The sequence below is a fragment of the Flectobacillus longus genome (genome assembly GCF_030056705.1).
GTDB classification, from domain to species: Bacteria; Bacteroidota; Bacteroidia; order Cytophagales; family Spirosomataceae; genus Flectobacillus; species Flectobacillus longus.
Genome location: NZ_JASHIC010000027.1, coordinates 57,672 through 115,342, shown reverse-complemented (window position 1 = coordinate 115,342; position 57,671 = coordinate 57,672). Strand labels below are relative to the sequence as shown.

The 57,671-nt window shown below is 37.7% G+C and carries 49 protein-coding genes (2 of these 49 cut by a window edge); 13 read left to right on the top strand and 36 right to left on the bottom strand.

The features are described from left to right. From QM491_RS19700 to QM491_RS19640, 13 genes are all read right to left on the bottom strand, one after another. Positions 1-967: the 5' portion of a helix-turn-helix transcriptional regulator gene (locus tag QM491_RS19700; protein WP_283329247.1), read on the bottom strand. The gene continues 734 nt to the left of window position 1, outside the view; the window shows 967 of its 1,701 coding nt (coding positions 1-967); it begins with the start codon at positions 965-967; its stop codon lies beyond the left edge, outside the window. A 652-nt stretch (positions 968-1,619) separates the two neighbouring features. Further along, complete coding sequence (locus QM491_RS19695; protein WP_283329246.1) at positions 1,620-1,946, bottom strand: RNA recognition motif domain-containing protein; 327 nt, start codon at positions 1,944-1,946, stop codon at positions 1,620-1,622. Positions 1,947-2,030: 84 nt separating this feature from the next. Then, positions 2,031-2,942 carry an RluA family pseudouridine synthase gene (locus QM491_RS19690; RefSeq protein WP_283329245.1) on the bottom strand — a complete coding sequence of 304 codons (912 nt, stop codon included), beginning with the start codon at positions 2,940-2,942 and terminating at the stop codon, positions 2,031-2,033. Beyond that, positions 2,929-3,180 carry a VF530 family protein gene (locus tag QM491_RS19685; protein ID WP_283329244.1) on the bottom strand — a complete coding sequence of 84 codons (252 nt, stop codon included), beginning with the start codon at positions 3,178-3,180 and terminating at the stop codon, positions 2,929-2,931. The genes QM491_RS19690 and QM491_RS19685 overlap by 14 nt, the downstream gene beginning before the upstream one ends. A 34-nt stretch (positions 3,181-3,214) precedes the next feature. Continuing rightward, positions 3,215-4,456 carry an Nramp family divalent metal transporter gene (locus tag QM491_RS19680; protein WP_283329243.1) on the bottom strand — a complete coding sequence of 414 codons (1,242 nt, stop codon included), beginning with the start codon at positions 4,454-4,456 and terminating at the stop codon, positions 3,215-3,217. 150 nt (positions 4,457-4,606) lie between these two features. Further along, entirely contained in the window at positions 4,607-5,635 is a 1,029-nt protein-coding gene (locus QM491_RS19675; protein WP_283329242.1) for a hypothetical protein, read from the bottom strand. Positions 5,636-5,800: 165 nt separating this feature from the next. Continuing rightward, complete coding sequence (glpK, locus tag QM491_RS19670; RefSeq protein WP_283329241.1) at positions 5,801-7,294, bottom strand: glycerol kinase GlpK; 1,494 nt, start codon at positions 7,292-7,294, stop codon at positions 5,801-5,803. 265 nt (positions 7,295-7,559) lie between these two features. Then, positions 7,560-8,294, bottom strand: coding sequence for a tetratricopeptide repeat protein (locus tag QM491_RS19665; RefSeq protein WP_283329240.1), 735 nt, complete (start codon positions 8,292-8,294; stop codon positions 7,560-7,562). Between the two features lie 171 nt (positions 8,295-8,465). Beyond that, complete coding sequence (locus QM491_RS19660) at positions 8,466-9,845, bottom strand: DEAD/DEAH box helicase (protein WP_283329239.1); 1,380 nt, start codon at positions 9,843-9,845, stop codon at positions 8,466-8,468. A 130-nt stretch (positions 9,846-9,975) separates the two neighbouring features. Next, positions 9,976-11,226 carry a hypothetical protein gene (locus tag QM491_RS19655; RefSeq protein ID WP_283329238.1) on the bottom strand — a complete coding sequence of 417 codons (1,251 nt, stop codon included), beginning with the start codon at positions 11,224-11,226 and terminating at the stop codon, positions 9,976-9,978. 22 nt (positions 11,227-11,248) lie between these two features. Next, on the bottom strand, positions 11,249-12,436 hold the full coding sequence (locus tag QM491_RS19650; protein WP_283329237.1) for an acyltransferase family protein: 1,188 nt from the start codon (positions 12,434-12,436) through the stop codon (positions 11,249-11,251). Positions 12,437-12,612: 176 nt separating this feature from the next. After that, positions 12,613-13,623 carry a hypothetical protein gene (locus tag QM491_RS19645; protein WP_283329236.1) on the bottom strand — a complete coding sequence of 337 codons (1,011 nt, stop codon included), beginning with the start codon at positions 13,621-13,623 and terminating at the stop codon, positions 12,613-12,615. Positions 13,624-13,718: 95 nt separating this feature from the next. Beyond that, a complete protein-coding gene (locus tag QM491_RS19640) occupies positions 13,719-14,402 on the bottom strand; it encodes a hypothetical protein (protein WP_283329235.1) in 684 nt (227 codons plus the stop codon). Positions 14,403-15,012: 610 nt separating this feature from the next. Here QM491_RS19640 and QM491_RS19635 point away from each other — a divergent pair. Then, positions 15,013-15,408, top strand: a complete 396-nt coding sequence (locus QM491_RS19635; RefSeq protein WP_283329234.1) for a T9SS type A sorting domain-containing protein — start codon at positions 15,013-15,015, stop codon at positions 15,406-15,408. 265 nt (positions 15,409-15,673) lie between these two features. Next, positions 15,674-16,078, top strand: a complete 405-nt coding sequence (locus QM491_RS19630) for a T9SS type A sorting domain-containing protein (RefSeq protein WP_166553247.1) — start codon at positions 15,674-15,676, stop codon at positions 16,076-16,078. A 344-nt stretch (positions 16,079-16,422) separates the two neighbouring features. On the opposite strand, the gene QM491_RS19625 is transcribed toward QM491_RS19630, so the two are convergent. Next, positions 16,423-17,112: a TerC family protein gene (locus tag QM491_RS19625; RefSeq protein WP_283329233.1), complete on the bottom strand. Its 690-nt coding sequence runs from the start codon at positions 17,110-17,112 to the stop codon at positions 16,423-16,425. A 213-nt stretch (positions 17,113-17,325) separates the two neighbouring features. On the opposite strand from QM491_RS19625, the gene QM491_RS19620 reads away from it, so the two are divergent. Beyond that, entirely contained in the window at positions 17,326-17,823 is a 498-nt protein-coding gene (locus QM491_RS19620; RefSeq protein ID WP_283329232.1) for a hypothetical protein, read from the top strand. 93 nt (positions 17,824-17,916) lie between these two features. Here QM491_RS19620 and QM491_RS19615 read toward each other — a convergent pair whose 3' ends face one another. Next, entirely contained in the window at positions 17,917-20,322 is a 2,406-nt protein-coding gene (locus QM491_RS19615; protein WP_283329231.1) for a penicillin acylase family protein, read from the bottom strand. Positions 20,323-20,633: 311 nt separating this feature from the next. Between QM491_RS19615 and QM491_RS19610 the strand changes: the two genes are divergently transcribed. Both QM491_RS19610 and QM491_RS19605 read left to right on the top strand, forming a co-directional pair. Further along, a complete protein-coding gene (locus tag QM491_RS19610; protein WP_283329230.1) occupies positions 20,634-24,005 on the top strand; it encodes a ThuA domain-containing protein in 3,372 nt (1,123 codons plus the stop codon). Positions 24,006-24,323: 318 nt separating this feature from the next. Further along, complete coding sequence (locus QM491_RS19605) at positions 24,324-25,178, top strand: LytR/AlgR family response regulator transcription factor (RefSeq protein ID WP_283329229.1); 855 nt, start codon at positions 24,324-24,326, stop codon at positions 25,176-25,178. 110 nt (positions 25,179-25,288) lie between these two features. On the opposite strand, the gene QM491_RS19600 is transcribed toward QM491_RS19605, so the two are convergent. From QM491_RS19600 to QM491_RS19560, 9 genes are all read right to left on the bottom strand, one after another. Then, positions 25,289-25,774 (bottom strand): hypothetical protein, encoded by a 486-nt coding sequence (locus QM491_RS19600; RefSeq protein WP_283329228.1) that lies wholly within the window; start codon positions 25,772-25,774, stop codon positions 25,289-25,291. Between the two features lie 88 nt (positions 25,775-25,862). Continuing rightward, positions 25,863-26,672: an NAD(P)-binding domain-containing protein gene (locus tag QM491_RS19595; RefSeq protein ID WP_283329227.1), complete on the bottom strand. Its 810-nt coding sequence runs from the start codon at positions 26,670-26,672 to the stop codon at positions 25,863-25,865. Between the two features lie 11 nt (positions 26,673-26,683). Next, positions 26,684-27,256 carry a nicotinate (nicotinamide) nucleotide adenylyltransferase gene (nadD, locus tag QM491_RS19590; protein WP_283329226.1) on the bottom strand — a complete coding sequence of 191 codons (573 nt, stop codon included), beginning with the start codon at positions 27,254-27,256 and terminating at the stop codon, positions 26,684-26,686. Positions 27,257-27,334: 78 nt separating this feature from the next. Next, positions 27,335-27,904, bottom strand: coding sequence for a guanylate kinase (gene gmk / locus QM491_RS19585; RefSeq protein WP_283329225.1), 570 nt, complete (start codon positions 27,902-27,904; stop codon positions 27,335-27,337). A 240-nt stretch (positions 27,905-28,144) separates the two neighbouring features. Further along, the gene (locus QM491_RS19580) at positions 28,145-28,426 is read right to left on the bottom strand and encodes a hypothetical protein (RefSeq protein WP_095166241.1); all 282 of its coding nucleotides are present in this window, start codon (positions 28,424-28,426) and stop codon (positions 28,145-28,147) included. A 180-nt stretch (positions 28,427-28,606) separates the two neighbouring features. Continuing rightward, entirely contained in the window at positions 28,607-29,227 is a 621-nt protein-coding gene (locus QM491_RS19575) for a sigma-70 family RNA polymerase sigma factor (RefSeq protein WP_095166239.1), read from the bottom strand. A gap of 296 nt (positions 29,228-29,523) precedes the next feature. Continuing rightward, the gene (locus QM491_RS19570; RefSeq protein ID WP_283329224.1) at positions 29,524-30,030 is read right to left on the bottom strand and encodes a hypothetical protein; all 507 of its coding nucleotides are present in this window, start codon (positions 30,028-30,030) and stop codon (positions 29,524-29,526) included. Between the two features lie 47 nt (positions 30,031-30,077). After that, positions 30,078-30,953 carry a rod shape-determining protein MreC gene (gene mreC / locus QM491_RS19565; RefSeq protein ID WP_283329223.1) on the bottom strand — a complete coding sequence of 292 codons (876 nt, stop codon included), beginning with the start codon at positions 30,951-30,953 and terminating at the stop codon, positions 30,078-30,080. 219 nt (positions 30,954-31,172) lie between these two features. Next, positions 31,173-32,198: a rod shape-determining protein gene (locus QM491_RS19560; protein ID WP_283329222.1), complete on the bottom strand. Its 1,026-nt coding sequence runs from the start codon at positions 32,196-32,198 to the stop codon at positions 31,173-31,175. A gap of 609 nt (positions 32,199-32,807) precedes the next feature. Here QM491_RS19560 and QM491_RS19555 point away from each other — a divergent pair. After that, complete coding sequence (locus QM491_RS19555) at positions 32,808-33,968, top strand: acyl-CoA dehydrogenase (RefSeq protein ID WP_283329221.1); 1,161 nt, start codon at positions 32,808-32,810, stop codon at positions 33,966-33,968. Between the two features lie 435 nt (positions 33,969-34,403). Next, positions 34,404-35,330: a helix-turn-helix domain-containing protein gene (locus tag QM491_RS19550; protein ID WP_095166228.1), complete on the top strand. Its 927-nt coding sequence runs from the start codon at positions 34,404-34,406 to the stop codon at positions 35,328-35,330. Between the two features lie 179 nt (positions 35,331-35,509). Here QM491_RS19550 and QM491_RS19545 read toward each other — a convergent pair whose 3' ends face one another. After that, positions 35,510-37,390: a pseudouridine synthase gene (locus QM491_RS19545; RefSeq protein ID WP_283329220.1), complete on the bottom strand. Its 1,881-nt coding sequence runs from the start codon at positions 37,388-37,390 to the stop codon at positions 35,510-35,512. 609 nt (positions 37,391-37,999) lie between these two features. Between QM491_RS19545 and QM491_RS19540 the strand changes: the two genes are divergently transcribed. Further along, positions 38,000-39,994 carry a CHU_0125 family OmpA-like outer membrane integrity protein gene (locus QM491_RS19540; protein ID WP_283329219.1) on the top strand — a complete coding sequence of 665 codons (1,995 nt, stop codon included), beginning with the start codon at positions 38,000-38,002 and terminating at the stop codon, positions 39,992-39,994. Positions 39,995-40,147: 153 nt separating this feature from the next. Then, the gene (locus tag QM491_RS19535; RefSeq protein WP_283329218.1) at positions 40,148-41,485 is read left to right on the top strand and encodes a dihydroorotase; all 1,338 of its coding nucleotides are present in this window, start codon (positions 40,148-40,150) and stop codon (positions 41,483-41,485) included. Positions 41,486-41,625: 140 nt separating this feature from the next. Here QM491_RS19535 and QM491_RS19530 read toward each other — a convergent pair whose 3' ends face one another. Both QM491_RS19530 and ruvB read right to left on the bottom strand, forming a co-directional pair. After that, a complete protein-coding gene (locus QM491_RS19530; protein ID WP_283329217.1) occupies positions 41,626-42,273 on the bottom strand; it encodes a DUF2306 domain-containing protein in 648 nt (215 codons plus the stop codon). 209 nt (positions 42,274-42,482) lie between these two features. Next, positions 42,483-43,508: a Holliday junction branch migration DNA helicase RuvB gene (gene ruvB / locus QM491_RS19525; RefSeq protein ID WP_283329216.1), complete on the bottom strand. Its 1,026-nt coding sequence runs from the start codon at positions 43,506-43,508 to the stop codon at positions 42,483-42,485. Positions 43,509-43,889: 381 nt separating this feature from the next. Between ruvB and QM491_RS19520 the strand changes: the two genes are divergently transcribed. After that, positions 43,890-44,597: an MIP/aquaporin family protein gene (locus tag QM491_RS19520; protein ID WP_283329215.1), complete on the top strand. Its 708-nt coding sequence runs from the start codon at positions 43,890-43,892 to the stop codon at positions 44,595-44,597. A gap of 447 nt (positions 44,598-45,044) precedes the next feature. Here QM491_RS19520 and QM491_RS19515 read toward each other — a convergent pair whose 3' ends face one another. Continuing rightward, a complete protein-coding gene (locus QM491_RS19515; RefSeq protein WP_283329214.1) occupies positions 45,045-47,528 on the bottom strand; it encodes an OmpA family protein in 2,484 nt (827 codons plus the stop codon). A gap of 282 nt (positions 47,529-47,810) precedes the next feature. On the opposite strand from QM491_RS19515, the gene rnhB reads away from it, so the two are divergent. Both rnhB and QM491_RS19505 read left to right on the top strand, forming a co-directional pair. Next, complete coding sequence (gene rnhB, locus QM491_RS19510) at positions 47,811-48,383, top strand: ribonuclease HII (RefSeq protein WP_283329213.1); 573 nt, start codon at positions 47,811-47,813, stop codon at positions 48,381-48,383. Between the two features lie 38 nt (positions 48,384-48,421). After that, the gene (locus QM491_RS19505; RefSeq protein ID WP_283329212.1) at positions 48,422-49,906 is read left to right on the top strand and encodes a GH3 auxin-responsive promoter family protein; all 1,485 of its coding nucleotides are present in this window, start codon (positions 48,422-48,424) and stop codon (positions 49,904-49,906) included. 191 nt (positions 49,907-50,097) lie between these two features. Here the strand turns inward: QM491_RS19505 and QM491_RS19500 are convergent, their stop codons facing one another. Together QM491_RS19500 and QM491_RS19495 are read right to left on the bottom strand one after the other, a co-directional pair. Then, positions 50,098-50,718 (bottom strand): hypothetical protein, encoded by a 621-nt coding sequence (locus tag QM491_RS19500; protein WP_283329211.1) that lies wholly within the window; start codon positions 50,716-50,718, stop codon positions 50,098-50,100. Positions 50,719-51,084: 366 nt separating this feature from the next. After that, positions 51,085-51,318 (bottom strand): hypothetical protein, encoded by a 234-nt coding sequence (locus QM491_RS19495; protein WP_283329210.1) that lies wholly within the window; start codon positions 51,316-51,318, stop codon positions 51,085-51,087. Between the two features lie 316 nt (positions 51,319-51,634). On the opposite strand from QM491_RS19495, the gene prfA reads away from it, so the two are divergent. Further along, positions 51,635-52,705: a peptide chain release factor 1 gene (prfA, locus tag QM491_RS19490; RefSeq protein WP_283329209.1), complete on the top strand. Its 1,071-nt coding sequence runs from the start codon at positions 51,635-51,637 to the stop codon at positions 52,703-52,705. A 338-nt stretch (positions 52,706-53,043) separates the two neighbouring features. Here the strand turns inward: prfA and QM491_RS19485 are convergent, their stop codons facing one another. From QM491_RS19485 to QM491_RS19460, 6 genes are all read right to left on the bottom strand, one after another. After that, entirely contained in the window at positions 53,044-53,253 is a 210-nt protein-coding gene (locus tag QM491_RS19485) for a helix-turn-helix domain-containing protein (RefSeq protein ID WP_166552358.1), read from the bottom strand. A gap of 241 nt (positions 53,254-53,494) precedes the next feature. Continuing rightward, the gene (locus QM491_RS19480; protein ID WP_283329208.1) at positions 53,495-54,196 is read right to left on the bottom strand and encodes a Crp/Fnr family transcriptional regulator; all 702 of its coding nucleotides are present in this window, start codon (positions 54,194-54,196) and stop codon (positions 53,495-53,497) included. Beyond that, complete coding sequence (locus QM491_RS19475) at positions 54,189-55,310, bottom strand: alkene reductase (RefSeq protein WP_283329207.1); 1,122 nt, start codon at positions 55,308-55,310, stop codon at positions 54,189-54,191. Before QM491_RS19475 ends, QM491_RS19480 begins: the two co-directional genes overlap by 8 nt. A gap of 93 nt (positions 55,311-55,403) precedes the next feature. Then, positions 55,404-56,147, bottom strand: a complete 744-nt coding sequence (locus QM491_RS19470) for a type 1 glutamine amidotransferase domain-containing protein (protein WP_283329206.1) — start codon at positions 56,145-56,147, stop codon at positions 55,404-55,406. A 136-nt stretch (positions 56,148-56,283) separates the two neighbouring features. Further along, a complete protein-coding gene (locus tag QM491_RS19465) occupies positions 56,284-57,387 on the bottom strand; it encodes an alkene reductase (protein ID WP_283329205.1) in 1,104 nt (367 codons plus the stop codon). 185 nt (positions 57,388-57,572) lie between these two features. Continuing rightward, positions 57,573-57,671: the 3' portion of a GNAT family N-acetyltransferase gene (locus QM491_RS19460; RefSeq protein ID WP_283329204.1), read on the bottom strand. 384 nt of this gene lie beyond the right edge of the window; the window shows 99 of its 483 coding nt (coding positions 385-483); its start codon lies beyond the right edge, outside the window; it ends in the stop codon at positions 57,573-57,575.

Genomic DNA, 57,671 nt, shown 5'->3' with positions numbered 1-57,671 from the left:
CAGACTTAATATTATTAGCGAGTTTGAGAAGAGAAGGCACTTCATCAACTTTATTGAGCTTCAACTTTACAGGAATTAGTATCATCAAGGCATCAAATTCGGCTTGTTTTGAAACAATAGGGTCTAAGGATACTCTGGATTTGATAAGTTGAAATCCTTTGTTGGCATATACTTCACCTTCTTTTATTTTACCTTGGTCTATCAACAACGAAGCGATATCAATTGAGGCAAAATTTAACCAAAACTCACTCCAGAGCTTGTGTTCGGGTATATTTGAATGAAAATTTTGGTGAAATAACAAAATCCTTTGGGCATAAACCATCGACTTATTATACTCCTTTTTATTTTTCCAGTACGTTTGAAGATAACTCAATACCTGTGTGTAATAAAAGCCCCCCTCGATAGTTGGCTCAATGTATTGCTCAGCAATACGGAGATACTGATAGGCTTTGTCAAAATCGCCTAAATTCCATAGAGATTTACTAAAATCAAAAAGAATAGAAGCAATATTATAATCTCTACATTTCTCAAACCCTAACTTTTGAAGTTCCTCTAGAGAACGTTGCATATCTACATAATACTGCTCATTTGATAGCTTTTGACCCAAATAAAGACTACTTGTTAAGCAACAAGAAGCAATCAACGTCTCTACCTCATAATCCTGTTGAACCGCTATTTTTTGCATATCTTGTAACGACTCTAAAATCCCTGCTTTTTTACCTTTTGGAAACCTAAAATTGGGTTTGCCTCCAATCAAGGCGAGATAATAGTCAAGGGCTATTTGGGTACGATAGTCCCTTTTGACATTAGCAACTTCGACCATTTGGGATAATAATGTGGATAATTGATTTACATCAAAAACCTTCCAGAAAGGATAATCGTGTACGAAACGGTAGCGTTGTGTAGCGGTCATTTCCTGAAACTGAACCTTGTTGAATACAGGCTGGGCAGTACACAGGGTTTTCAAACTGCATACAAAAAGTATTGTAGCAGTTAGATATAGTTTTTTATTTAGTGGTAATATTAAAAAAAAGAAGCTTTTCATTCTCGAAATTGTTCTCAAAAGCAAGTGTGTAAGAGCAAAGATAAGATTGCTTTTTAAAATTGTGAATGAAGATTACTTTATTATAAGTCATTACAGTACAAAATCAATGATATGAGGTATTGTAGTTTTGTAGCTATAAAAAACATAGTCGAGAAAAAGTTATTTTAACTTAAGTAATCGTGCAGGATTATATTTAAGTTATGTGTTTAGGCACTAGGCAACAGGCACAAGGCAAAGAGTGTTAAAATGTTTTTTAATAACCACAGCCATGCTTTTTTCCAAAGCCCACCGCCGAAAGCCGTTACCTGAAAGCCCAAAGCCCAATCTTAAATTTTATTTTGCGCGATTACTTAAGTATGAGTGCTGAATTAAATTCATTTTTCCAGCTTTTAGCTCTAGGCTTTATGTCGTAGGTTAAAAGTGTTTCTAATGAAATCATGATTGCATTTTTGCTTAATGCTTACAGCCTAAAGCGCATTTGTGCAAAAAAGCACGGTAGGAACTACAAAACAAATAATACTGGGTTTTGTAGTTCCTACCGTGCCTATATAACTCAAGCTTGATTTATTGCAAACTATTTCTTTCTGTAGCTTTTACCAATTCCTTTAAAATACGCACTTGAAGTCTTCTTTGATTTAGAATCTTTCACACTTGATTGAAACTTTTGTTGAGATACACTTACAATCAAAATTCTACCTTCAAGTTCCCTTCCATGAAGCCCTGCGATAGCCGCTTTTGCTTCTTCTTCATTGGGCATTGTTACAAAACCAAAACCTTTACTTTGACGAGTGATTTTGTCGATAATAATCTTTACAGACTCTACCTCTCCGTAAGTTTCAAAAAGGGCTTTTAGACCCGCTTCCTTCAACTTGAAAGGAAGACTGCTTACATATATATCCATTTGTTATTAAATGATTTTATGTTAAAAAATAAACGATAAGGTTTCACAAAACCTATTTCTTTACCTGAATGTTGATAGTTGAATCTAAAACAACGCTTTAAATTTACCTGGGAGTGGTGTGGTGAAATTAAAAACTTCTTTGGTTATTGGGTGAATAAAATTCAACTCCCATGCGTGTAAGCCTAATCGTTTGATAGGATTTACTTTTGAACCATATTTGGCATCTCCAATTACTGGGTGACCAAGGTCTTGCATGTGTACTCTTACTTGGTTTTTGCGACCAGTCTCTAGCTTCACTTTCAAGAGCGAATAATTGCTATTCGACTTAATGGTTTCATAATGAGTAATGGCCTTTTGTCCATTATTAGGATTTTGTGACGAGTACACAATATAGGCTTTACTTTCTACCAAATACGATTCTACCGTTCCAAATGGATATTTCAACTGTCCTTCTACCACTGCTGCATAGACGCGCTCCTTGGTTTCGTGCCATGATTCTTGAAGCAACTTTTGAATCTTTTCGCTTTTGGCATAAATCATCACACCAGAAGTCTCACGATCAAGGCGGTGAACAATAAATATGCGATTGGTAGGATTCTCTTTTTTGACATGATCACTCAAAATCGAGTATGCTGTTTGGTCTTTTTCACGATCAGTAGCAATCGACAACAAACCCGCTTCTTTGTTGATTATTATCAAATATTGGTCTTCAAAAATAACATTAAGCCCTTTATAAGGTTTTTCTTGATGTGATTTCAAAGCCTTAATTTGAACTTCCTGTCCTACTACTAGGGGGTGGTTAAACTGCGACGTGGCTTTACCATCAACTAGCACTTGTTTGTCACGAAGAAGGCTCTTGATATTGATTCGACTCTTATGTGGCATTTTGGCAATCAGAAATACCATCAATTCGGTATTTTCGGTTACTTGAAATTTTGCCTCCGAAGATTTTGAAGGAGCACCTTCTGGTTTTGGGCTCCATTTATTTGGTTTCATGGACATTACTTTTACGCTCAATCTCTCTGACAGTTTCAATATATAATTCCTCGACTTTTTGTCTAGCCCAAGGCGTTTTACGCAAAAACTTCAAACTTGATTTTACACTTGGTTCAAAATTAAAACAGCGTATTTCAATGAGTTGCCCCAATTGACTCCAGCCATAATAAGCTACCAAATGATTAATTATCATTTCAAGCGTGATGCCATGTAAGGGATTATTTACTTGCTGATTCATAAGTACAAAGGTATGAATATTTTAGCGAATCGCCTTATAACATTATTAATGCTACTGCGGCCAGTGTCATAACCAACATAGTTAGGAATCCCATGAGATTATCTAATGGGGTATTTACAAACTTTCCCATAATAGTTTTGTTATTGCTGATATGTAAAATAATAGCAATCAAAATCGGGGCAATCATACCATATAGCACAGCAGTATAAATCAAGGCTTTGATAGGGCTTATTCCTATTACATTGACAAAAAGCCCCACTACCATGGATATAATAAGGGTAATATAGAAACCTTTGGCTTCATGAAATTTTTTATCCAAGCCTTCTTGCCAATCAAAAGCCTCCGCAATCATATAGCTCAACGCACCCGAAAGTACCGGGACAGCTAATAACCCTGTACCAATTACACCAACAGCAAACAACAAATAGGCATTGTCTCCTGCTAAAGGTTGTAAGGCATGAGCCGCTTCTTCTACGGTATCTACATGAAAAATACCTGCTTGAAACAATACCACGCCTGTCGTGAGGATAATAAAAAAGAAAACGATATTGGTCAGTAACATTCCCCAACGTACATCGCTTTGCATGGAGTGAATTACGCGCTTGTCGACTACCAAATGACGTTGTTGGATTTCCTCAACTTCCATTGAGGCTTGCCAAAAGAATAGATAGGGTGAAATAGTTGTCCCCAAAATACCTACTAAGGCCACAAAATAGTCGGATGAATATTCGATTTTTGGAATAAAAGTATCATGTAAAACAGATAACCAGTTGATTTTTAACATGAAAGGAATCGCAATATAGCTAAACAGTACGATGCACAGCCATTTGAGAATCATAGCGATACGACGATAAGATAAAAAGACAATGCTAAGTATTAACAATGTGGTAAAGCTTATCGAACAAACAAATACAGGAATTTCAGGAAAAATCAAATGCCCAACGGCTCCCATTCCTGCAATATCTGCACCAATATTAAGAATGATAGAAGGAATGCTAACCAACAAAATCAGATACAAAATATAGGGAGGATAGTATTTTTTGATTGTGCCCATTAGTCCATGACCTGATACCAAACCAATTCTAGCACACATTTCTTGAATAGATACCATCAGAGGATAAGTGACTATGGCTGTCCACAAAAGCTTTGTGCCAAATTGTGCCCCTGCTTGTGAATACGTTGCAATACCAGAAGGGTCGTCATCGCTGGCACCTGTAACTAAGCCTGGGCCTAGAACTTTCCAAAATGAGATAATTTTTTTCTTAAAAGTTGTCATAGGGTTTATATTAAATGTCTCGGACAGTATGGTAATTTATGAAATATCTATGGGAGAAAGTTTCTTTTGTTATGATTTTAAATAAAACAAAAAAGGTCGACTAAAAAAGTCGACCTCAATATTGGAAATAAAGATAGTCAAAGGCTTTGATTAAGGTAAATTCAACAAAAATCCGATGGTAAAGTTGGCATCCCAATCAAATATAAATTTCTTACAGCCTGTTGTTTCTGCAACAGACTTATAGATATTCAAACCTGCTTTTGACTTAGCATTGTCGAGTTTATAAGCCGAAGGTGCATCTAATACAGTATAACGCTCGGTTCCTTTGCGAACGGCTTTAGCCAATTCGAATGGTACACCACCGATGATAAAACACGTTTCACGGTTTGCCGAAGGAATTTGTTTTGATTTAGCCGAAATTTCTTTTGCTACCGTTTCATCATCGATGCTATTTTGGAAATACTTCGCTCCATACGATTCGACCGAACGAATAGCAGAGCCTTCATGCCAAGAAATTTTAGTGTTTGCAGAACCAATATCAACAACGAAAGAGTTATCAGCAAATTCTTTTGGCTGTACAACTTTTAATCCTAAAACACCTTCTTGTTCTGGAGTTACAGTATTGACAAAATAATTAAGTGATTTGAGCGCCTTGATAATTCTTTGCGTTATATCCGCTTTTATCGCTCCCGAGCTAACGACAAAATGAATTTCTTTGCCCCCAACACCATAATCAAGCATATTACCGATATACTTTTTCAAGCCAGTACGCACATCTTCGTCGGTTGCCATATTCTCGGTTACAAGACTATTGCCAAATTCTGCTTTTTCGAGCTTCCAGTTTTTATCTTTATCGATACGAACAATAAACGAGTTAAAACCACTTGCCCCTAATTCTACCACACCTTTGAGTTTACCAGCAATCGGAACAGGTGCTGTATAGTCAAAAGAGGGTTTAGTGGTTGCGGTAGCCTCATCATTACTATTACTACTTGCTTCGCTTGAGTTTTGCTCTTCAGAAGGTAAAGTACTAGAAGTAGTCGATGTCGTTTGTGTGGAATCGGTTGACTTAAGTTTTTTGAGCAAATCTTGTCCTCCCAACTTAGAGAACCCAAAATAAAAAGCCGCTACTACAAGGGCTGTGATAATCAATCTACCAGCTACTGTAAGACGTTGCATAGGAATAAGGTTTTGATTTTGAAAAATATGAGCTTGTTGCCCAGTATTGTTTTACAATACTACAAGATATATAATCGTTTGGCAAAGCTTTTAGTTTTTTCGGTTAAAAATAAAGATAGTTGGCCAAATGGTAGGCTGAATCCTTTTTTAAACCCACTCCTTATTTTACTCTTCCCACTCAAAGCTTCGTGTAACGGCTTTTTTCCAATAATGATATAATTTTTCACGCTGTTCAGCTGGCATATTAGGCTCCCAAGTATGAGCAATACCCCAATTTTGCTTTAAGTCATTGAGGTCTTGCCAATAGCCAACTGCCAAACCTGCTGCATAGGCAGCACCCAAAGCAGTAGTTTCTATCATAGCAGGACACACCACTGGCACATCCAACATATCTGACTGAAACTGCATTAACATTTCGTTTACGACCATTCCCCCATCAACACGTAATGATGATATTTCGATTTTGGCATCTTTTTCCATGGATTCCAATACTTCCAGCGTTTGGAAAGCTGTAGCTTCCAATGCTGCACGAGCGATATGTCCTTTGTTGACATAACGCGTCAAGCCTGCAATAATACCACGAGCGTCGGATTTCCAATAAGGCGCATACAGACCCGAAAATGCTGGAACAAAGTAACATCCGCCGTTATCTTCCACAGATTTAGCGAGGTCTTCTATATCAGAACTTTTATCGATAATACCCAAGTTATCACGCAACCATTGTACCAAAGCTCCCGTAATCGCCACCGAACCCTCCAGGGCATAATGTACAGGTTCTTTACCAAACTGATAGGCTACAGTTGTCAATAATCCATGAGTAGAAGGAGTTGGCGTAGTTCCTGTATTGAGCAACATAAAACACCCTGTACCATAAGTATTTTTGGCTTCTCCTGCGGCAAAACAGGTTTGTCCGACCAAGGCAGCTTGCTGATCACCCAAATCACCTGCAACGGGTACGCCTACCAATAAGCCTTTGGCCTCGGCATACACCTCGCTACTTGAGCGGATTTCTGGTAAAATCTGCTTAGGAATATCTAATATTGCTAATATCTCATCGTCCCATTGCATCGTATGCAAATTCATTAATTGTGTTCGACTAGCATTAGTTACATCTGTAATATGGATACCTCCATCGATTCCTCCTGTCAAATTCCAAATCACAAAAGTATCCATATTGCCAAATATAGCTTCTCCATTTTGTGCAGCCTCACGTAGCCCCTCCACATTATCCAACAACCACTTGATTTTCAACCCACTAAAATAAGTAGCTAATGGCAACCCTGTTTTTTCTCTAAAACAGTTTGCTCCTCTCGATGCCTCCAATTCTGCTACGGTATTTCCAACACGCGTATCCTGCCAAACTAGGGCATTATAGTAAGGTTCGCCCGTATTTTTGTTCCAAATAACAGTAGTTTCACGTTGGTTGGTAATTCCTACTGCTGCCAAATCATGAGGCGATAGATTAGCTTTTCCTAATGCTAAACCTATAACTTCTTGTGTATTTTGCCAAATTTCGGTTGCATCGTGCTCTACCCATCCAGCTTGTGGATAAATCTGAGCATGTTCTTTTTGACCAACCGAAATCATATTACCTTGTTTGTCAAAAATAATGAATCGTGTACTTGTTGTACCTTGGTCAATCGAGCCTATGTATTGCATAGTTATTGTTAGGATTTAGGGCAACATTGTGACGTAGTCTATTGATACAATTCTCAAAAGCTATTTTTACGAATATCTTTTCATTTTATATCAAAGTCCTCAAAACAATCTTGCATTATTGATTATAATATATGGGAGATAGTTTGTTTATTTTTCACAAAATAGTCATATTAAATCTTGCACACAATCAATTTCAAGGAAATAAAGCACACAAAAAAGCCTAGCTACTCATTGTAGCTAGGCTTTTTATCATGTTTTGTAAATATTATTTAAAAAAGCCCACAGGGTCTTCTTTTTTGGCCATTAATTCTTGTACATAATTCAAATCGACAAAACTTAAATCTAGTACTCGACATTTATGAAGATAATCCCAAGCCTTGTCATAGTGTTCTAGCTGAAACTCCGCAATTGAATATTTGAGCCAAGCATTGGCATTGGTCGAATCTAATTTTACTGACTTTTCAAGCAAAGCTAAGGCATCATCAATATCGTTACAATCTTTCTTTTCTTTGAAACAAGCAATCTGAACCGTTGCTACGTCCACCATCAAAACAGTATTGTCAGGTGAAAGCGATAGGCCTTTCCTTAAAAAGGCAGCTGATTGTTCAAAGTTATTCCGTTGATAACTAATCGACCCCAAACCCCAATACACATCCATATTGTTTGGATTGAGCAGATAAGCAAGATTAAAGCGATAAGTTGCAGTATCTAATAGTCCTTCACTCAAATACTCCCAACCGCGTTCGGCAAAAAACTTACTTGCATCTTCTTTGGTAGAAAAATTCGTAATACATTGCTCTACAAAGTCAGCATTCTTAACGAGTTGCTTTTGCAAGGTCTCTCTACTTCCAAAAAGAGGTAAGTAACGGACATCTTGGCTATCGAGATTTGCAGTTTCTTTCTTAGTAATCTGCCTCGAACTAGCGAATTGAGTCATTTCTGTTTGGGCCAAAGCCTGCACTGTTGAACTCAAAATGAAAAAATAAAGTAACTTTCTCATAAGTGGTGGTAAACGCACTCTCTATCAAAAAAATAAATTTTGAGCTTTCTAATTTAGCCTTTTAGATAAAATGTAATTAAGTCTCTATTGAGATTTTATTCCAAATTACAAAAAAATAAGGAACTTCACTAGTGTGTTGCTCCTTATTTTAACGCATAGAATCCCTGTTTATTATCTACGCTTTGTATTTCTTCTAGAAGAACTTCCTCCTGCCTTCGCCCCAAAACTACCATTTTTAGGACCTTTACCTCCTGCTACTATCTTTTTCTTTTGGCGTTCTTGCTTTTCTTTACTTTTTACTTTAATATCTTTTTTCTCATGAAAAGCTCCTTTAAAAGTTGGGTCTTCTTTCTTACGTTGAGCATCTATCTCACGAAGCATTTCTTGATTTTCGATAAATGGCGTTTGCTCAATGGTCAAGCCTTCTGGTAAATCATAGCGAGGAATCTGCATCTTGATGATTTTCTCAATCTTCTTAACGTGATACTCTTCGGCAATCGTCATAAAAGTAATAGCCTCACCTGTTTGATTGGCACGACCTGTGCGACCAATTCGGTGTACATAATCTTCATAAATGATAGGAACATCAAAATTGATTACGTGACTCACCATTTGGATATCGATACCTCTTGCGGCAACGTCAGTGGCTACCAATACCTGAATATTTCCTTCACGGAAATCATCCATTGAATTGATACGGGTGTTTTGCCCCTTATTGGCATGTATCACACGAATTCTATCTTCTGGAACGACTTTTCTTGCCAAGAATTTAAAGATATTATCTGCCACTTCTTTACTCCTACAAAACACAATCACGCGGTTGAATCGCTCTGAATCGGTCATTAACGAGCCTAACAGATTAATTTTGGTTTTGAAGTTAGGTAACTCATACAATATCTGGTTGACCATTTCGGCTGTAGTAGCCTGTGGACTTACCTCAACTTTTTTGGGAAACTCCAAAAACTCATGCGATAGGTTCTCTACACGTGGTGGGAATGTGGCAGAAAACAATAGATTTTGGCGTTTCTTAGAAGGAATTACCTCCAAAATACCACGAATCTGCGGCATAAAGCCCATATCCATCATTTTGTCGGCTTCGTCAAGTACGAGCGTTTTAAGTTCTTTCACCACCAAATCGCCCTTGAGGTAAATATCCATAAAACGACCTGGCGTAGCCACCAAAATATCAATGCCTGCTTTAATCGTTTCTATTTGTGTTTTGGGACCTAATCCTCCATATATTGCCACATGGCGAATATCCGTATAAGTAGCTAATTGAGTAATAGTCACGTCTATTTGCATCACCAATTCACGGGTGGGCGCCAATATCAATACACGTGGGTGCATACCTTGTGCATATTTGATTTTCATCAAAATAGGCAACAAATACGCAGCCGTTTTACCTGTTCCTGTTTGTGCAATTCCTAATACATCGTGCCCTGACATTACCAATGGAATGGCCTGTTCCTGAATCGGACTTGGAGTCTCGTATCCAGCATCGGCAATGGCATTGAGTAATTGTCTATTTAAATCAAATTCTTCGAAAGTCATAACTTGTAACTTACTGATTCGCAAGCCGTTTTTCTTTTGTCGCTCGCCTCAGTCAATTTTTTGTGAACTGCAAAGTTACGGAAAAGTCTTGCCATCACCCAGTTTTTTCAGAAACTATCTGATTAATCGTCTATTTCTGAGCTAGTTCGGGTAAAGCTTTCAAACGCAAATAACATACTCGCAGTACATAAATCAGGGTTACTACAAAAGCCCATTGCAATAGATATTCTAGTCCATAACCTGATTTAGACAATACTTCAAAACTATCAAAAACAGGATTTTTGTAATAGACATATACAAATGGTTCGACAATTAGCAGAAAGTTTAACAAGAGTAATACAAAAAAGAAACTCCCATCTTTGTGTTGCCATAGTTCAAACACAATTATGACCAAATATATAAACATATAATACGCCATCGCACTTGGTAAAAACAACTGCATCAAACCATAAGTGAGAATAAACAACAAAGGAAATGCTTGTTCAAATGATTTATTTCTGACACTAAAACCAATCCATGTTGTTAAAGGCAAAAAAAGTCCTAGTCCAAGCCAGTTCATTTTCGTAATGTTGACACTAGCTCCAATGAAAGGGCGCAAAACTGAAAATAAATTGGGCGAATATGGGTCTTCGGTATGTTTGATTAACATCAAAAAATCCCAGCCAACTAAGTAATAGAGCAAGGCCAAACTTGGAATACCAACCACAGCCATACTCAGAATAAACTTAAACTTATCTTTTATTAAGAAAAATAACGGGAATAAGAAAAAAGCTACCGTCACTTTTAGACATAACAGGGACAAAGCAAACATCAACCCCAGACGAAAATCACTATTTGATTTTTTCCAAACCATCAAAGCTCCTAAAGCAAAACCCCATAACCAAATGTCTTCTTGGCCACCCAACAAGCATATAATAATAGGTGCTGGTAACATCAAATAATGAAGTAATTTGGCATAAGCCTCCGACGATACCTTTTGATAATGTTTGTAGGTTAGCCATACACAAATCAATTCTCCAACCATCATTAAAGCAACAATCGAGCTAGCATGATCGACAATCAGCAAAGGCAATGCAATGATATAAGAAAAGATAGGGGCATGAAATGACCAAAAGTCACGATAGACCAAATCGAGATGTACTGCATGAGAGGCCTTATAATAAAAGAAGGGGACATCGCCACGCGGCTCTTCTTTTAGTATCACAAAAACCAAAATAAAAGGAATAATACGGGTAAAAATTACCAAAGCACTAACTACTCCTGTTTGATTTTGAGTAAGCCATGTTTGGTAGCTTGAATATTTTTTCCATAAAATATACTGGGCAACAAAGGCCAAACCCATTGCTATAAGCTTAGCAATAAATACATCGATAATCGGCATACGCTTCTTTACTATTGACAGCCTAATGGCTAAATTTTACCTTAAAAGCCAATAATTTTTGTTCTAAAAAGTGGAAAGATAAACTTGCTACTCCAACAGTCAAACCTATTGTAAGCCCATACATAACCAAGTTGTAAACACCCAAAGACCATGTGTGTTGATAAGGCTGTAAAAGGTTCATGATAGCAACGTTGATAGCGATATGATAAATGTAAAGTCCGTAAGAAATTTTACCCAAATACGATATAATTGGCTGTTCAAGACTAATTATCGACTGTGGATTTACGGCTACATTTACGATAAAATAGCAGAAAAATATGCTAAGTATTTCAAGATTTATTCCTTTAAATTCATAGCCAGAAATGATAATAAATAACAATATTCCATAAACTATAAATTGTATTTTTTTCTGAAATAGAAAATTCAAAATAGTATGTCTGGTAAAGACCAAATAGGCTCCTACCCCTCCTACTACCATCATCATAATACGAAATTGACTAAAGAAGAATAGTACATATCTAGGTAAATCGTCTATGGTATTGCTAGTAAAAAAGAAGAAATAAATCAAGAAAATAGAGGCTGTTGCAAGTATAAAAATAGCAATAATTCCAATTCTTGCTTTCCAAGAATTAGCACGAATCAACCAAGGCCAAAGGTAATAAAATTGTTCTTCGACACCAATCGACCAAGTTTGTGAACACAGATAGGGTAACTCGTAAAAAATGAAGCTAAGGTTCGGCAAAATCATCATCAACAACGACAAACGAGGCCAAAAAGCTTCTACATTACTTAATACCTCCGCAGCCGATTGCCAATAGAAAAGCTTGAAATGTGGTAAAACTAAGGTGCCTAAAAGTACAATGATGTAATAAATAGGCCATATACGAAGCACACGACGAGCATAAAAATTCTTGATATTGATACCGTTGTTTTTACTTTTTTCACTAAGCAATAAATAAGTAATCAAAAAACCGCTAAGCACAAAAAACAAACCTACTCCCTGCTTTCCTGCATGCTTAACAATATGATTTGAATATAAATTGGGCAAACCAAAAGCAGCTTTTGCTTGCTCGATATGGTGTACCAACACACTGAAAGCCGCTATAAACCGTACTCCATTAAGATTAGGGAAATATACTGATTTGGATTTTTCCGTGTTAGGTACTGATGTCGATGCCGAAACTGTTTCTGATAAGCGATTTTTAGCCATGAAGTTGTAATTTTTGCAACTTTAAAGTCAACTACTTAGCCGACCTTTTGCCTTTGGATAAGGTTTGCAAAATTATAGCTTCTCTAGCTAATCACAAACGAAGGATTAAATTATTTAGGGAAGGGCTTTTGCTATAAAAAAGCGAGAGACAAGTTACTGTCTCTCGCTTGGGTACTTTATTCTAACAAACCTTTATATCCTGAATCCTTCGCAGGAGGAATATGTGGTGTCGAAGAACCAGTGCTTGGTGACGAATCCAGACTGATCAATTTGAACTCACCGCTATTGTATGCTTCAAGCATGGCTTGACCCTTGTCGGTCAAAATACCATTTTGAATATCTACGCCATTGATAAAGTCCATTGACAAATCCATCGCACGCTTCATCTCTCCTAATTTCTTACTCATATCGTCTTGGATATATTCCATCGACTCATCGAAGTAGAATTTTTTATCAGGATTTCCTTTAAAAATACTGATAGCTGTTTTCAAGGCGTTCGAGCTACTTTTTACGATTTCGTATTCAGCCTCTTTCAATTTTACCTTGATTTCGGTTTCCTTAATAATATAATCTGCAGATGATTGTACCTTTTCCATAAAGCTCAATACTGTCTTCATGTTACGTTGTAAAGGCAACAATTTCTCATTCATTTCTTGCAAACCAGCCCCTTCAATCGTTGCCAACGACGCAGCTTCTCTCATGCCTGGCTTATCAATCATGGTATTTGCTTTGTTAGCCTCCGCAAATTTTTGCTTGATTTGGTCATTATTTTCATTGATTTTCTTATTTAATTTAACCAACTGACCTGCCAAAATATCGATTTGTCCAGACATCTTTTGACGCTTTTCTTTCAAATCTTCGATATAGATTTTCATAATTGCGATAGGGTCTAGCTGAATCACCAAACCTGCAATTTTGCGCATCGTAGTTTTGAACAAGAAAAATGCCGCTGTGCGTACATCTTTACTCGTTATCAAAAACACAAACAAACCTAATACGGCTAACAAGCCTCCGAGATAAAGCGTATTTTCAGTTACTTTAATCAAAAACTCAACAATCTTGTTGAAGTAATACAAGCCCACCGCCCCTGCTGCTCCTAGGAACAACAATGAGGTAATACCTTCGGGTTTACTCCAAAATGATTTCTGGGGAGCATCACCTCCTCCGATTTGTGATAAATCTGCCATTAGTTTAATTGGTTTTGGTTAATTTCTATTAGAGAACAGTCGAATAGGCACTGAGGCACAAAGTAATTTAAAAGTTTAGACCTAACAAGAGTCTCTTATTTCAACAAATGTTCTTGTATTTTGAAAATATCAGACTTGATTTGATCAACAAAAAAATCGTGTGTAACCTGATAACTCGCTTTGTTGTTATTGATTTTGGCACTTTGTTCTTCAATATCGCCCGATACTTTCTCTATAGTGCTATTATTTTGTTCTATCTTTTTCTGTAAAGCAATAATCTGCTCGGCCATTTGCTTGTTTTCATCTTGCATTTGTTTTACCTGATTTTGCAGATTTCCTACACGCTCTTTAATTGCTGCTTCGGCATCTTTCAAAAAAGCCGTTTTATCATTTTCAAGAATTTGTACATATTGATTGGCGGTATTGACCAATATATTAATGTCCGAAACGCCTCCCATGGTTCTAAAACTTGCCCAAGCAGCCTGAAACTGCTTTTCCTCTGATAAGCCTAAGCCAGACAAACTTTTCATGGTTTGCATAAACTCAAAATAGTCGGCACCCGGAAGATTGGCTTTTTCGAGTAGTTGCACAAAATGGTCAACAAACTTCTTATCCGTACTAGCATTCGTCTCTGGTGGTCGTACTACATTCTGACTAACAGGTGTAGCTTGAGGCTCAGGTGTTACGCTTTGACTGGGCGTAGCAGGCGATGATTCGGGTACATCTTGAATAAAGAAACTCAGAATTTTCTTCCCGATGCTTTTTTCTTCTGTTGACATAGTTTTGATTTTGAGGATAAAGTATAATGTAGATTTGTAAAGAATGAAATTTACAAAATCTTCTCGAATTACTTGATACAATATTATACAGTCGAGGGCTGTCCTGTAAGAAAGATTGTAAGAATGGTATGCGGACTTTAAGAATGGCTACAGGATTTGATGGATATTACGTAATTTGAAAATTTGATGAATTGAAAATCGAAAGGACTCATTTCTCTTTGTGCCTTTGCTCCTGTAACCCTGTACTACTTTTTGAAAAAAAATATTTTTTTTCAATCTTCATGCAACATCTCTGCTTTTGCCTGCATCTTATGGATAGAATTCGCAAAGAAAAGCCCTGCCTTAACCGTTAATCCATATATCCTACCAGTTTAGTCAATATCTCAACAATTTGTACCGAGATTTTTACCATTCAACCGACTAGACGACCGATTATGGTATTTTGTATTGCAAGGTACTGGTTAAAACACATAACTTTGATTCAAGAATTCAGCACAACAAGTACATTAAAGATTCAAAAACAGTTTTAAAATTAACTCTCAATCAAAACTTTTCTTCTTGACACGTAATCAAGCATTAAGGTTTAACTTTCTAAACATTTATAAAAGTCATGAAAACGTTCGCTCAACTCTTCTCAATCTCTGCATTAACAGTTTTATCTGTAGTTAGTTTCGCAAACAACGACAACAGCAACGCAAATAAGACGAAGACGTTTGAAGTTGGCATGTTCAAAAGCAAAAATTCATTGAATATGAATTTGATGCTTGAAAAAGTAAAGGATAAACAAGTAAAGATTATCTTGAAAGACCCTTCGGGAAAAGTATTACACCAAGAGTATGTTGCGAAAAATACCCCTTCGTATTACGGTAAGTTTGACATGAGCCAGTTGGAAGACGGAGTTTATACTTTCGAAATCACTGACGGAACTGAGAAAATTGTTAAGACTGTAAACCTTCAGTCTCCTGAAACGCAAGAAACAACAAGAAACCTGACAGTTAATAAATAGTCCAGTTTGAGCGCCCGACGAACGCTAGAGAATGGACACTCGGCGGTCGAGTATTGGTAATTACGAATAACCGACCGCCGATAATTCAAAGATTACAAGTCATCAAAACCTCTTTTTTTGAATATATATAAAGGCTAAACCTCTTTTTTGAATATATAAATTGCTGAAAGCCACGAGCCGACAGCGCAGTAAAATTCCTCTTTAATCTAATATGCTGAATGTCTGAAAAGACTGTAGGCCTCATTTAAACTTCTCATTCAATAATATGAAAACGCTCTTTAAACCTGTAGTATTAATTTTAATGGCTTTGACTTCATTTGTCTCATTAGCCGACAATAACGACAATAGCAGTAATTACACTGCCAAAGCCAAAACATTCAGAATTGGCATGTACCAAACCAAAGGTGCCGCCAAAATGAATATCATGCTTGAAAAAATCATTGGAAAATCGGTAACGATTACCTTGAAAAACGAAGATGGCGAAATCCTAAATACCTCCACTGTTCGTAAAAATACAGAGTCGTATCATGGTAAATTTGATATGTCTGAGCTTGGTGATGGAAAATATACTTTCGAAATCAGCGACGGTCATGAAACGATTCGTAAAACTGTAGTGCTAGATACCTCTAAACCCACTACGTTGACAAGAACAATGGATGTGAATAAGTAAGTGAGTATAAGTGTTGAATTGTGAGTGATGAGTTTTGAGTATAAGTTTTTGACTACTAATATTTTACCTCATTCATTAGAATTAATTCTGCACGATTACTTAATTTTTGGGAAAGTGATGAATAAACATGAACCATTCTGAAACTAGGATGATTCTCTCAATTTCATCAAAAAAGCGGTCGAAAAAACAATTTTCGACCGCTTTTTTGCTACCTGACTCAGCTTAAGACGCAATCATTGCATCTCTCCGGATAGAATACAAATTTTAACATAAATCACTCATGCACTCAATCACAAATCACTCAATACTTGCACGGCATTGCGTCTCTACAGCTAGCTTACAAATTATTTACTCGTTTTTCTAATCTGCATCATATTCACAAAGAAGGAGAATGCCATTGAGAAATAGATATATTGCTTAGGAATATGGAAATTCAATCCTTCTGCGATTAGCGTAATACCAATCATCATGAGGAAGCATAACGCCAAAATCTTCAACGATGAATGTTTGCTAATAAAACTACTAATTGCTCCAGCTACTGCTAGCATAATCGAAATCGACACAATTACAGCGGCATACATCACCCACAACTCATCTACCAAACCCACTGCCGTAATAATACTGTCAATCGAAAAGACTAAATCTAGTAACAAAATTTGTCCGATAATTTTGACAAACGATTTGGGTACTGGTGTCGAACTAGCATGCTCTCCCTCTTCTGTTTTTTCAAAAATCTCTTTGTTACTTTTATACAGTAAGAAAAAGCCCCCTGCAATAAGAATTAAGTCTTTTCCCGAAAAATCTATTCCCGAAACCGTCATTAAGGTTTTATCGAGCTTCATGATCCAGCTAATACCTGCCAATAAGATTAGACGCAAAACTAGCGCAAGACTCAAACCTACCAATCTTGCTTTTTTACGATTTTCGGGAGGGAGTTTGTCAGAAAGAATAGAAATAAAAATAATGTTGTCGATACCCAAAACGATTTCAAGTACAATCAGGGTAAGCAGTGAAATAAGAATTTCAGTTGTCATTGTTTATTTGTCTGTTTGAAAGGAATCAAAGCCTTGTTATGATAGCTTTTCCCTTTGCTATTTGAACATGCAAGTTATACCAAAAGTTAGCGCTACAGGATTAGATTTGGGTTAGATTTTGGTTTAACAAATCATTAACACATAGCCCTAAAATATGCAGATTCTTACACCCGTTTTATAGTCAAATTCTCAATCAAAAATCAATTAAGTGCTATGAAACGTAACATATTTCTTTCCACTATTGCTATCTTGAGCCTAGGGCTTGTATTGGTTGCAAGCTCTACTTTTGCTCAAGGATATGACCGTCGCGATGACTATAACAGAAATAATCCTTACAATAACAATCGCTATGATGACTATTCGAGAAATGCACCTAGCCGTGAGTTTCCATTAGATCCTCGTAACCCTTATGATGAACGTAGTAGAGTTTTTGATACACGAAATCCTTACGATCCTCGTCCAGTGTATGACAATCATTCGCATGGTCGTTATAATGATTATGATTACCGTTGCAATTGCGATACCTATAGTTATTGCTCACATCGCCAACAATGGGCTAATCGTTATTTTCCTGTAGATCCACGTAATCCATACGATATTCGCAACAACCCTAGAAGATTTGATTCTTATTCATATAACAATCGCCGTGGACGTGAACGTGTCGTAATTGTTGTGCCAGAAAGAGGTCATCATCATCGCCGTGATTGGTAAGAGTTTTGGAGTGAACAGTAGCAAAGGCACAGAGGCACAAAGTGATTTATTTAGAACACTTTGTGCCTCTGTGCCTTTGTCACTTAACACCTTTTATTGATTTGGCTTCAACACCTGCTTACCTGATTTAACTTTTTCTACGTCTTCTTTTCGAATAAGTTCTCCTCTAAATTTCCCTTCTACATACATACGAGCTTGGTCATCGTAATGTTTACTCATGAAATATCCCGATTGTCCAGTTGGATTAATGCTTTGACCTTCAAAAGGTTTTGAGAAATCGATCACACGACGCAAAGCTGGGCCATAACTAACCTTGTAATATCCTGAAGAATCAAGTGGAAAATCAAGATTATTGATTACCTCTTTACCTGCCATAGCTGGTAAAGGTCCTACATTAAAGAGTTTGTTCAAAGGCTTTTGTCTACCTACAGGATGCACGTGCTCGAGCGTGTGAACTTTTTGCCAATACCACGCCTTTTTATCCGCTCCAAGTTGAACTGTCAAATCAGTATAAGCCTGATTTAGTGCCGATTGAATAATCTGTGTACGAGTTTCTATATTTTTTGTATCCTTATTATCCCACCATTTAGAAGTATCATTAACGATAAAGTTTTGTAAAGAACGCTTCATAGTTTGAGAATTGATAAACGCTTTGAATCCTTCAGCACCTAGTTCGTCTTTGAAAGTAGCCTCGTACATACGATACAAAAATCTGTAATAAATCGTTGGTTCGATATCTTCCAAATCGTGTGTACCATCCCAAGTCAGGAGTTCTGTATGTCCTGTTGATTTAATAATTGGAGCAATACTTTGAATCACGGTTGGCGCCATAGCGCTTTTATGCTCAGTAATCATCTGGTGCATATCCTCTGTAGTCCAATCATTTTTGGGCGTATTGAGCAACTGTTTAATACGAGTCGCACGATCTGGCGCAACATAATAACCTGCTACCAAGCCTGTACCCATATCTTCAGGTTGATTATTAGCAGAATACACAAACCCACTAGCAGGATTTACGGCATGCGGATTTTGAGAAAAATCTAACCAGCCCTCTATCTCATCTTTGCCACTAGCACCATCCAGAATCATATAGGGCTTTACATGAGCAGGACGCTTAGGGAGTTTTGCCGATGCCCACCAAGCAATATTGCCTTTGGCGTCGCCATACATTACGTTCAGACCAGGGAAATGAATCATCGAAGCAGCAGCTTCCGCTTGTTTAACATCGGTAGCATGAGCCAAATCATAAAAGACTTTTAGAGAACGGTCAGGAAATTGTGTTAATACCCACCACAAGGCAACAGGTGATTTTTCATGAGCAAACTTTTTATCAAACTCATTAATCAAAACACCATGTCTCGACGAGCGATATTGCACAGCTACATCTGGTTTTCCTTTTACTTTTATGACTTCTTTTCTAATCGTCAAATCTTCCCAATGGTCTTTAAACCAAACCTGATTGGCATTAGCAGGATTTATTTTTTCTCTATAAAAATCAACATCATCATTTTCAAACATCGTTAAGCCCCAGCCAGCTTTATCGTTATGCCCAATCACAGCCATAGGAATACCAGCGATGAAGTTTCCATAAAAGTTTTGATTAGGATAAACCAAATTAGCCTCAAAAAATACTGAAGGCTGAGAGAATGCAATATGAGTATCATTACTAAAAATTACGCCCTTACTTTTGGTTTTACTTCCAGCCACAACCCATGAGTTTGAACCATGAAACGTAGGAAAAGGCGCTGCTTTTTGTAATTCAAGCACTTGGTTGCCCAATGCTAACAAATTTTGTACGGATTCGGTACCTTTGCGGAATGCTATTTCTTTTTCATTACCTTTTGTAACAGGGATTTTCTCCGCATTGGTTGCCCAAGTTGTTACCAAATCCTTGGTATATTCTTCGCCAAGAATTTGTTGGATATAGGTCATTAACGGGTCAGTGCGAAAAGCATCAGCAAAAGAAAAGCCCATATAGCCTTGAATAATATGTAAATCAAGATTTGAAAAAGGCGTTTTGGGAATTTTCAAAAGTTCAAATTCTACAGGCGTATCTCCATTTTCGATAAACGCATTGACGCCATTCACATACGCCGAAGCAGCTTTTATATAGCCTTCATTTTTAGGATACTGTGCGATGGTTTGTTCTGCATATTTTCTAAAACCAAGACTTCTGAAAAACTTATCACTTTCCAATGCCATATCGCCGAATACCTCCGAGAGGCGTCCATCCGCCAAGCGACGAAGGGCTTCCATCTGAAAAAGTCTTTCTTGCGCATGTACATAGCCCAAAGCAAAATAGGCGTCTTCTTCGGTTTGAGCATATATATGAGGGATTCCAAAATCATCCCACAGTACTTCCACGGGTTGTGTGAGTCCTTGTAGATTTATTTCTTGGTCATGATTTGCCACTTTAGACTTGAGCCAGACAAATACTCCTAGCCCCAATAGCACGACTACGATAAGTAGCCCCATTAAAATTCGTTTGATAAGACGCATAGTTTTTAATAAGTTTTAGTACAAAATGAAAGACTCCGTTGCTTTACACTTTGCCTCCTTAAAATTTTTGAAGTGAATTAATATTGAAGTCCTTTGTATCAAAGCACTAAGCACAAATTTAGTCTTTTCTTGAACATTTCATCCCTCTTCCCTCTTTCTAAAAACTATCCTAATCCAACTTTTTTTATTTATATTCAACCACAATTACAGAACAGTATAGAACACAAGCAGTTTTTTGGCTAATTTGGGTATTATTCAAAAACGTATTTATCTATATTGGTTTCTTTCAAACTATCCAATTACAATTTATTATGAAAAAATTAAGGCTCGCCTTAATGGCTCTCTTCTCTTTAGCCATTCTCTCTCTAAAGGCACAGACCTCCAATCCTTTGCAGGGCAAAAAAGTGCTAGTGTTTTCTAAAACTGCTGGCTTTCGACATAGCTCAATTCCTTATGGTATTAAGGGCATGCAAGACCTAGGTCAGAAATACGGCTTTGCCGTAGATACTACCGAAAATGCTTCAAAATTCACAGAAGACAATCTTAAAAAGTATGCGGTTGTCATCTTTATGAGTACTACAGGCGATGTACTCAATCCTGCGCAACAAATAGCTTTTGAGCGCTATATCCAAGCGGGAGGCGGTTTTATGGGTGTGCATGCAGCATCAGATACTGAATATGACTGGCCTTGGTACGGCAAGCTGGTTGGAGGCTACTTTAATGGTCACCCTGGCAAAAATGTATCGAATGTTCAGATGGGTAAATTTACAGTAACTGACAAAAACCATATTTCGACAAGTACTTTGCCTACAACTTTTGAAAGAAAAGATGAATTCTATGATTTCAAAGAGTTTAACAAAGACGTTAAAGTATTGATTACTCTCGACGAAAAATCTTATCAAGAAGGTAAAATGGGCGATTTCCACCCTATGTCTTGGTATCATGAATATGATGGTGGACGTGCATTTTACACCAACTGGGGACATACACATGAGACTTTCTCAGACGAAATCCCAATGAGTCATATTTGGGGAGGCTTGCAGTGGGCGGCTTCTGGTTTGGCACTAGATTACTCAAAAGCTCGTAGCGAATATGCGCCAGAAGAAAACCGTTTTACTAAAATTGTATTAGACAAAAACCTTGATGAGCCAACCGAATTGGCAGTTTTGGATAATGGTAAAGTGTTATTTACAGAAAGAAAAGGTTTATTAAAGGTATATAACCCCGTTACGAAAAAAACCAAAGTAGCAGCCGATTTGCGCGTATATTCAAAATTTGAATATGGTTTGATGGGTCTGAATATTGACCCAAAATACAATCAAAACAAATGGATTTACTTATTCTACAGTCCATCTTATGAAGTTGCAGGCGCTGATACCGCCAACCGACTTTCAAGATTTGTTTACGATGATGTAAAAGATACATTGGTATTTTCTTCTGAAAAAACGTTATTGAGAGTTCCTGTAAAACGTACTGACTGTTGTCACACTGGTGGCTCAATCGAATGGGATAGCAAAGGAAACTTGTACCTTTCAGCAGGTGATGACACAAATCCATTTGCTTCAGAAGGCTTTGCTCCTATCGACAATCGTGCAGGTCGTGCGGGTTGGGATGCTCGTGCTACGTCATCAAATACCAATGATTTGAGAGGAAAAATTCTAAGAATTAAACCAACAGACGACGGTTCTTACACGATTCCAGAAGGCAACCTTTTCCCTGTGGGTACCGAAAAAACTCGCCCTGAAATTTATGTAATGGGTAACCGTAACCCATATCGTATTTCGGTAGATAAACACACTGGTTATTTGTATTGGGGAGAAGTTGGTCCTGATGCAGGTGAAAACTCAGACAAATATGGTCCTCGTGGTCATGATGAAGTAAACCAAGCTCGTAAAGCTGGTTATTTTGGTTGGCCATTGTTTGTTGCCGACAACCGTGCTTATAATCAGCGTAATTTCGAGGACAATTCAGTTGGTAGCAAGTTTGATCCACAGAAACCTATCAACGATTCACCACATAATACTGGTTTGAGAGAATTGCCTCCAGCACAAAAAGCCTTTATTTATTACCCTTATGCAGATTCGCCAGAGTTTGGTCCTATTGTTGGCAAAGGCGGACGTAATGCTATGGGTGGTCCAGTGTACTATATCAACGATTATCAAAATTCGAATGTAAAGTTTCCTAAATATTTTGATGGAAAATTCTTTGCTTATGACTGGGCACGTGACTTTATCAATATCGTTACGATGAAACCAAATGGTGATTTTGTTTCGATGGAGCGCTTTATGCCAAATACGGTATTTAGCCACCCAATGGATATGCAATTTGCTAAGGATGGAGCTTTATATGTGTTGGAGTATGGTCAAAACTGGTTTGCTCAGAATGAAGATGCGCGTTTGTCACGTATCGAATTCAATGCTGGCAACCGTAAGCCTGTAGTCCAAATTAGTGCTGATAAGGTAGCTGGAGCTGTGCCACTCAAAGTAAATTTCTCTTCTGAGGGTACAAAAGATTTCGATGGCGATGTGCTTAGTTACGAATGGTCATTTGCAAAAGGCGCACCAAAAAGTAAGCTGAACAATCCTAGTTTTACTTTTACAAAACCAGGTATTTACCAGGCTACTCTCAAAGTAAAAGATGTGGCGGGTAATGTATCAGAAGCTTCTGTAGAAATCAAAGTAGGAAATGATATTCCGAAAGTGGCTTTGACTATTAAAGGCAACAAGTCATTCTATTGGAATGATGAGAAAGTAGCTTACGAAGTAAAAGTTGCTGACAAGGAAGATGGTTCGTTAGATAACAAAAAAATCAAAGCAGAAGATGTACAAGTAAATATAGACTATCTTGAAGGATTTGATAAAACCATCATTGCACAAGGTCACCAACAAAATATGAGCGTATTGTCAGGAAAACGCTTGATTGAATTATCAGACTGTAAGGCTTGTCACTCGCTAGACAAAAAATCTATCGGACCAGCTTATAAAGAAGTAGCCAAGAAATACAAAGGTGCTTTCCAAATCGAAGGTAAACTTTCTGACAAAATCATCAAAGGTGGTGGTGGCGTTTGGGGCGAGCAAGCTATGGCTGCCCACCCACAAGTAAGCAAAGCTGATGCTACCGAAATGGTAAAATACATCTTGTCGTTGGCAGATGACAGCAAAGCAAGCAAGCCTGTTAAAGGTGAATACCTGACGAAAGATACTGGCAAAGCTGGTACTTATATTTTCTCAGCTAGTTATACCGATAAAGGCGCTGGAAGTTTAGGCTCTCAGAATGCTACTAAAACCGTAACCTTGAGAAGCGCCAAATTTAGAGCAACAAGCTATGACGTTCAAAAAGAAACGATGAAAGTAAAAATTGATGGTTTGGGCGAAATTGTAGCAGCGACTAAAAACCAAGGATATATCGGCTTCGAAAACATTGACCTTACAGGCCTAAAGGCTTTTGATGTGGCAGCTTTTGCTTCTGACGAACGTACAGTAGGAGGTAAAATCGAGTTGCATATTGGCTCGCCAACAGGTAAAGTATTAAGTTCGGTAGAGGTAGGTAAAGGCAATACACAACCTGTAAAATTAGGTTTAGCAGATGCTACAGGTACACAAAACCTATATTTTGTTTTTGTAAATCCTGAAGCAAAAGACAAAGCACTTTTTGCTGTTTCAGATATTACTGCGGTAAGATAAGTAAATTTATTGAGTGATTTTAGCATATAAAAAGGCGGTCGAAATGAGTTTTTCGACCGCCTTTTTATATGCTGGAGGATTCTCCTTTTTAGACGCAAAGCATTGCGTTTATACCACTAGAATATAGATTCTTAAAATAATCACTCATCCACTAAATTGTTTTACTCTTCCATATTTCAATAAATCTTGTGCTTTCTCTATTTTTGCTTGAGGTTGAATCTCTGTTCTGGTAATTTACCCTAAGTCGTAAAGCATTACGTCCCTACACAAAAATATTCAACCATTTATTCAGCATTCATTCAATTAATCAAAAAGCCAATGTTTAAAATACTCTCTCAGCCTTATCCACATAACGCAACGCCTCGAAAGAGTATAGTTTTATCTATTGCAACAGGTTTGTTTATCGCCTCTTTTTTGAATTATTTCCAACCCTTCGGCTCTGCCAATTGGCACGATCCAAGCAAACCATGGATATTGTCGGGTTTTGGATTGGTGAGTACCTTCATGATGTTATTCAACTATTTTGTAGTGCCTCGTATCTTTTCGATCAGCTTTGCAAGCGAAAATTGGACGGTAGGGAAAGAAATGCTCTATGTTGCATTTAATCTATTCTCGATCGCTTGTGGCAATATCGCCTACAGTGCCATTACGCATTTGGTAGATGTTCAAGTAGGAGGTTATATTGCGATGTTGACATATACCTTGGTTTTAGGCATATTCCCTGCCGCCATGATTATTCTTATCAACTATATCTATCACTTAAAAAAATATGCCCTAGCTCCTACTAATATCGTTACGCCAACTACTACTCAAACAGAAGAGGAACTACTCTTAAGCTTGGTAGCCGAAAACGAAAAAGATAAAATAGTGATTCAGGTCAATCAACTTCTTTACATCGAGTCGAGTGATAACTATTGCACGGTGTATTTTCTAGAAAATGAAACTTTGTGCAAAACCATACTTCGTAGTAGTCTTACAAGATTGGAAGGGCAAATTCCTGAAAACACCAATATCCTCAGATGTCATCGCTCATTCATTGTCAATCTTTCTCAGGTAGAAAAAATATCAGGAAATGCGCAAGGCTACCGTTTACATTTATTGAATCAAAACGGACAAGTGCCTGTAGCAAGAAAATATGCGTATCTGGTGGAGCAGATTAGAGGTGGGCTTTAAGATATAATAGATTTATGAAATCGTAGTGGCTAAGAAAACCTAAGGGCTCTCATTAGCCATTACGAAGATACCTTCAATGTATATTTACTGATTAATACATCTCTATTAATTTATTTAGTTCTAATTTCATATGTTATTTTCCCTCCTAACAGTTTAGCAAAATCATCCATTTTTTGAAATAGAGATTTATAGTCAGCTAGAAATGGAGCTGTAGTAGATGTAATCTTCTGAATACCATTTTCAGGAGCTAAACCATTTAACCCTGGTACCATTTTGTACATACCATTGATCCTCACAGTCGATTTAATAATATTAACATTCAAAAAATAATTAAACCTTCTCTTATAAGAAATATTTTCAGTTGTTGTTATGCTTCCAAAATCTTTATTTGCACTTCCTACTGTATATCCTGCTTCAATTAATTTCTGACCAACATATTTATATAAATCTTCTTCTCCTATATCTGAGATTAACACAGTAATTTGGTCACATTTATTAATAGGTATTGTATCCTTTTGGATTTGTCCATAGCATAGCACACACTTTGAAAAAGCTATCAACATACATGTCAATAAGAACGTCGTTTTCTGTATCATAAGTATTTAAGGTTTATGCTCGTTTTAAAAGACTAAACAAAAATGTGCAGTTTACTAAATTAATCACTTTTAGAAAAGTTTGTGGAAGTTACCTATTATAATACTTATAATCCAAAGGATTGGCATAACGAAACTTGTATCCAGTCTTGTTGAGCAACTTTGTAGCATCTATCACTTTATAAGGAATCGTTGTTTCGGGCTCTATAAAAATAGGTTCTGTGAAACCTAGCTCGGCACAGTTTTTCAAATACACTTCTTTTCTAACAGGATGCTCGGGCGATACTACGTTGAAAGTTTCTCCAAATATTCCCTTTTCAAGAATGGTAGTCACCACACCAACCGCATCTTCTTGATGCACATAATTGACAGGGATTGCGCCTGTATTGATTGTTTTTCCTGCAAAATATTTCGCAGGAATACGCTCTGCCCCCATCAAGCCTCCACAACGCAAAATGGTTACATTATCTCCCAAAGCATTTTTCAAGAGGTTTTCGACCTGAATCAAACTATGAGTGGAGATTACTTCACTATCTTCTGTCGCAATTTGTCCTAAATCAGGATATACGGAGGTCGATGAAATATATACTACTTTTTGAATTGTTGACTTCTGAAGAGTAGGTAAAATTCCTTTCATTTGCTCTACGTGAAAAGAGTCACCATATTTACCTGCTCTTGGAGGAATAGCGATTACTAGCACCTCTGCTTGTAGCAATGTTGTTAGTGCCTGCTCATCAGCCTCTGGATTGAGTTGTAATACAACAGGTTGAATTCCTACCTCTGCCAACCGAGTTGTTTTAGCTTCAGAAGTGACTGTACCTTTTACCTCATATCCTTTTTTGACAAGATTTTGTCCCAAAGGAAAACCCAACCATCCGCATCCTAAAATTGCTATTTTCATCGTTGTGATATTTATAGATAAAACTTCTTTCTCTGGATATACTCTTCTACTTCTTCGGGCACCATATACCTTATGGGTTGACCATTTTTGATACAATCACGAATAAAAGTTGCCGAAATATCCAATGAGGGAGCTTTTACCAATTGTACATTAGGATGCTTTTCTAAGTCGCTCGGTTCAGAATTAGGTCTTGGATATACATACAGGCCAAAGTATTCAAGAATTTTGTCTGCATTTTTCCAATTTGGGAATTGTGCCAAATTATCGCCTCCAATAATCAATTTAAACTCATAGTTGGGATGCTTTTCCTGTAAACGAATTAAGGTATCGATGGTATAGGAAGGTTTTGGCATCGAAAATTCAATATTCGAAACACGAAAAAGAGGATTATCCTGAATAGCTTTTTCGACCATATCCAAACGGTCGAACTCATGTAAAAGCGATTTGTTTTTCTTGAAAGGATTTTGTGGCGAAACGATAAACCATACTTGGTCGAGATCGGTAGTTGTTGCCATCACATTGGCAACAATCAAGTGCCCCACGTGAATGGGATTGAATGAGCCAAAAAACAAGCCTATTTTCATTGCGAATGTATTTCAAAACAAAAGGGTTGTTAGCAAATCAAATTTTTGACTTACCAACAACCCATTTATGAGTTATAATTATTTTGTAAAATCGTCAAATAGCTTTTGTGCTTTGGCTACGGCTTCATCCAAATTGTCATTCAACAACACGATGTCAAATTGGTCTTGGAATGACATTTCGAAGTTCATTTTAAAAACTCTTTTCGAGATAGAGTCTTCCGAATCAGTACCACGCTCACGAAGTCTTTTTTCTAGTTCTTCTACGCTAGGTACTTTTACAAAAATTGATAATGCACGCTCCTTGTAATACTCTTTCAATTTAACGCCACCACGTACATCCACATCAAAAATCACATGCTTTCCTTCTGACCACAATCTTTCGATTTCTGATTTGAGTGTACCATAATAAGCGCCTGGATATACCTCTTCCCATTCTACGAATTCTTGTTTAACAATTTTTTGTTTGAATTCATCGGGTGTCATAAAATAATAATCCTTGCCATTTTCTTCGTTACGACCACGCTTGTCACGTGTACACGCCGAGATAGAAAAACCCAAGTTAGAGTTGGTAGCCAAAAGATGCTTTACGATGGTTGTTTTACCTGAACCAGACGGAGCCGAAAAAATGATAAGTTTGCCGTTTTCCAATGCTTAAAAATTTTAGGGAATAAAAGATTGGGTATTGTGATTTTATAAAACGCTTCTTACTAAAGAGAAAAGTTGTATTTCACGCACCAATTATTTTTCAAAAATACTCATTATTTATTGATATGACAAAGCACCCTTGAAGGACAAGCTGAGTGCCTCAAAAGCAAAAGGTTATTAAGTCGTATCCAATACTAGGACAACCTAATAACCTTTCAAAAGCTCTGTTTAGCGTTTGTTATTTTACAAACCGCTTATTTTTTTCTTGATACAATCAATCAAAGAAGTAGGAACACATTTCTTTTCTATTCTTAATTGCATGGCGTCTTTAATACATTTCTCTAATTCATAGCCATTCTCGCATGGCAAACACTTTGCCATGTTATTTTTGAATTGAGCCATTTGCTCCTCTGTCGCCTGTCCATCTACAATGAGTTGAACCAGCTTCATACATTCGCCCTCATGTTCGCAATGAGTCTTCTTTTGTTGGGGAGTCCCTTGCACCTTCTCAGCCTCGGAAATCATGTCTTTATAGAATTAAGCAGTTAACTTGGTTATTTTCTAATGAATCTATTTGTCAAAGCAAACGATAAACTTTTTGTATTTTGATATAAATCAAGTAGTTATTGAACAGAGTGACAAAAAAAAAAATTCCAGTTTTGTAAAAAAGTTTTTACTTCCTGATTTATGTCACCCATCTGATAGCTAATTTTCTGCCAAAGTGTCAGCATTGACATCGTATCCTAAATTTTTGGCATAACTTTTCAGTTTCTCTTTAAGGAGCATACGAGCACGGTGTAAGCGTGAGCGTACTGTACCAATTGGAATATCTAGGATTTTGGCCATCTCTTCATAAGTAAACCCTTCGATGTCACAGAGAATAATTACTGTTCTAAAATCCACAGGGAGCGAGTTGAGCGCATTGGCTATTTCGTCTCCAATCAAATCTTGGACAGTTTCAGCACGTAAATCTACCGTTTGAGTAGTTTCGGCGTCTTCCTCCGAGTTGTAGGTAGTTTCTACATCTTGGTAATCTACTTTTGAAGGTTCTTTCGATTTCTTTCTGAAATCGTTGATAAAGCTATTCTTCAGGATTCTGAACAACCAAGCTTTGGCATTAGTTCCTTCTTCAAAAGAATTGATAAAGCGAAACGCTTTTAAGTAGGTATCTTGCACAAGATCATTGGCATCGTCCTCATCATTGGTAAGACGAAACGCAAAGTTGTACATAGAATCTATATGGGGCATAAACTCCTTTTCGAAAACTCTATGTTTTTCGGTTTCCGAATAGGTTTGGAGAGTTGGGATTTCTTCTTGCTCTGACATAGCTGATGATGAGTCTCTTTTTTAAAAACACATTATCCAATCGTTCGACAGAGTACAGCTTTACTACTATCACTATCTCGTTGACTCTGTCTCTAAATTCTCAAACGCTTGAATACTATCATGTACAAACAATCTGCCAAGAATGATTTTTGTCAATTTTATGACAAAAAGGCATACTAGGCATTCTTCATTGTAAAGCTCTCTCCAATCAATAAAGCAGGAGTAGTTTTGAAAGTGTTGAGCTCTACCGACGACTCGCGAAATCCAAATAAACAACTGTTTTTCAAGATATTCCTTTATTCTTTTCTAAAAAATTGCAGAATAATAATGACAGTGTTAGTGAAAATAATACTAGCTAAGACTTTGAGTATCACCTGAAAGAACAAGCCCCAATCAGATGCCTCTAACATGAACAAAACAAAGTGGTGAATCAGTGTAAGAATGCCTAAGTAAGAAATAAACCAACCAAATCCCATCGAACGCAAAGTGAGTACTTGACGCTCGTCGTATCCTCTTTGGGGTGTTAATAAGGTAATGATTGACGGTCGTAAATAGGCAATCAATGTTGTTGCGGCTGCATTAGCGCCCATAGTATTATAAAATATATCTACAAACAAACCTGCTACAAACCCTAGAATTACCAATTGCAAACGGCTCGTCTCAAATGGTAATAATAATACAGCTGCCACATAAGCAAAGCAAAATGCGTAATCAAAGAAAACAAGCTGTCGCACAAAAAACACTTGTAACAACAAGTAGAATACAAAAGTTAAAACTTCTGGGATTATATTTCGAAGAGTCATTTACTTGGTTCTTAATTTTCGATTAGAGTGGATGGCTCCTTTTCTACTTATGGTTTAGTTGTTTGTGGCGCTTTTGAAGTCTGAGGCGTTTTATTCTCAGGTGTTTCCTCTAATTGCTTCACTTCTTTCTCTAACCTGTTTTTGATTACGTAAACATACGAGAGTGTGTTGAAATTAGTTGCCACTTTCAACTGAATATCATGAAAAGTCATATCTTTCTTTACACCAACTTTTGTCACATACCCAATCGCAATATCTGCTGGGAATACGTAATTGTAATCGGAAGTCACGATAGTATCTCGTTGTTTAACTGATTTGTAGCGAGAGACATCGGTCATTTCCAAAAGTTCAGGATTTTTGCCATCCCACTTTACCGAACCAATTTCGTTATTTCGTCTAATCTTGGCAGACATCGTATATTCGGAGTGCAATATCGAAATCACACGTGACATGTGTTCTGAGCAGGATTTGATTTTACCAACAACTCCCGTCGAAGAAATAACTCCCATACCAGGCGCTAAGCCATCGGCGGTACCTTTATCGATCGTGATAAAGTTATTAAACTGATTGGTAGTCAACTCTGTTACTTTAGCCACGATTGGCTGAAAGCGAGCAGCAACGATTGAGTCTGCTTTATAATTCACCTTGGGCTGCACTAACTGTTGAGCTTGTAATTTCAACACCATCTCACGCAATTGCTTGTTTTCCATCGCCAAATCCTGATTGACATTACGAAGGTTATAATACACGGCAATAGAATTGGATGTTTCGAGAGCTTTGGCTGCGTAGTAATTAGTTGTATTGAAAAAAACAGCGTTGGGGTAATTATTATATGAATAAAACATCCACAAACTCAGTACTTCCAAAAGTACGAACACAATGAAAGCTCGTTGCTTTGAAATGAACTGGAATAGTCTATACATTTCTTTTAGGAGAGTAAGGGGTTTCGTGAGTTTAGCTTTGAGCTATCAGCTTTGAGCATTCGTCAGTTGAATTCTTTTGATTGCTGATTTTTAAAAGTTCAAAACTATAAATAAACTTATTTACAACAAATGGGTATTTTTCTATCGCTCTATAACAAAAAAGTGAATGAGAAATTAAGCTAAGCTATTTCCCATTCACTTTATCCAAAATCGTTATTATTACGAAATTAGAATCGGCTTGTAGTGGTCGAGGTGTTTTAGTACTTCGCCTGTACCTCTTACAACCGCTCTTAATGGGTCATCTGCAATATGAATAGGAAGCTTAGTCTTGTTGGCAATACGTTTGTCCAAACCATGCAACAAGGCACCACCACCTGTCAAATGAATACCGTTGTGGTAAATATCTGCCGAAAGCTCAGGAGGAGATACTTCTAGTGCTTTCATTACGGCTTCTTCGATTTTGGAAATAGACTTATCCAACGAATAAGCAATCTCAGAATACGTTACTTTAATTTCTTTTGGAATACCAGTCATCAAGTCACGACCACGAATTTCGTAATCCGCTGGAGGGTTGTCTAATTCTGGCAATGCTGAACCAACTTCAATTTTGATTAACTCAGCCGAGCGCTCACCAATCAACAAGTTATGCTCACGACGCATATAATCTACAATATCGCGTGTAAATACATCGCCCGCAATACGAACAGAAGCTTCGCAGACGATACCCGAAAGGGCAATTACTGCAATTTCAGTAGTACCACCACCGATGTCAACAATCATTGAACCGTTTGGCTGCTCAATATCAATACCAATACCGATTGCCGCTGCGATAGGCTCATGCACCATATACACCTCTTTGGCACCTGCATGCTCACAAGAGTCTTTTACGGCACGTTTTTCTACCTCGGTAATACCCGATGGAATACAAACAACCATACGATGAGAAGGTGTGAAGAAACGACTACCAGTATCAATCATCTTGATCATACCACGAATCATCAATTCGGCAGCTGTAAAGTCTGCAATTACACCATCCTTCAAAGGACGAATTGTTTTAATATTTTCATTGGTTTTTTCGTGCATCTGCATTGCCTTGTTACCAATCGCTAATACTTTATTGGTAGCTTTATCTAAGGCAATGATTGAAGGCTCGTCAACCACAATTTTATCTTTATGAATGATAAGGGTATTAGCCGTACCCAAGTCAATAGCAATGTCGGATGTAAGGAAACTAAATAATCCCATTTTATTAGTTCTTCTTGGCTTGTTTTAAAATCTTTAAACTCTACTATACTTTTAAAATCAATTAGTGGTAATATCCTTAGGTTTATTGCTTGGTATAAATACACCCGATTTATCTCTATCACAGATTAACTCACGTAATGTCGTTGTCTCAAGTAATTGTCCCTCGCTCCTTTCCTCAGTCTTATAGCACGATTTTCTTGCTTCGATTGATAACTACTTGGTTTTGTTATCAATTCTAGAATGTCATTTCGCCACAAAATCTTCAATAACTACTCGTTTTTCTGCAAGTTATCGAAAAGTTTAGACTATCACAAACTCTATCATACGACCATTTTCTTGTAAAAGTGCAAAATTAGAGAGAAACTTGGAGATTTTCCCCTTCTAATTCAAAAAAATGTACAGGAAATTTTTTTTTCGAAAAAATAGTATGCACGCATACCTTTTACTATATTTGAATCATTATATCTAAGGTATTTAAAGTACCAAATATGACTTAGTGTCTACACACTTATGTAACAGATTATCAAGCTACAATATCAAACGATAGATTAAGACTTGATTGTATTACCGTTCAATCAATTGATCATCAATTAAACTTTATTTTAAACTATGACAACAGCATTAAATGGGCTAAATTTTCAGTTTACTGAAGAGCATTTAGCCGTACAACAAGCAGCTAGAGATTTTGCTCAGACAGAGCTCTTATCTGGCGTAATTGAGCGTGACGAAAAGGAGTTTTTTCCAGAGGAATTGGTACGTAAAATGGGCGAAATGGGGTTTCTAGGAATGATGGTTTCGCCAGAATATGGCGGCGGTGGTATGGATACAGTTTCGTATGTACTAGCAATGGAAGAATTATCCAAAATTGATGCCTCTGCTTCGGTAATGGTATCGGTCAATAACTCATTGGTTTGCTATGGACTAGAAGCTTTTGGCACGGAAGAACAAAAACAAAAATATTTGGTACCACTTGCCTCAGGGCAACATATTGGAGCATTTGCCTTATCCGAACCTGAAGCTGGTTCGGATGCAACCTCTCAGCATACCACTGCCGAAGACATGGGCGATTATTATCTGCTCAACGGTACTAAAAACTGGATCACTAATGGCGGTCGTGCCAATACTTATCTGGTCATTGCACAAACGCACCCCGAAAAAGGTCATAGAGGTATCAACTGCCTAATTGTAGAAAGAGGAATGGAAGGTTTTCAGATTGGAAAGAAAGAAAACAAATTGGGAATTCGTGGGTCAGATACACACTCTTTGATGTTTACTGACGTCAAGGTCCCTAAAGAAAACCGTATTGGATCCGATGGCTTTGGTTTTAAATTTGCCATGTCTACGCTCAATGGAGGTCGTATTGGCATCGCAGCACAAGCACTAGGGATAGCTTCGGGAGCGTATGAATTGGCTTTGCAATATTCTAAAGAGCGTAAAACATTTGGCAAACCAATTGCCGAGCACCAAGCTATTCAATTTAAACTTGCCGAAATGGCAACGCAAATCGATGCAGCAAGATTTTTATGTTTAAGAGCAGCTTTGGACAAAGACAATCACCAAGACTACGTTAAGTCGGCAGCGATGGCCAAATTGTTTGCTTCACAAGTGGCAATGGACACTACCATCGAGGCGGTACAGATACATGGAGGTTATGGATTTGTGAAAGAGTTTCATGTTGAGCGTCTCATGCGTGACGCCAAAATTACCCAGATTTATGAAGGCACTTCTGAAATTCAAAAAATTGTGATTGCCAGAGAATTATTGAAGTAACATATTACAGGTTTATTAAAGTCATTAAAAAAATTTGAGTCAAATTTTCAAGCCGTTGGATTCTTCTGTAAGAACCCAACGGCTTTTTTTGTACTTTTTTTATAAAGATTACATTAATCTCAGACCTCAAATTGCTTTTAGCATAAATACACCTCTTTTTGGTATTTTTTGGCTCAAAATCTTTACTTTTCTTGCCGATTATCTTGAAAAAACACAAAAACTATGAAATATTCAAATATTTTTGGTACTCATTTAGCCTATCAAAAAAGCATCTTCTTAGGATATTACAATAATAATCAGCTTAGTATGGGTAATTTACACAAAAAAAATCCTGATACTTTTTTTACTTATATTTTGGAATTTTAATGCGATTTATTAGTTTTGTCCTAAATTTATCTATCATTGTTTTCAATTTATAGAAAATAAGCCGCAGAAATGGAAGATTATAATAAAATCATAGAGTCCCTTGGTGTTAAGTTCATCAAGTCTCGTAACATTAGAATATTACAACCAATCAGAATCAAGAACTTTTACGACGTAGAAAACACACTCTTGATTTTGTACAACGGTGAGGTATCATTTGGTGAAGAAGCTGTTCATGCAGAGGTTGGCGATATGCTCTTTATCCCAGGTGGAAAGATGTTATCATTAACTTATGGTAACGCAGACAAACCTAAGATTGTATCTAACGAAGAGTTCATGACTCATCGTGAGTTGTACTTTGAGCCAAACCTTGAACCAGCTAGAATTGGTCAAGTAGAAAACTCTTTTGGCTTAGTAGCTTTCGAAGCAAAAGTATTTGATTCGGTAAACTTCTTTACTTCATTAGACATTCCTCCTTTCTTGATCAAGAGAGACGACAAGTTGGCTCACATGATCAACGAAATCTTGAAAGAAGATATGTGTGATGTATTGGGTAAAGGACGTGTAATCAAGATAAAGACTGAAGAAATCGTTATCGAGATTATTCGTTACATTATCAAAAACCGTTTGTTTGTTGAGCAATTAGCCACTAATAGTACTTACTTCAAAGATCCACGTTTGATAGACATCTTTGCTTATATCAAAGACAATATCGGTGGCGACTTGTCGAACAAAGTATTGGCAAACGTAGCGAACGTATCAGAAGATTACGTAGGACAGTATTTCAAAATGTTGACGGGTATCAACCCTCAAGATTATATTGAGTACCAACGTATGGAAGCTGCTGTAGGTTTGTTGCGTACTTCTAAAAAGTCGATTCGTGCTATTGGCGCTGAGGTGGGTTATAAAGATACTGCTTACTTCTGTCGTCGTTTCAAGATGATGTTTGGTATTCCAGCAGGAAAGATGCGTCGTCGCGAATCATTAATGAACTTGTAATTTCAAGTTTTGTCGGCTTATACGGTACAAGATTTCACTTTCAAAATTATATAAGAGCCTCTGATTTTATCAGGGGCTTTTTCTTGATATAAATATGCACTTAAAGTGTTACAAAAATAAAAGGCGGTGTCGAAGTAAATCGACACCGCCTTTTTCAATAGATATAATCTTAAACGAAACTACACAAAATATTTCAACTTGATTACTTCTTGTTCTGTTAAGAATCTCCAAGTACCTCTTGGCAAGTCTTTTTTGCTTAAGGTTGCAAATGTAGTACGGTCAAGTTTCAATACTTCATAACCCAATGATTCGAAAATTCTTCTTACAATACGGTTACGTCCTGAGTGAATTTGAACTCCTATTACCATATTATCTGGTGTTACAATAGCCAACTCATCTGCTTTGATTTCGCCGTCTTCTAAAGTAACTCCTTTCAATATTTGGTCAAAGTGTTCGCTTGTCAAAGGTTTATCTAATTCAACTTGATAAATTTTCGTGACTTCGTTTGATGGGTGAGTTAATTTATCAGCTAATTCACCATCATTTGTCATCAACAACAAGCCTGTTGTATTTCTATCCAAGCGACCTACTGGGTAAATACGCTCTTGACACGCATTAGACACCAAGTCCATCACTGTTTTACGCTCATTTGGATCTTCAGTTGTTGTGATAAAATCTTTCGGTTTATTCAACAATAGATATACCATTTTCTCACGGCTCAACTTACGGTTACCATATTTTACAATATCACCGTGTTTTACCTGATAACCCATTTCGGTTACAATCTTTCCGTTGATTTTGATTTCGCCAGCTTTGATTAAATCATCCGCTTCACGTCTTGAGCATACACCTGCGTTAGCAATGTAACGGTTCAAACGAACAAGCGATGAAGAGCTTTCACTTTTCTCGATTTGCTTTTGAACTTTCTTTGGTGCTGTTTCTTTATATTTATCTAAACGGTATGTTGGCGTCCATTTATCTGATTCTTCTTGTGGACGGTGAGCTTTGAAGAGGTTTTTTTGTCCTCCAAAGTTTGCTTTTGCCGAACCATAAGTTTTTTCAGTTCTCGCTGTTCTAGGTTTTCTTTCCGAACCTTCTTCTCGGCGCTCGCTACGTGGAGCATCTTTGTCAAATTTTGGACGGAATTCACGCTTTTCGCCATCAAATCCGCCTTCACGACGTGGCCCACGTGAGTCGTCACGATTAAAGTCACGTTTTTCAAAACCACGACCTTTATCTTCAAATCTTGGACGGAATTCACGTTTCTCGCCGTCGAATCCACCTTCACGACGTGGACGTGAGTCGTCACGGTTGAAGTCACGCTTTTCAAAGCCACGACCTTTGTCTTCAAATTTTGGACGGAATTCACGTTTCTCGCCGTCGAATCCACCTTCACGACGTGGACGTGAGTCGTCACGGTTGAAGTCACGCTTTTCAAAGCCACGACCTTTATCTTCAAATTTTGGACGGAATGCACGTTTCTCGCCGTCGAATCCACCTTCACGACGTGGACGTGAGTCGTCACGGTTGAAGTCACGCTTTTCAAAGCCACGACCTTTATCTTCAAATTTTGGACGGAATTCACGCTTTTCACCATTGAAACCGCCTTCACGACGTGGACCACGTGAGTCATCACGGTTGAAGTCACGCTTTTCAAAGCCACGACCTTTATCTTCAAATTTTGGACGGAATTCACGCTTTTCACCATTGAAACCGCCTTCACGACGTGGACCACGTGAGTCGTCACGGTTAAAGTCACGCTTTTCAAAGCCACGACCTTTATCTTCAAATTTTGGACGGAATTCACGCTTTTCGCCATTGAAGCCACCTTCACGACGTGGACGTGAGTCGTCACGATTAAAATCTTTTTTCTCGAAATTTGGTTTGAAATCTTTGCGGGCAGGGCGGGACTCGTTTGAGTCAAATGATTTTTTATCTGAGTAGCGCTCGTTTTTAGCAGGAGCTTCACCTCTTAATTCACGTTTTAATTCTTCTCTTCTTGTACGTGACTGTTCTCTTCTTTCAGGACTAAATTCTTCTTTTTGAATTCTCTTTCTCATCTTTTTGATTTGTTAAAAAATTGCAACATCACTGCTGTAATCAAATTATTAAACTTCTTTTGTTTAATAACAAAAATAAAAGGCCATAGCCTTGTAACATACTGACTATTAGAACACTTATCATTCTAACTATTAAACTTGGGGTGCAAAGGTACAATATTTTTTATGATAAATCCCAACTTTTGAAAGTACAATTTTTTATATTTTTCAAAAACCCTTATTTTACTCATTCTGAAAGGTTTAACAATACTTATATCATATAAGTACAATCATTTTCAGCTAAAATTCGTTTAATAAACGGTCAAAGTACCTAAATTCGTAAATAGTTAGGTTTGTATTATTATTTTATCGAAAAACAATTTAGTAATCGTCTAGCTCTTTACTTATTAAATGAAACTCACGGTCTTAGCGTAAATGTAGTTTCTTATCTAAGAGGAATACGATTGTATCGTAAAACTTTTCCTTTTTCTACATAAGCTATCAACGATTTTTGCTTGGATTGTGTCTTTACCAAAAATAAGTCTGTAAGAAATAAACAAAAAGTTTGAAATTCTTTTCTAATTTAAGTGGCCTAAAGCCTATCGCCGTTACAAAAAATCTATTTTCTATATGCAAAAACTTCGTACCTCAATATACTTATTGTCCACAGTATTGATGCTCGGGAGCTGTAACTCGGCTTTACAGTCGTTTAAGAAAGGACAGAAAAAGTTTGAAAACGGAGAATATGAATTGGCAATCAAAGAGTTTCAAAAATCGAGCTCTGCCAATTACGAAACCGCCAAATCAGCATTTTTAACTGCCGAATCTTATCGATTGTCTAATCGTATGCTCCAAGCTGGCGAGTATTATGAAAAAGCCTTAGCAGCTGGCAGTCGCGAAAACGATATTCGTTTTCATTTGGCTTATGCCCAAAAAGCACAAGGCAAATATGAAGATGCTGCCAAAAACCTTGAGAAATATCTTTCGGGCGTACCTAGCAAGGAGTTCAAAAACAAAGCTATTGCTGAGTTAGATATGCTTCCTGAAGTTTTGGCACTTGCCAATAAAAAGACTTTTATCGAGATTCAACCTGTAAGTATCAACTCGTCTGGCTCGGAGTTTTCTCCTATTTTGATAGATAAAGATTTGATTTTTACGGCTTCTCGCAAAGAATTGACTTACAAAAACAACGGCTTACCTTATCTCGGTCTTTACCGTGCTCCACTCAATAGCTCAACCGAAGTAGGAACTCCTCGCTTTTTTAGTGCCAATATCTTCAAGGATAATGCCAACGAAGGTACACCAGCCTTTACACGTGATGGCAAAACGATGGTATTTGCCCGTGGAAATACAGGAAAACGTTCTGACCAATCTCCAGATGTTGACTTGTATATTTCTAAACTAAATGATGGCGTTTGGAGTGAACCAGAGTTAATTTCAGTATCTGACTCATTGGCTTGGGATGGTAGCCCGTCGTTTTCTAATGATGGAAAAACTCTTTATTTCAGCTCAAACCGTGCAGGAGGTAAAGGTGGACTAGATCTTTACCGAGCAAATATTGACAACGCGGGTCGTTTTGGGCGTGCGATCAACATGGGGGCCGACATCAATACGGCTGGCGATGAAATGTTCCCTTATGTATCTGCCGATGGAAAGTTATATTTTGCTTCTGACGGACATCCAGGCTTAGGTGGTTTGGATTTATATATAGCTACTCGTAAAAATGGAGAAATTCAGGTAGAGCATTTAGGCTTGCCTCTCAACTCTCGATTTGATGATTTTGGACTTGTGGCGATAGATTCTACAAAAGGCTATTTTGCCTCAAATCGTGATAGCGGTAAAGGTGACGACGATATCTACTATTATGAAAATACCCAGCCAGGCAAAAAATACCAAGAAACCCCTCCTGTTGTAGCACAAAAAGATCCCGCTAAGAAAACTATTCGTTACTTTTTGGCAGGCGTCGTGAACGATGTTAAAAATGAAGGGTTAGATTCTGTTCGTGTGGCTATTTTGGACAACGAAAGCCAGCAAGCACTCGAAGAGGTCTTTACCAAAGCAGATGGCAGTTTTGGCAAAATCAGAGTAGAAACAGGAAAATCTTATACACTCGTAACTGAGAAAAAAGGTTACTTTATAAAGCGTGAGCCTTTTACGATGATTGGAAAAGAAATTCCTTTAGAAAAATTGACTAAAGCCGAAAACGATACGACTTATTACGTGAATATCTCTCTCGATAAGCCAGAAGTCGGTAAAGAAATCACGAAGCTTTTCCATATTGCACCAATTTATTACGATCTCGACAAATCAAATATTCGTAATGATGCGAGCGTGGAACTAGACAAAATCGTTCAGATTTTACAAGATAACCCAACCATTAAATTGGAATTAGGTTCACATACGGATTCACGTGCTTCAACGGATTACAACCAAAAATTAAGTCAACGCCGTGCTGATTCTGCGGTCGAATATATTATTTCGAAAGGTATCTCACGCGCTCGTATTGTAGCCAAAGGTTATGGCGAATCGCAGTTGGTTAACAAATGTGCCGACGGCGTAGAATGTACCGAAGAAGAACACCAAATGAACCGTCGTACGGAGTTTAAGGTATTGGAGGTGAAATAAGTATTTATTTTTGCCAACAATCATGCAGTAACAAAACAATGTTTGGCATTAGACTCAAGTTAGATTTTGAGTTTTTTTACAAAAAATTAGCAAGGAGTTATGAGTTATAGGTAATTTTGTTGCCACACTCATAACTCCTTAATTTTTTCCTCCATGAGCTCTATTCTAATCCTCAATGCTCAAGTTGTCAACGAAGGCAAAATTCAAGTTGCTGACATTTTAGTCAAAGATGGTTTTATCGACCAAATTGGTACTAATTTAAGCGGAATCTCAGCCGACAAAATCATTGATGCGACAGGCAAATACCTCTTACCAGGCGTAATCGACGACCAAGTGCACTTCCGTGAGCCAGGTCTTACCCACAAAGCATGTATTCATTCTGAGGCTCGTGCAGGTGTGGCGGGTGGCGTAACCACTTTTATGGAAATGCCAAATACCGTTCCGAACGCCCTTACTCAAGAATTACTCCAAGACAAATACGACATTGCTGCTCGTACCTCTTTGGCGAATTATTCTTTTTATATGGGTGCTTCAAACGACAATATCGAGGAAGTTCTCAAAACTAATATTACCAATATTTGTGGTATCAAAGTTTTTATGGGCTCATCAACGGGCAATATGTTGGTAGACAATGAAAAAACGCTCACAAATATTTTCTCAAATAGCCCAACTTTAATTGCTACGCACTGCGAAGATGAGGCTACTGTTCGTGCAAATTCGGCGCTTTACAAAGAGAAATACGGAGATAATCCACACCCAAGAGTTCATCCAGAAATCCGTAATGTGGAAGCTTGTATCAAATCGTCTTCAATGGCGATTGAGTTGGCGCAACAACATGGTGCTCGTTTGCACATTCTTCACATCACAACAGGCGAAGAAACACATTTATTCCGTAATGATATCCCCTTGAAAGATAAGAAAATCACTTCGGAGGTTTGTGTGCATCACCTATGGTTTGATGCTCGTGATTATGAAACATTGGGTAATCAAATCAAATGTAATCCTGCCGTAAAAGCTGATGGTCATAAACAACAATTGTTGGCAGCTTTGCTCGACGACCGTATCGATGTAATTGCAACCGATCACGCACCACATACTTGGGAAGAAAAACAAAATCCTTATTGGTCATCACCTTCGGGCTTACCATTGGTACAGCACCCACTACAATTGATGTTGGAGTTTTATAAAGAAGGTAAAATTTCTTTAGAAAAAATCGCCGAGAAAATGTCACACGCCGTAGCAGACTGTTTCCAAATCTCGAAAAGAGGTTATATCCGTGAAGGTTATTGGGCTGATTTGGTGCTGGTAGACTTGAATGAGGAAGTAACCGTTTCGAAAGAGAACGTACTATATCAATGTGGTTGGTCGCCACTAGAAGGCACTACACTTCGTTCTAAAGTGACTCATACAATTATATCAGGACACTTGGCTTACGAAAATGGCACATTCGACGAAAGTAAAACAGGTCAAAGACTTTTGTTTGAACGTTAGAAATGTTTTTTCATAATTTAGTGGTTGAGTGATTATTCTTCAAATCTACGGCTGTATCATTCATAAATATATTATCAAAACAGGCGTTCGAAATGAGTTTTCGAACGCCTGTTTTGATAATATATTTGAGTACTTTCTAATTAAGCTTTCTGCATTTTTTGCTTATACTTTCTTCTTACTCTACTGATAATCACACCTCCTATTACGCCTGGACCAATCCAAGCTACTAATGACGGTAATATATTATGATTATTTACTACCAAAAATGCTGTTACTGTAGCGATATAAGAACCTCCCATACGACTAATATGATTGAGCATCCAAGGTTGGTTGATTTTACCAGAAAAAGTGAGAATATCTGACATAGCAATAATCAACGAGAATAAACCAAATAATCCGAATAGCACAAAGTAAAAAGTAACACCTTGTTGATAAGCCCAAATACCATAAGCAATCATCACGATACCTGAAATTACGGTAATCAATGCGGCAATCCAGTCTTGTGCTTGCCAATTATTTTTACGACCCACCAACACCAATCGACGACCCGTAAAAGTATTGTAGAAACTAAATACTGCAATACAAGTCAGGAAAACTAAACGTGTTTCATTTTTGAATCTTAATATTGCTGTGATTGCCACCACCATCATTGCATAATAATAGATACGTCCCCAAAGTGTGTGTTTAGGACTTCCCTTAGGCGTAAACATCGCTATTAGTCCAACTACCAAAGCAGTCAAACCAGAAACAATATGTAAAATCAAAACTGCTGTAAGAAACTTTTCCATAATGTATTGAGAGATTTTTATTAAGAATTTCAATTTGTGAGGTTACCATTGCGGAACCGATGACACAAAGTAAAGGCAGCTCTCATGGAAGGTCAAATCTTAGGGGTAGGGAGCAAAAAATTGGGAAATTTGACAATTTGAGGGGAGTTTGGGAGCATTTAGGGATAAAAAACAAGGTCGAAAGAAGTGATTTCCTTTCGACCTTGTTTTTAAAATAGTTCGCCAGAGCGATATTTTGGTACGATACCTAAATGAGCATACGCTCTCTCGGTAGCCTCTCGTCCACGGGAAGTTCTTTTCAAAAATCCTTCTTGAATCAAGAATGGCTCATATACTTCTTCGATCGTTTCGGCCTCCTCGCCACAAGCTGTAGCAATAGTTGAAAGTCCAACAGGACCGCCTTTGAATTTTTCGATGATAGTTGACAAGATTCTATTATCCATTTCATCAAGACCATTTTGATCAACATCGAGTGCCGACAAAGCCATTTCGGCAATATCTACGGTAATACGACCATTACCTTTTACTTGTGCAAAGTCACGTGTACGACGGAGAAGGTTGTTGGCAATACGTGGTGTTCCACGACTACGACGAGCAATTTCATAAGCGCCAGCGTCGTCGATAGGCATACCCAAAATATGGCAAGAACGTTGTACGATTGTGGTCAACAATTTGGCGTCATAATATTCCAAACGGGCATTGATTCCAAAACGCGCACGCAAAGGTGCAGTAAGTAAGCCTGCACGAGTAGTAGCACCAATCAAAGTAAACGGACTGAGCGAAATCTGTACACTTCGAGCATTAGGGCCTGAGTCTAGTAAAATATCAATCTTATAATCCTCCATTGCTGAATAGAGATATTCTTCTACGATAGGATTCAGACGATGAATTTCGTCAATAAACAGTACATCAAATGGCTGAAGGTTTGTCAATAAGCCCGCCAAATCTGATGGCTTATCGAGCACTGGACCTGAAGTAATTTTGATATTAGCTTCTAATTCATTGGCTACAATATTTGAAAGCGTAGTTTTTCCCAACCCTGGAGGGCCATGTAACAATACATGGTCGAGAGCTTCCTCTCTCTGCTTAGCAGCCTGCACAAAAATCTTAAGGTTTTCGAGTACCTTATCTTGTCCTGTAAAATCATCAAATGAAAGCGGACGCAAAGCGCGTTCGATTTCTTTCTCCACAGTTGAAAGGTTTTCTTTACTACCTTTCAAATAATCTTCTCTCATATCAATAATCCTTTTTCAAGGGGTATATTTCATTTCTAATGTTTTCACTCAAAAATACAGATTTTTCGAGAGCTAAACATCAAGGTAAATTAAATACCCGTTATTCCTATTCTAAAGACTGTCTTTTAATTAATTTTTTCTTTTATTTGTGCAAGTAAATAAAAGATATTTTATGTTTTTAGAGATATAGAGTTAGAATATCGGCTTTGGGTAAATTATTATTTATGAGAAAAACCCAAAAACTATTTTCTATTAAGAATCTATTAAAATTAGGTAGGATTTGAATGTGTTACAATAGCTTGATTAGTAGCAGTTTCAAAACTAATGCCTAAACTCAACTTATATTTAACTATCCAATAATCTAAATCAAACTATTTGGCTATGCATTCAGCTTTTCTAGGCGAACTAATCGGAACAGCAGTTTTAATTTATCTTGGCAATGGTGTTGTTGCCAATGTTTTACTCAAACACTCCAAAGGCGAGAATGCTGGCTGGATGGTCATTACTACTGGATGGGCTATGGCTGTTACCATTGGTATTTTTGTTTCAACTGCATTTGGGAGTCCTGCGGCACATCTAAATCCTGCGGTTACGGTAGCGATGGCATGTAAATCTGGCGACTGGTCAAATGCTGGCTCATTTATATTAGCTCAACTCTTGGGTGGAATTTTAGGAGCTGTTTTGGTGTGGATTCACTATCATCCACATTGGGAAAAAACAGAAGATACAGGTTTAAAACTTGCTTGCTTTTCTACTTCGCCAGCAATTAATAAGCCTATTGCCAATTTAATGAGCGAGCTATTAGGAACACTTTTGCTCATTATTGTTCTGGGAGCTTTACCAAGTGTACCAAATCAATTGGGACCTTACGTAGTAGGGTTATTAGTTTGGGCAATTGGTTTATCATTAGGTGGTACAACTGGCTATGCTATTAATCCTGCTAGAGACTTAGGACCACGTATTGCTCATGCAATTTTGCCTATTGCTGGCAAAGGAAGTTCTGATTGGCAATACGCTTGGGTACCTGTAGTGGGTCCCATCATTGGTGCTATTATCGGAGGTCTTGTAATTGCACAATTTACTTATTGATAGAGTAAGCATTGAGTTCATTATAAATAACAAACATGAGTTATCTCTAATTTAGTGAGTTGAGATTGAGAGAATGAGTGATTATCTTAAAAGTTTATATTCTAGCAGTAGAGAAGCAATGCTTTACGAGTAAATATGTATCATTCTGAAAAATAGTATCAAAACATGAGTCATCTCTAATTTTGGAATAATTTAAAATAGAGACCTCTTGTTTGTGCTTATTGGGATTCACAAGGTGAACCATTGTACTGTTTATGAAAAAAGGCGTTCGAAATGAGTTTTCGAACGCCTTTTTTCATACTATATTTCAACATGACACCTCTTTATTTAGACGCAATCCTTTGCGTATCTACTTGTAAAATGTAGATTAAAAATAATCACTCATGCGCTCAATCACTAAATTAGGAATGACTCATATTTGTTGCTATTATAGCATACCTATTTACCCTATTCTGTTTTAGCCTTAATTACTTTCACTGTCGTTCTTCTGTTTTTTTGATGCTCACGTTCGGTACAACTAACGCCATCAGAACAGCCATTTACCAACAATGATTCACCATAACCTTTGGCCAACATGCGATTACGTTCAACTCCTTTTTTAGCAATATAGTCTACAGCTGCCTGTGCTCGCTTTGACGATAGATTAAGGTTTTCTTGGGCATCGCCTCTACTGTCTGTATGTGAGCCTAATTCAATAACCATACTTGGGTTTTTCATCAAGGTAGCCGCCAGTTTATCTAGCTCTCTTGCTGCATCTTTCCTGATTTTGGCACTACCCATATCGTAGTAAATATTGTCGATCGTAATCAAGTCACCTTCTTTAAACAAACCCAAATCCTGAGATACTACTTTTGGTTTAGCTTTCTTAATTACTTTATTAATTTTATTGACAGTGGTTCCATAACCATCTTTAGATACTTCGAGCGTATAATCACACCCCTCTTCCATATCAAAAGCATATACCCCGTCAGAACCTGTAATTACTTGTTGCTTTGAGCCATCGCACTCATTGATAAAAGTTACGAGCACGCCTTCGATAGGTATTTTTTCAATTTCGGTTTTTACTACACCTTTCAGTTGCGATACCTTTTCAGTTTTGATTGTATCTGTTGGTTGAGTAATCTCAACAGGAGGAAGGTTTTTGGGCTGAACCTCTGGTTGAGTTACAATCGGACCTCCTTGTTTTCGTAAAGGAATATCCATAGCAGAAGGTGCATTGTCCGACTCTCCTTTAGTCGAAAAACCTAGTACATTAGTATTATAGCCTTCTCTTTTTACTGTAATCACATAATCTGTATCTCGATTTACACAAAATTGTGTTTGACCAGATTCATTGGTTAATAGTTTTTCTTCGGTACCTCCTTTAGCTAGAAGGCTCACCTCTGCTTTACCTATTGAAGCTTTTGATTCGCCATCGACAATGGTCAATAGCATTTGGCGGCAGTCATAAACATCTAACATTTTAGTAAAACGATAAATATCATCGTCGTCACCTCTACGTCTGTCACTACTAAAATATCCATTTAGCCTTTGACCATCAGTAATAATACCAAAATCGTCATTTTCTGAGTTAAAAGGCTCGCCTATATTCAAAGGCGAACGATTAGGAAGTCCGTTTTGGGTAGATACAATAAAAATATCTAATCCCCCTGCACCTTTCAAACCATCTGAGGCAAAATAAACGTTACCTCTTTCATCAACAAAGGGAAAGACCTCAGTTCCTTTAGTATTTACATCTTTGCCCAAGTTAACAGGCGTTCCCCACTTATTATCTTTGTATTCTACTACCCAAATATCCATTCCTCCATGTCCCCCTTTACGATCAGATGCAAAGTATAAAAAACGACCATCTTTTGACCAAGCAGGGTGCGCTGTCGAAAAATCGTCACCATTGAAAGGTAATTCCGTTGCTTCGCTCCAACCAGACTCACTTAGTTCGGCAGTATACAATTTCAATTTGGTTACATTATCTTCACTTTTACCTTGCGAGCCTTCATTAAAGTTATTTCTAGTAAAAATAATTTTCGAAAAATCACTACTAAAAGTTGCAGGTCCTTCATGAAATTTAGTATTCAATGTTTTACTAAAGACCTCTGATTCCGCTATTTGCCCTTTAGTAGTTTGTTTTGACATTACCGCTTCAGCGGGAATTGATTCAAAATAGTTAACTGTTTTCGAATCGTTGGCTGTTATTCTGGTATAAAAATCCTTTCCTAGTTTTGAAGAGCCTGCTTTGGCAACTTTTTGTTTAGGAGCATCTAAGACCTCTTCCGAAACACCCGTAACCTTGTTAATATCACTGATATAATACAAATCCAAAAAACCTTTATTTCCAACCAAGCTACTACCTGTACCTTTTCCAGAACAAAAAACTAATCCATTTTTAAAATACATTGGACTAAACTCTGGGCGGGTAGTATTAAAATCAAGGTATTCGACCAAGTATCTTCCATTTTGAGTAAAAGGGTCATTAGAAATTCTCGAAACCGTTGATGGCTGATACTGGCGTGTATCGTCACGAAGAGAAACCGACAAATTATTGTACTTTTCAAACCATTCTTGTGCTTCTTTGAATTTATTATTTTGTACAAGAACTTGTGCAAAATACAAGTATGACTTCAGTTGGTCACCCGCAATTGTAGCAGGAATATCAAAGGCTTTACGGTAAGTTTGTTCCGAATTTTCAAATTTCCCTACAGCTTTGTAACTATAGGCTAGTTGTAAAAGCGCAGACAAACGTTCGGAAGTAGTAAGTTTTGGGGAGCTATTTTGAAGAACTTGTTCTAATTTGGGTATTGCAGTCACAAAACTAGACACCTCAAAATGTCGAGCAGCATCTTTGAGTAAGGAATTACCATTTTGAGACCAAACAGTTGCACTCTGTATTAAGCTCAAAATCAGTACAAATAATTTCTTTTTAACTTTAGGCATTATGTTAATGGGGTTGTAAAAGAAGTGTCCTAAAAGACCTGTAATCTTCATTTTTAATCGATTGAAAACACTTTCCCAATCCGATTAAAGCATAAATCATGCCAAGCAAGGATTGGATTTTTCTTATATGATTAATCTTATTTTTTCTTAAATCTATGGCGAAAATAGAGGTTATACCTTTATTCAAAACGGCCATTGGGGGTAGTTTAGGGCATAATCTGTTTTAAAGCTCTATGGAATTGAGATAGTTTTATAAATTTGTATCTCAACAATTCAAAAAATATGCTCAAAAGCTTTTACAATGAATCTTTAATCGAGGCAGGGCTCGACGAAGCTGGACGTGGATGTTTGGCAGGTCCTGTGGTAGCAGCGGCAGTGATTTTACCAAAATATTATGAACACGAGCTCCTAAATGATTCAAAGCAACTCAGCAAAAAACAACGAGAATTACTTCGTTTAGACATTCAGCGGGATGCCTTGGCGTGGGCAGTTGCGGAAGTATCCAATATCGAAATCGACCAGATAAATATTCTCAAAGCAAGCATGAAGGCTATGCACTTGGCTGTTGACCAATTACAAATACGACCAGAACACTTGCTGATAGATGGAAATCGCTTTCCAAACTATCCGATGATTCCTCATACTTGTATTGTCAAAGGTGATGCCAAATTTCTCAATATTGCCGCAGCCTCAGTATTAGCAAAGACTTTTAGAGATGATTTGATGACGGAGTTTGCTCAAACTTACTCACATTACGGTTGGGAACAAAATGCAGGGTACCCCACCCCCAAACATCGTAAGGCTATTCAGGAATTTGGAACGACCCCCTTGCACCGAATGACATTTAAGATGTAAATTGAATAAATTTCATTACGCACTTTTCAAGAATTATTATGGGAATAAGAGCCTTTTTGGCAAAACCTTTTGCTGCTTATGTGATTAATCAACGAAAAAAATGGGAGAAAAATGCCGTTGAAACACAACTAAACCTCATGAAATCGTTGGTCCAACAAGCTTCGAGTACGCTTTTTGGCAAAGAACACAAATTCTCAGAAATCAATGATTATGAGCAATTTAAGCAAAATATACCTATCCATGATTACGAAGGGCTAAAAAGCTATGTAGAGAAAGTCGTAGCTGGCGAGTCAGATATTTTGTGGCCAGACAAACCGTTGTATTTTGCCAAAACATCTGGCACAACATCTGGGGTAAAATACATTCCTATTTCAAAGGAATCTATTGGCTTTCATATCAATGGCGCTCGTGATGCTTTATTGAGTTATGTCCACGAAACAGGTAATTCTTCATTTCTTGACAAAAAATTAATATTCCTTTCTGGTTCGCCCGAAATGACGATGAAACATGGTATTCATGTAGGTCGTTTGTCGGGGATTGTAAATCACCATGTGCCCGATTATTTGAGAAGTAATCAATTGCCAAGCTACGATACCAATTGCATGGACGATTGGGAGGCCAAGCTTGATAAAATTATTGATGAAACACTTCCTGAAAATATGTCTTTGATTTCGGGGATTCCACCTTGGGTACAAATGTATTTTGACCGTATTCAAACTCGTACTGGCAAAAAAATTAAAGATGTATTTCCTGACTTTTCGGTGTTTGTGTACGGTGGCGTAAATTTTGAACCTTATCGTGCCAAATTGTTTGAATCTATTGGTAAGGAAGTGGATTCTATTGAAACCTATCCAGCATCGGAAGGATTCATCGCTTATCAGGATTCTCAAAAAGCAGAAGGTTTGTTATTACTCTTAAACTCTGGGGTATTTTACGAATTTATTCCAGCAGAAGATTATTTCAAACCAAACCCACGCAGGTTACATATTGGCGAAGTCGAATTGGGGGTAAATTATGCCCTCATTATGAATACTAACGCAGGTTTGTGGGGCTATTCGATTGGAGATACGGTCAAATTTGTATCTCTCGATCCATTCCGTATTGTGGTTTCTGGGCGTATCAAGCACTTTATTTCTGCCTTTGGCGAGCATGTGATTGGTGAAGAGGTAGAAAAAGCCATGCAATATGCGATGCAAAAACACCCAGAAGTAGAATTGGTAGAATTTACGGTAGCACCACAAGTAACACCACCTGAAGGCGGTCTGCCTTATCATGAATGGCTGGTAGAATTTGCAAAAGCACCAAACAACCTTGAAGCTTTTGCTAATGATCTTGATGAAAAACTCACTCAGCTCAATGTCTATTACGACGATTTGATAACTGGAAATATTTTGCAAAGACTCAAAATCAAAGCCTTAGCGCCAAATGCCTTTATCGACTACATGAAGTCACAAGGCAAATTGGGGGGGCAAAACAAAGTGCCTCGCTTGTCGAATGACCGCAAAATTGCGGATGAGATATAAGTATCAATGCTGAATTATGAGTTGTGAATTGTGAATGTAAAATTTTAATAATTGATAGATACCTTACATTCGCTATTTACTAAATATTGTTTTGTACGACTACTAAGGTAAGGATAAAGCAAACAAAGCAAGTGGCACAAAGTGATATTAATACTTTGTGCCACCTGCTTTTAATATTGTAAGCATTCTAATTATTGCCCAATTTTGGTATTGAGTTTGCTTAATTGCTTCACGTCAACTAATCGAATCACATCTTTTTTAGAGAATTTGATTACCCACAATCCCAACAAGTCACCTTTTTTACGAAAATCTAAGCTATCGATTTTTGTTTTTGTCACAAGTTCCTGCAACTGTGTTTTTGAAATACCTTTCAATTGATTTTCCAATACAACTGGAGATGTAAAATACAAATGCTCTTGGTCTTCGCTCATTTGAATATTATCAATCTGAGGTAAATGATTTTCGGCATTGTATTGATACGCATCTAATATTTCATTTACTTTTTTGCCCAATGCAGGATTTTGTAATTTGATTGGGCTCCCGATTTCTATACCAATACGATACGTTTTTTGTAAGGAATCGATAATAGGAGAATTGAGGATATTTTTGACAAAATTTTTGTTCAACTCTTGTGTTATTTTTTTCCCCCAATCATCTACTTGCGCTGTAATTTGTGCGCTATTGATACGTTTTACCTGTCTTTCTTTGAGTTCTTTTACAGCCGCAGTTGTATCAATTCTCTTGCTAAAATCACAAGATTGTAAGCTTATAATGAGGGCTAATAGCCCAATTCCAAATGTTAGTTTTTTCATTGCGATATCTATGTTTTTGGCAATCCTGCAAATATACAACAGAGCTTAGTCTAGAAACCAAAAAAGCCTCTAAATCAATAGAGGCTTTTTTGTTTGTTTTGTCTAGTCCTGAAATAGGTTGTCATCCAACCGACTTATTAAATGGAAACAAGTTCAAAAGCGAAACTGTCTAGTCCTGAAAAAGGTGGGCATTCGGCAGAAATGTTTTCTGGCTATTGTGGGTTGGAGGTCTTTGCTATCCATGTCGACGAGTGTCACACTCGACAACTGGCGACAGCAAAACATCTTTAAAATGACTCAAGGAGGTGTACTAAAAGTCCGAAACCCAATATCCGAAATCAGACATCCCCAATCCGCAATAGTATTTTACCATCTGCCACGTCTACCACGGTATGAGTAACGAGAATGCCCTCTATCTGGCACAACAATGACAGTTCTTGGAGGCGGTACTACATATCTATATGCTGGGCGACCATAATAAGGTCGGCGATAACCATAATCATACCCACGAACATGGGTCACACACGATGACACTAATGTTGCAAGTCCTATCAATAGAGCCAATAAGAGGCCATATTTTTTGAATTTTAGATTTTCCATAGTTTTAAATATTTGATAGTCAATTAAGAAGTTAGCATCAATTAGACAAATGTATCTTTAGGAGGTTTATTTCAAAATCTTAAAATCAAAAGCAAATAGGTGTAGCTGAAGGAAAAATGTATCTCTAACGAACCAAAATTCAAGAGAATCATCTTTTCTTTTGCAGGTATCTATACATTAGACAATAACCACACATTTTTCCCCTATTTTATGGGAAAGAATTTTGTATCTTTGCACCCTGAAAATGAGAAATCTAAATTGAGTCAGCCTCCTTCTTCCTTGTACTGGCTCATAAAACATATAACATCCACAACCAATGATAGAACAACTAGAAGCCATCCGAGAACGCTTTGAAGAGGTTGCTCAACAAATTACGCAACCAGAAATCGTTTCGGATATGAAGAAATTCAAGACGATTAGTAAAGAATATAAAGACCTCGAAAAGATTGTTAATCAATACAAAGATTATCAAAATGTATTATCGAATATCGAGTCTGCAAAAGAGGTAATTGCTACTGAAAAAGATGAAGAGTTTCGTGATATGGCTAAAGCTGAATTAGAAGAGCTTTTGCCTCAAAAAGACGAAATGGAAAGCTTATTGAAAGAATTATTGATTCCAAGAGATCCTAACGACTCTAAAAACATTATCCTCGAAATTCGTGCTGGTACTGGTGGCGACGAAGCGGGTATTTTTGCGGGAGACCTTTTCCGTATGTACCAACGCTTTTGTGCAAACCAAGGCTGGCAGTTCCAAATCATGGACTTTACCGATGCTTCTTCGGGTGGTTACAAAGAGATTATCATAAGTGTACAAGGCGAAGATGTATATGGTAAAATGAAGTTTGAGTCAGGAGTACACCGTGTACAACGTGTGCCAGCTACCGAATCTCAAGGTCGTATCCATACCTCGGCAGCAACAGTGGCGGTACTTCCAGAAGCAGATGAGGTAGATGTGGTTATCAATATGAATGACATTCGTAAAGATACCTTCTGTTCGTCGGGTGCAGGTGGTCAGTCTGTAAACACCACTTATTCGGCGGTACGTGTAACCCACCTTCCAACGGGTTTGGTAGTACAATGTCAGGATGAGCGTTCTCAAATCAAAAACTTTGAGAAAGCGATGACGGTATTGCGTTCACGTATTTATGAAATTGAATTAGAAAAACAACAGTCGGCTATTGCAGGTAACCGTCGCTCGATGGTAGGATCAGGTGACCGTTCTGACAAAATCCGTACATATAACTATCCGCAAGGTCGTGTAACCGACCACCGTATTGGTTATACAGTTTATAACCTTCCTGTAGTCATGGATGGTGAAATTGGCGATTTTATCGATAACCTTCGTATTGCTGAAAATGCAGAGAAATTGAAAGAAGGAGCTGTTTAAGTATTAATGCAAAATAAAATAGCATTAATACGCTCTAGGCTATAAGCCGTAGGCATTAGGCAAAAAATTATATGCATGATATTGAGAAATACTTTTTGCTTATGGCATATAGCTTCATGCCTATTGCGGGTAAAATTTAATTTTTGTGCTTTAGGCTTTCAGGTATCGGCTTTCGGAGGTGAGCTTTGGTGAAAAGCATGTCTTTGGTTATTAAAAACGCCTTGTGCCTAGGCATTTTAAATCTGATTTTGCACAATTACTTGAATCACCGTTTATATAAAAGCTCATGTCAAGAAATTGGCATGAGCTTTTACTTTTTCACTTATTCGTATTTTTACTTAAGGTCTTTTCTTGGCGATAAAAAACCTACCTACTTCACATTCAAGCACAGTTGATATTCTTCCTAAGTCAGTGACGGACATAGAAACTCTGTCATTTTCAATTTTTGATAAATAGGATTGTGACATGCCGAGTAACTCGGCCAGATGTGATTGTTTGAAACCTTTTTCTTTACGAACTTTTTTAACGATAGAACCTCTAAATTGCATAGAATTAATGTTTGGAGATTAAATTAATTTGTGTAGTAATAACGTATTTGTAAACGTTGCAAAAGTACTCTTTCGTGTAGAAATATTCCTGTAAAGAATAATTGAAATGTTAAAAAGCTTGTAAAAGGTCATTTTAGCATCAAACTTTGCTTAAAACATAAAGCTTAGTTCAAAATAAAAGGAGTACATATTTTACAGCATTAAATAAAAAACTGATAAATAGTACGAGTCAAAGGTCTGGTTATCTATCTTTCCCAAGGCGACTCAAGGTTTCGCGAGAAACGCCTAAATAGGCTGCTATCAAAGTTTTTGAAACCCTTTGGAAAAGTTGTGGATATTGAGTCAAAAGTAAATCGTACTTTTCTTGGGCTGAGTTTTGCAATAATGACAAAATACGTTTTTGAAGCGCTACATAACCAGCATTAGATTTTTTTCTAAAAAAATGCTCCATTGAATGCCACTTGCGACAAATTTCCTCACGTGCTTCGTAGGTAAGCTCCAATACTTCACAGGGCTCTAGAGCTTCTACGCACATAGTGGCACGAGCTTGCGAAGCGTGCGCAGGGAAATCTGAAACCCACCAACTTTCTAAGGCAAATTGTACGATATGCTCACGCCCATGCTCGTCGTGACAAAAGGTTTTGAGACACCCCTTTACCACAAAATATTCTTGTAAAACAGTTTCTCCACCACGAATGAGCAGTTCTTTTCTTTTTACCTGTTTGGGTTTAAAAAAAGTAAAAACCTCTTCGAATGTATCTTCGTCAATCTCAACAATTTCGGCAATATGGTTTCGTAAAAAAGTCTTTGCATCCATAAAACAAAAATACATTGGTATCGACGAATACCAATGTATGGAGGCAAAAGATGTATTATTGAGAGAGTGATAGGAAGTTGAGGGGTTTGGGATAAAATCCGTTCCTCTAAATCTCCAATCACCCATTCACCAACTGCTCTTCCTCATAAGTCTTCCAGTCTATATACCCTTCCAACATCAAGCCATAATGTAGTGCTCGGTTGGGTGGGGTCATTGGCCAATTGTTTTTGAGGCGTTCAACCAAGTCTGGATTGGCGATAAAATCTTCTCCAAAACCACCCAAATCAATCAAATTGGCATCGATAAGTTCTTGTGATTTCTGACGATTCATACCTCCTGCCAAAATAATTACGCCCTTATACCAAGTACGAAAACGCGCCAAGAATCCATCAGGCAAAGCATAACTACCTCTCGATTGTTGGTCCATGATGTGGATAAATGCGATACCACGTTTTGCTAACTCTTCGGCGAGATACTGATAGGTCGTCTCGATTTCATCATAATGCGGTAATTCATGCAAACCTCCATAAGGCGTCAAACGAATAGCCACTTTTGAAGCACCGATTTCGGCAATACAAGCATCTATAGCTTCGAGCAAAAATCTTGAGCGATTAATCATCGTACCACCATATTCATCGGTACGATTGTTAATCATTGGATTTAAGAACTGCTCAATCAAATAGCCATTTGCTCCGTGAAGTTCTACCCCATCAAAACCTGCTTCGATGGCATTTTTGGCAGCTTTTGCAAAATCTTGTACTACTTCTTTTACCTCCTCAGTCGTCAAAGCACGAGGTTTTGAACATTTCACAAAGGTCTCTTTCCCATTTTCATCATATCCCCAAGCAAAAGAATTTTCTGCTTGAATATCCGACGCCCCTACTGGTGCCTGACCATTGGGCTGATTTGATACATGCGACACACGTCCGACATGCCACAACTGGGTAAAGATTTTTGCACCTTTTTGATGTACTGCCGAAGTTACTTTTTTCCAACCTTCAACTTGTTCAGCAGTATAAAGCCCAGGGATATGTAATACTCCCATAGCCGTATTCGAAATGGCTGTTCCTTCGGTAATGATAAGTCCAGCGCCTGATCTTTGCTGATAATAAAGTGCATTATTATCATTTGGAATGCCATCGAAATTGCGCGCACGTGTCATGGGTGCCATCACAATTCTATTTTTCAATGCCAATGTTCCAACCGTAGTTGGTGCGAATAGATTGATTGTTGAGTTCATTTTTTTAAGGGTTTAAGGGAACAGGCACAGAGGCACAAAGTGTAAAATTAATTTGAAGTCAATCCCTCTGTGCCTTTGAACCTGTATACTTTATCACTTATTCTTCAATACCAAAACCACTTCCTCTGCCATTTTCTTTGCAGATTGAGGGTTTTGACCTGTTATTAATTTGCCATCTACTACTACATATTCAGACCATGCTGGAGCAGAGGAATAATGGACACCACGTTTTTTGAGTTCGTCTTCTAAAGAAAATGGTACAACTTTCTCTAGTTTCACGGCAATTTCTTCCTCATTTGAAAAACCTGCTACATTTTTTCCTTCTAGTAAATAGCGATTATTGCCCAAACGAATATTCAATAAGCCTGAAGGACCGTGACAAACAGCACTAACCACACCGCCTTTTTCATAGATTTTACTCGCTATTTTGGCTAATTCCTCATTATTTGGAAAATCCCACATGGTACCGTGTCCTCCTGCATAATGAATGGCTACGTAGTTCGAGGCTTTTACTTGTTTGGGCGTAAGCGTATGATCTAACTTGTTTTTGTAAACAGCATTTTCCCAAAATTCTTTATTTACTTGGTCTGTCAAATCAAATCCATCAACAGGAGGCTGCCCACCTTGTGGACTTACAAAGTCAACTTCATAACCAGCTTTAGTAAATACTTCCCAAGGGTGACTTACTTCACTCAAATAATATCCTGTTTGTTTACCAGTCTTACCCAATTCGGCATGACTTGAAAGCACCATTAAGATTTTTCCTTTTGATTTTGTCTGGGCAATACCCCAGAAGGACAACACGCTCAAAGCGATTGTCAATACAATGTTTTTCATAAAATAAACAATTTGATTGCGGATGGCGGATATTGGATTGCGGAAGAGTAATCTACTTTTTAAGTTATGTTTTGTAAAAAATAAAAGTATTTCCTGCCTTTCCGAAATCCCCAATCCGAAATTGTTAGAGCCTAGCTCATTCACTAAATACGCCATAATCGGTGTATCCAGCAGCACCACCTCCAAAGTATTTGGTGCGGTCGCCTTCGTTAAGAGGCCAGTCATTTTGCAATCTGGCAGGTAAGTCTGGATTAGCAATAAACGGACGACCAAAAGCAATCATATCTGCCCATCCTTCCGCCAAGGCTTTTTCTGCACGCTCCTTACTATACTTTCCTGCGTAAATCATGGTACCTTTAAATGCACGACGAAGTGCATTTTTGAAAGCAATAGGCATATCTGGTGCATTATCCCAATCTGCCTCAGCAATATGGATATATGCTACACCCAAATCTTGTAGCAAAGTTGCCGCCGCCAAATACGTTTCTTCAGGGTTATCATCGACACAGCCTTGCAGTGTAGTCAAGGGCGCTAACCTTGCTCCTACACGCTCTTTACCCACCACTTGACAAAGAACCTCTACAACTTCCTTCAAAAAACGAAGTCGGTTTTCCAAGCTTCCTCCATACTCGTCGGTGCGAGTATTGGCTTGACTGTCGATAAATTGATTGATGAGATACCCGTTGGCTGCATGTAGCTCTACTCCGTCAAAACCAGCATCTAGCGCATTTTGGGCAGCTTTTGCAAAGTCTTGGATAATTGACTTGATTTCAGGAATGGTTAAAGGACGAGGAGCTGAGTGTTGAATCATACCACCAACACCAGCTTCAGGACCTTTATTTTCTGGATCGATAAATACTTTTACCCCTTCAGCTACTAGAGGCGATGAAGATACTGGCGCTTGGCCATCGGGTTGTAAAGAAGTGTGAGATACCCGCCCAACATGCCATAGTTGAGCAAACAGTACTCCGCCATGTTGATGAACGGCGTTTGTGACTTTTTTCCAGCCTGCTACTTGTTCTGGCGTATAAATCCCTGGAGTCCAAGCGTAGCCTTGACCTTGCTTAGATATTTGTGTTCCTTCTGAAATAATTAAGCCTGCAGATGCTCTTTGGCTGTAATACTCGGCCATTAAATCGGTTGCTACGTCACCTTTTGCAGCTCTCGAACGTGTCATAGGTGGCATGACAATACGATTCTTAAGCGAAATATTTCCTAACGAATATGACTTAAATAACATAACCCATGTTGTTTTGATTGATGTTACAAAGTTCATACAAAGTAGGCATTCGAACCTGTGACCTAGGTCACAAGTTTAGGGAAGTTGTGAGGGAACAGGCACTAGGCATCAGTGATGGACCAAATACGAACACATTTTCTCTTATTTCACTCGTTGCCTTTTTGCCAGTTCCCTAACCCCTCCTTCTATATTTCCTTCACATAAAAATGTGTATCTACAGCCATGATTGGGAAGCTTGATGGTAAATCTTGTTTGGGGATATAAGTAAAGCCATTTCTTTCATA

What these genes read in the sequence shown, in the direction of transcription:
- QM491_RS19495 (WP_283329210.1), bottom strand. Translation starts at nt 51,318, where the DNA reads ATGGAAAATCTAAAATTCAAAAAATATGGCCTCTTATTGGCTCTATTG.
- QM491_RS19635 (WP_283329234.1), top strand. Translation starts at nt 15,013, where the DNA reads ATGAAAACGTTCGCTCAACTCTTCTCAATCTCTGCATTAACAGTTTTA.
- QM491_RS19620 (WP_283329232.1), top strand. Translation starts at nt 17,326, where the DNA reads ATGAAACGTAACATATTTCTTTCCACTATTGCTATCTTGAGCCTAGGG.
- QM491_RS19655 (WP_283329238.1), bottom strand. Translation starts at nt 11,226, where the DNA reads ATGCCGATTATCGATGTATTTATTGCTAAGCTTATAGCAATGGGTTTG.
- QM491_RS19575 (WP_095166239.1), bottom strand. Translation starts at nt 29,227, where the DNA reads ATGTCAGAGCAAGAAGAAATCCCAACTCTCCAAACCTATTCGGAAACC.
- rnhB (WP_283329213.1), top strand. Translation starts at nt 47,811, where the DNA reads ATGCTCAAAAGCTTTTACAATGAATCTTTAATCGAGGCAGGGCTCGAC.
- QM491_RS19685 (WP_283329244.1), bottom strand. Translation starts at nt 3,180, where the DNA reads ATGAATCAGCAAGTAAATAATCCCTTACATGGCATCACGCTTGAAATG.
- QM491_RS19680 (WP_283329243.1), bottom strand. Translation starts at nt 4,456, where the DNA reads ATGACAACTTTTAAGAAAAAAATTATCTCATTTTGGAAAGTTCTAGGC.
- QM491_RS19640 (WP_283329235.1), bottom strand. Translation starts at nt 14,402, where the DNA reads ATGTCAACAGAAGAAAAAAGCATCGGGAAGAAAATTCTGAGTTTCTTT.
- QM491_RS19595 (WP_283329227.1), bottom strand. Translation starts at nt 26,672, where the DNA reads ATGAAAATAGCAATTTTAGGATGCGGATGGTTGGGTTTTCCTTTGGGA.
- QM491_RS19690 (WP_283329245.1), bottom strand. Translation starts at nt 2,942, where the DNA reads ATGAAACCAAATAAATGGAGCCCAAAACCAGAAGGTGCTCCTTCAAAA.
- QM491_RS19630 (WP_166553247.1), top strand. Translation starts at nt 15,674, where the DNA reads ATGAAAACGCTCTTTAAACCTGTAGTATTAATTTTAATGGCTTTGACT.
- QM491_RS19505 (WP_283329212.1), top strand. Translation starts at nt 48,422, where the DNA reads ATGGGAATAAGAGCCTTTTTGGCAAAACCTTTTGCTGCTTATGTGATT.
- QM491_RS19540 (WP_283329219.1), top strand. Translation starts at nt 38,000, where the DNA reads ATGCAAAAACTTCGTACCTCAATATACTTATTGTCCACAGTATTGATG.
- nadD (WP_283329226.1), bottom strand. Translation starts at nt 27,256, where the DNA reads ATGAAAATAGGCTTGTTTTTTGGCTCATTCAATCCCATTCACGTGGGG.
- QM491_RS19650 (WP_283329237.1), bottom strand. Translation starts at nt 12,436, where the DNA reads ATGGCTAAAAATCGCTTATCAGAAACAGTTTCGGCATCGACATCAGTA.
- QM491_RS19660 (WP_283329239.1), bottom strand. Translation starts at nt 9,845, where the DNA reads ATGACTTTCGAAGAATTTGATTTAAATAGACAATTACTCAATGCCATT.
- QM491_RS19580 (WP_095166241.1), bottom strand. Translation starts at nt 28,426, where the DNA reads ATGATTTCCGAGGCTGAGAAGGTGCAAGGGACTCCCCAACAAAAGAAG.
- QM491_RS19625 (WP_283329233.1), bottom strand. Translation starts at nt 17,112, where the DNA reads ATGACAACTGAAATTCTTATTTCACTGCTTACCCTGATTGTACTTGAA.
- QM491_RS19555 (WP_283329221.1), top strand. Translation starts at nt 32,808, where the DNA reads ATGACAACAGCATTAAATGGGCTAAATTTTCAGTTTACTGAAGAGCAT.
- mreC (WP_283329223.1), bottom strand. Translation starts at nt 30,953, where the DNA reads ATGTATAGACTATTCCAGTTCATTTCAAAGCAACGAGCTTTCATTGTG.
- prfA (WP_283329209.1), top strand. Translation starts at nt 51,635, where the DNA reads ATGATAGAACAACTAGAAGCCATCCGAGAACGCTTTGAAGAGGTTGCT.
- QM491_RS19570 (WP_283329224.1), bottom strand. Translation starts at nt 30,030, where the DNA reads ATGACTCTTCGAAATATAATCCCAGAAGTTTTAACTTTTGTATTCTAC.
- QM491_RS19605 (WP_283329229.1), top strand. Translation starts at nt 24,324, where the DNA reads ATGTTTAAAATACTCTCTCAGCCTTATCCACATAACGCAACGCCTCGA.
- QM491_RS19470 (WP_283329206.1), bottom strand. Translation starts at nt 56,147, where the DNA reads ATGAAAAACATTGTATTGACAATCGCTTTGAGCGTGTTGTCCTTCTGG.
- QM491_RS19545 (WP_283329220.1), bottom strand. Translation starts at nt 37,390, where the DNA reads ATGAGAAAGAGAATTCAAAAAGAAGAATTTAGTCCTGAAAGAAGAGAA.
- QM491_RS19480 (WP_283329208.1), bottom strand. Translation starts at nt 54,196, where the DNA reads ATGGGTGATTGGAGATTTAGAGGAACGGATTTTATCCCAAACCCCTCA.
- QM491_RS19550 (WP_095166228.1), top strand. Translation starts at nt 34,404, where the DNA reads ATGGAAGATTATAATAAAATCATAGAGTCCCTTGGTGTTAAGTTCATC.
- QM491_RS19675 (WP_283329242.1), bottom strand. Translation starts at nt 5,635, where the DNA reads ATGCAACGTCTTACAGTAGCTGGTAGATTGATTATCACAGCCCTTGTA.
- QM491_RS19530 (WP_283329217.1), bottom strand. Translation starts at nt 42,273, where the DNA reads ATGGAAAAGTTTCTTACAGCAGTTTTGATTTTACATATTGTTTCTGGT.
- QM491_RS19560 (WP_283329222.1), bottom strand. Translation starts at nt 32,198, where the DNA reads ATGGGATTATTTAGTTTCCTTACATCCGACATTGCTATTGACTTGGGT.
- QM491_RS19500 (WP_283329211.1), bottom strand. Translation starts at nt 50,718, where the DNA reads ATGAAAAAACTAACATTTGGAATTGGGCTATTAGCCCTCATTATAAGC.
- QM491_RS19600 (WP_283329228.1), bottom strand. Translation starts at nt 25,774, where the DNA reads ATGATACAGAAAACGACGTTCTTATTGACATGTATGTTGATAGCTTTT.
- QM491_RS19520 (WP_283329215.1), top strand. Translation starts at nt 43,890, where the DNA reads ATGCATTCAGCTTTTCTAGGCGAACTAATCGGAACAGCAGTTTTAATT.
- QM491_RS19535 (WP_283329218.1), top strand. Translation starts at nt 40,148, where the DNA reads ATGAGCTCTATTCTAATCCTCAATGCTCAAGTTGTCAACGAAGGCAAA.
- ruvB (WP_283329216.1), bottom strand. Translation starts at nt 43,508, where the DNA reads ATGAGAGAAGATTATTTGAAAGGTAGTAAAGAAAACCTTTCAACTGTG.
- QM491_RS19665 (WP_283329240.1), bottom strand. Translation starts at nt 8,294, where the DNA reads ATGAGAAAGTTACTTTATTTTTTCATTTTGAGTTCAACAGTGCAGGCT.
- QM491_RS19485 (WP_166552358.1), bottom strand. Translation starts at nt 53,253, where the DNA reads ATGCAATTTAGAGGTTCTATCGTTAAAAAAGTTCGTAAAGAAAAAGGT.
- glpK (WP_283329241.1), bottom strand. Translation starts at nt 7,294, where the DNA reads ATGCAATACATAGGCTCGATTGACCAAGGTACAACAAGTACACGATTC.
- QM491_RS19465 (WP_283329205.1), bottom strand. Translation starts at nt 57,387, where the DNA reads ATGTTATTTAAGTCATATTCGTTAGGAAATATTTCGCTTAAGAATCGT.
- QM491_RS19645 (WP_283329236.1), bottom strand. Translation starts at nt 13,623, where the DNA reads ATGGCAGATTTATCACAAATCGGAGGAGGTGATGCTCCCCAGAAATCA.
- QM491_RS19515 (WP_283329214.1), bottom strand. Translation starts at nt 47,528, where the DNA reads ATGCCTAAAGTTAAAAAGAAATTATTTGTACTGATTTTGAGCTTAATA.
- QM491_RS19475 (WP_283329207.1), bottom strand. Translation starts at nt 55,310, where the DNA reads ATGAACTCAACAATCAATCTATTCGCACCAACTACGGTTGGAACATTG.
- QM491_RS19610 (WP_283329230.1), top strand. Translation starts at nt 20,634, where the DNA reads ATGAAAAAATTAAGGCTCGCCTTAATGGCTCTCTTCTCTTTAGCCATT.
- QM491_RS19615 (WP_283329231.1), bottom strand. Translation starts at nt 20,322, where the DNA reads ATGCGTCTTATCAAACGAATTTTAATGGGGCTACTTATCGTAGTCGTG.
- QM491_RS19695 (WP_283329246.1), bottom strand. Translation starts at nt 1,946, where the DNA reads ATGGATATATATGTAAGCAGTCTTCCTTTCAAGTTGAAGGAAGCGGGT.